At 41.4% G+C, this 49,597-nt stretch carries 44 protein-coding genes and 5 pseudogenes (1 of these 49 running past the window's edge); 35 read left to right on the top strand and 14 right to left on the bottom strand.

Annotated features, from left to right (window positions below):
- On the top strand, positions 1 to 463 hold a 463-nt coding region (locus AB5062_RS11015), incomplete at its 5' end, for an outer membrane beta-barrel protein (protein WP_368329693.1).
- A 185-nt stretch (positions 464 to 648) separates the two neighbouring features.
- Here AB5062_RS11015 and AB5062_RS11010 read toward each other — a convergent pair.
- The 3 genes from AB5062_RS11010 to AB5062_RS11000 all read right to left on the bottom strand — a co-directional run bounded on the left by AB5062_RS11010 (position 649) and on the right by AB5062_RS11000 (position 2,736).
- Positions 649 to 1,125 (bottom strand): hypothetical protein, encoded by a 477-nt coding sequence (locus tag AB5062_RS11010; protein ID WP_005852377.1) that lies wholly within the window; start codon positions 1,123 to 1,125, stop codon positions 649 to 651.
- 139 nt (positions 1,126 to 1,264) lie between these two features.
- Entirely contained in the window at positions 1,265 to 2,386 is a 1,122-nt protein-coding gene (locus tag AB5062_RS11005) for a hypothetical protein (RefSeq protein WP_005852381.1), read from the bottom strand.
- Between the two features lie 227 nt (positions 2,387 to 2,613).
- Positions 2,614 to 2,736, bottom strand: coding sequence for a hypothetical protein (locus AB5062_RS11000; protein ID WP_257220081.1), 123 nt, complete (start codon positions 2,734 to 2,736; stop codon positions 2,614 to 2,616).
- Between the two features lie 142 nt (positions 2,737 to 2,878).
- Here AB5062_RS11000 and AB5062_RS10995 point away from each other — a divergent pair, with 142 nt between their 5' ends.
- A complete protein-coding gene (locus tag AB5062_RS10995) occupies positions 2,879 to 3,136 on the top strand; it encodes a hypothetical protein (protein WP_005852383.1) in 258 nt (85 codons plus the stop codon).
- A 254-nt stretch (positions 3,137 to 3,390) separates the two neighbouring features.
- Here the strand turns inward: AB5062_RS10995 and AB5062_RS10990 are convergent.
- Both AB5062_RS10990 and AB5062_RS10985 read right to left on the bottom strand, forming a co-directional pair.
- A pseudogene (locus tag AB5062_RS10990) lies at positions 3,391 to 3,554 on the bottom strand (transposase); the annotation flags it as partial.
- A gap of 124 nt (positions 3,555 to 3,678) precedes the next feature.
- A complete protein-coding gene (locus AB5062_RS10985; protein ID WP_005843472.1) occupies positions 3,679 to 4,524 on the bottom strand; it encodes an alpha-1,2-fucosyltransferase in 846 nt (281 codons plus the stop codon).
- A gap of 913 nt (positions 4,525 to 5,437) precedes the next feature.
- Between AB5062_RS10985 and AB5062_RS10980 the strand changes: the two genes are divergently transcribed.
- The 12 genes from AB5062_RS10980 to AB5062_RS10925 all read left to right on the top strand — a co-directional run bounded on the left by AB5062_RS10980 (position 5,438) and on the right by AB5062_RS10925 (position 14,565).
- Entirely contained in the window at positions 5,438 to 6,283 is an 846-nt protein-coding gene (locus AB5062_RS10980; protein WP_005843474.1) for a mechanosensitive ion channel family protein, read from the top strand.
- A gap of 33 nt (positions 6,284 to 6,316) precedes the next feature.
- Positions 6,317 to 6,994 carry a porin family protein gene (locus AB5062_RS10975; protein ID WP_032938819.1) on the top strand — a complete coding sequence of 226 codons (678 nt, stop codon included), beginning with the start codon at positions 6,317 to 6,319 and terminating at the stop codon, positions 6,992 to 6,994.
- Between the two features lie 166 nt (positions 6,995 to 7,160).
- Positions 7,161 to 7,919 carry an ion transporter gene (locus AB5062_RS10970; protein WP_012055604.1) on the top strand — a complete coding sequence of 253 codons (759 nt, stop codon included), beginning with the start codon at positions 7,161 to 7,163 and terminating at the stop codon, positions 7,917 to 7,919.
- A 228-nt stretch (positions 7,920 to 8,147) separates the two neighbouring features.
- Entirely contained in the window at positions 8,148 to 8,786 is a 639-nt protein-coding gene (locus AB5062_RS10965; protein ID WP_349233978.1) for a porin family protein, read from the top strand.
- A 367-nt stretch (positions 8,787 to 9,153) separates the two neighbouring features.
- Positions 9,154 to 9,675 carry a hypothetical protein gene (locus AB5062_RS10960; protein ID WP_012055605.1) on the top strand — a complete coding sequence of 174 codons (522 nt, stop codon included), beginning with the start codon at positions 9,154 to 9,156 and terminating at the stop codon, positions 9,673 to 9,675.
- A gap of 21 nt (positions 9,676 to 9,696) precedes the next feature.
- A complete protein-coding gene (locus tag AB5062_RS10955; protein WP_177615077.1) occupies positions 9,697 to 10,206 on the top strand; it encodes a porin family protein in 510 nt (169 codons plus the stop codon).
- Positions 10,207 to 10,477: 271 nt separating this feature from the next.
- Complete coding sequence (fldA, locus tag AB5062_RS10950) at positions 10,478 to 10,981, top strand: flavodoxin FldA (RefSeq protein WP_022508758.1); 504 nt, start codon at positions 10,478 to 10,480, stop codon at positions 10,979 to 10,981.
- A gap of 16 nt (positions 10,982 to 10,997) precedes the next feature.
- Entirely contained in the window at positions 10,998 to 11,342 is a 345-nt protein-coding gene (locus AB5062_RS10945) for a DUF2023 family protein (protein WP_057280910.1), read from the top strand.
- A 142-nt stretch (positions 11,343 to 11,484) separates the two neighbouring features.
- Complete coding sequence (locus AB5062_RS10940) at positions 11,485 to 11,655, top strand: hypothetical protein (protein ID WP_005843488.1); 171 nt, start codon at positions 11,485 to 11,487, stop codon at positions 11,653 to 11,655.
- A gap of 19 nt (positions 11,656 to 11,674) precedes the next feature.
- Positions 11,675 to 11,971 (top strand): thioredoxin family protein, encoded by a 297-nt coding sequence (locus AB5062_RS10935; RefSeq protein ID WP_005843490.1) that lies wholly within the window; start codon positions 11,675 to 11,677, stop codon positions 11,969 to 11,971.
- Between the two features lie 128 nt (positions 11,972 to 12,099).
- Positions 12,100 to 13,863 carry an aspartate--tRNA ligase gene (gene aspS / locus AB5062_RS10930; protein WP_005843492.1) on the top strand — a complete coding sequence of 588 codons (1,764 nt, stop codon included), beginning with the start codon at positions 12,100 to 12,102 and terminating at the stop codon, positions 13,861 to 13,863.
- A 174-nt stretch (positions 13,864 to 14,037) separates the two neighbouring features.
- Positions 14,038 to 14,565, top strand: a complete 528-nt coding sequence (locus AB5062_RS10925) for a methylated-DNA--[protein]-cysteine S-methyltransferase (protein WP_022508757.1) — start codon at positions 14,038 to 14,040, stop codon at positions 14,563 to 14,565.
- Positions 14,566 to 14,657: 92 nt separating this feature from the next.
- On the opposite strand, the gene AB5062_RS10920 is transcribed toward AB5062_RS10925, so the two are convergent.
- The 5 genes from AB5062_RS10920 to AB5062_RS10900 all read right to left on the bottom strand — a co-directional run bounded on the left by AB5062_RS10920 (position 14,658) and on the right by AB5062_RS10900 (position 22,430).
- Positions 14,658 to 15,248, bottom strand: coding sequence for a DUF4251 domain-containing protein (locus tag AB5062_RS10920; protein WP_005843495.1), 591 nt, complete (start codon positions 15,246 to 15,248; stop codon positions 14,658 to 14,660).
- 114 nt (positions 15,249 to 15,362) lie between these two features.
- Positions 15,363 to 16,250: a carbon-nitrogen hydrolase gene (locus AB5062_RS10915; RefSeq protein WP_005843497.1), complete on the bottom strand. Its 888-nt coding sequence runs from the start codon at positions 16,248 to 16,250 to the stop codon at positions 15,363 to 15,365.
- 11 nt (positions 16,251 to 16,261) lie between these two features.
- Positions 16,262 to 17,287 carry an agmatine deiminase family protein gene (locus tag AB5062_RS10910; protein WP_005852406.1) on the bottom strand — a complete coding sequence of 342 codons (1,026 nt, stop codon included), beginning with the start codon at positions 17,285 to 17,287 and terminating at the stop codon, positions 16,262 to 16,264.
- A gap of 54 nt (positions 17,288 to 17,341) precedes the next feature.
- Positions 17,342 to 21,802: a translocation/assembly module TamB domain-containing protein gene (locus tag AB5062_RS10905; RefSeq protein WP_118292589.1), complete on the bottom strand. Its 4,461-nt coding sequence runs from the start codon at positions 21,800 to 21,802 to the stop codon at positions 17,342 to 17,344.
- 64 nt (positions 21,803 to 21,866) lie between these two features.
- Complete coding sequence (locus tag AB5062_RS10900; RefSeq protein ID WP_005852410.1) at positions 21,867 to 22,430, bottom strand: HdeD family acid-resistance protein; 564 nt, start codon at positions 22,428 to 22,430, stop codon at positions 21,867 to 21,869.
- A 194-nt stretch (positions 22,431 to 22,624) separates the two neighbouring features.
- On the opposite strand from AB5062_RS10900, the gene AB5062_RS10895 reads away from it, so the two are divergent.
- The 5 genes and pseudogenes from AB5062_RS10895 to AB5062_RS10875 all read left to right on the top strand — a co-directional run bounded on the left by AB5062_RS10895 (position 22,625) and on the right by AB5062_RS10875 (position 28,641).
- Positions 22,625 to 24,076 carry a Na+/H+ antiporter NhaC family protein gene (locus AB5062_RS10895; protein WP_074783889.1) on the top strand — a complete coding sequence of 484 codons (1,452 nt, stop codon included), beginning with the start codon at positions 22,625 to 22,627 and terminating at the stop codon, positions 24,074 to 24,076.
- A gap of 111 nt (positions 24,077 to 24,187) precedes the next feature.
- A complete protein-coding gene (locus AB5062_RS10890) occupies positions 24,188 to 25,564 on the top strand; it encodes a C1 family peptidase (protein WP_117795515.1) in 1,377 nt (458 codons plus the stop codon).
- Positions 25,565 to 25,913: 349 nt separating this feature from the next.
- Positions 25,914 to 26,777: pseudogene (locus AB5062_RS10885) on the top strand (Rpn family recombination-promoting nuclease/putative transposase).
- Between the two features lie 173 nt (positions 26,778 to 26,950).
- Positions 26,951 to 28,086, top strand: a pseudogene (locus tag AB5062_RS10880) (AAA family ATPase).
- A gap of 285 nt (positions 28,087 to 28,371) precedes the next feature.
- Complete coding sequence (locus AB5062_RS10875) at positions 28,372 to 28,641, top strand: hypothetical protein (RefSeq protein WP_155238303.1); 270 nt, start codon at positions 28,372 to 28,374, stop codon at positions 28,639 to 28,641.
- A 43-nt stretch (positions 28,642 to 28,684) separates the two neighbouring features.
- On the opposite strand, the pseudogene AB5062_RS10870 reads toward AB5062_RS10875, so the two are convergent.
- A pseudogene (locus tag AB5062_RS10870) lies at positions 28,685 to 28,822 on the bottom strand (virulence protein E); the annotation flags it as partial.
- Between the two features lie 6 nt (positions 28,823 to 28,828).
- Here AB5062_RS10870 and AB5062_RS10865 point away from each other — a divergent pair.
- The 13 genes and pseudogenes from AB5062_RS10865 to AB5062_RS10805 all read left to right on the top strand — a co-directional run.
- Positions 28,829 to 29,575 (top strand): annotated as a pseudogene (locus tag AB5062_RS10865) (hypothetical protein); the annotation flags it as partial.
- Between the two features lie 243 nt (positions 29,576 to 29,818).
- Positions 29,819 to 31,168, top strand: a complete 1,350-nt coding sequence (locus AB5062_RS10860) for a Na(+)-translocating NADH-quinone reductase subunit A (RefSeq protein ID WP_005843517.1) — start codon at positions 29,819 to 29,821, stop codon at positions 31,166 to 31,168.
- A gap of 28 nt (positions 31,169 to 31,196) precedes the next feature.
- Positions 31,197 to 32,405 (top strand): NADH:ubiquinone reductase (Na(+)-transporting) subunit B, encoded by a 1,209-nt coding sequence (locus AB5062_RS10855; protein ID WP_005843519.1) that lies wholly within the window; start codon positions 31,197 to 31,199, stop codon positions 32,403 to 32,405.
- 13 nt (positions 32,406 to 32,418) lie between these two features.
- Complete coding sequence (locus tag AB5062_RS10850; RefSeq protein WP_005843521.1) at positions 32,419 to 33,093, top strand: Na(+)-translocating NADH-quinone reductase subunit C; 675 nt, start codon at positions 32,419 to 32,421, stop codon at positions 33,091 to 33,093.
- Positions 33,094 to 33,111: 18 nt separating this feature from the next.
- A complete protein-coding gene (locus tag AB5062_RS10845; RefSeq protein ID WP_005843523.1) occupies positions 33,112 to 33,750 on the top strand; it encodes an NADH:ubiquinone reductase (Na(+)-transporting) subunit D in 639 nt (212 codons plus the stop codon).
- 24 nt (positions 33,751 to 33,774) lie between these two features.
- Positions 33,775 to 34,371 carry an NADH:ubiquinone reductase (Na(+)-transporting) subunit E gene (gene nqrE / locus AB5062_RS10840; RefSeq protein WP_005843524.1) on the top strand — a complete coding sequence of 199 codons (597 nt, stop codon included), beginning with the start codon at positions 33,775 to 33,777 and terminating at the stop codon, positions 34,369 to 34,371.
- An 18-nt stretch (positions 34,372 to 34,389) separates the two neighbouring features.
- Positions 34,390 to 35,664 carry an NADH:ubiquinone reductase (Na(+)-transporting) subunit F gene (gene nqrF, locus AB5062_RS10835; protein WP_005843526.1) on the top strand — a complete coding sequence of 425 codons (1,275 nt, stop codon included), beginning with the start codon at positions 34,390 to 34,392 and terminating at the stop codon, positions 35,662 to 35,664.
- Positions 35,665 to 35,760: 96 nt separating this feature from the next.
- Entirely contained in the window at positions 35,761 to 37,074 is a 1,314-nt protein-coding gene (locus AB5062_RS10830; RefSeq protein ID WP_016271242.1) for a DEAD/DEAH box helicase, read from the top strand.
- A 254-nt stretch (positions 37,075 to 37,328) separates the two neighbouring features.
- On the top strand, positions 37,329 to 38,399 hold the full coding sequence (gene serC / locus AB5062_RS10825) for a 3-phosphoserine/phosphohydroxythreonine transaminase (protein WP_005843530.1): 1,071 nt from the start codon (positions 37,329 to 37,331) through the stop codon (positions 38,397 to 38,399).
- 107 nt (positions 38,400 to 38,506) lie between these two features.
- Entirely contained in the window at positions 38,507 to 39,427 is a 921-nt protein-coding gene (locus AB5062_RS10820) for an NAD(P)-dependent oxidoreductase (protein ID WP_005843532.1), read from the top strand.
- A 108-nt stretch (positions 39,428 to 39,535) separates the two neighbouring features.
- Positions 39,536 to 40,783: a DUF1015 domain-containing protein gene (locus AB5062_RS10815; RefSeq protein WP_005843534.1), complete on the top strand. Its 1,248-nt coding sequence runs from the start codon at positions 39,536 to 39,538 to the stop codon at positions 40,781 to 40,783.
- A 237-nt stretch (positions 40,784 to 41,020) separates the two neighbouring features.
- A complete protein-coding gene (locus tag AB5062_RS10810) occupies positions 41,021 to 41,935 on the top strand; it encodes a DMT family transporter (RefSeq protein WP_005843539.1) in 915 nt (304 codons plus the stop codon).
- Between the two features lie 45 nt (positions 41,936 to 41,980).
- Positions 41,981 to 44,302 carry a glycoside hydrolase family 20 protein gene (locus AB5062_RS10805; protein WP_050505377.1) on the top strand — a complete coding sequence of 774 codons (2,322 nt, stop codon included), beginning with the start codon at positions 41,981 to 41,983 and terminating at the stop codon, positions 44,300 to 44,302.
- Positions 44,303 to 44,485: 183 nt separating this feature from the next.
- On the opposite strand, the gene AB5062_RS10800 is transcribed toward AB5062_RS10805, so the two are convergent.
- Positions 44,486 to 44,731, bottom strand: coding sequence for an RNA-binding protein (locus AB5062_RS10800; RefSeq protein WP_005843543.1), 246 nt, complete (start codon positions 44,729 to 44,731; stop codon positions 44,486 to 44,488).
- Positions 44,732 to 45,024: 293 nt separating this feature from the next.
- Between AB5062_RS10800 and AB5062_RS10795 the strand changes: the two genes are divergently transcribed.
- Complete coding sequence (locus tag AB5062_RS10795) at positions 45,025 to 45,555, top strand: ferredoxin domain-containing protein (protein WP_005843545.1); 531 nt, start codon at positions 45,025 to 45,027, stop codon at positions 45,553 to 45,555.
- Here AB5062_RS10795 and AB5062_RS10790 read toward each other — a convergent pair.
- A complete protein-coding gene (locus AB5062_RS10790) occupies positions 45,545 to 46,351 on the bottom strand; it encodes a Cof-type HAD-IIB family hydrolase (protein ID WP_057099187.1) in 807 nt (268 codons plus the stop codon). The two genes, AB5062_RS10795 and AB5062_RS10790, sit on opposite strands and share 11 nt — an antisense overlap.
- A gap of 95 nt (positions 46,352 to 46,446) precedes the next feature.
- On the opposite strand from AB5062_RS10790, the gene AB5062_RS10785 reads away from it, so the two are divergent.
- Positions 46,447 to 47,682 carry a DNA recombination protein RmuC gene (locus AB5062_RS10785; RefSeq protein WP_368326879.1) on the top strand — a complete coding sequence of 412 codons (1,236 nt, stop codon included), beginning with the start codon at positions 46,447 to 46,449 and terminating at the stop codon, positions 47,680 to 47,682.
- Between the two features lie 17 nt (positions 47,683 to 47,699).
- A complete protein-coding gene (locus AB5062_RS10780; RefSeq protein ID WP_007835476.1) occupies positions 47,700 to 48,368 on the top strand; it encodes an MgtC/SapB family protein in 669 nt (222 codons plus the stop codon).
- 70 nt (positions 48,369 to 48,438) lie between these two features.
- Here the strand turns inward: AB5062_RS10780 and AB5062_RS10775 are convergent, their stop codons facing one another.
- On the bottom strand, positions 48,439 to 49,597 hold the 3' portion of the coding sequence (locus AB5062_RS10775) for a sensor histidine kinase (RefSeq protein WP_005843553.1). Its footprint extends 311 nt past the window's final position; 1,159 of the gene's 1,470 nt are visible here — the last part of the coding sequence; the start codon falls outside the window, past its right edge — the gene reads right to left on this strand; its stop codon occupies positions 48,439 to 48,441.

Here is a 49,597-nt window from a genome sequence, read left to right as displayed (position 1 = left end):
GAAAACAGAATCCAGATATAAGAACAAACTTACAGCTGAATCCTGTTTCCATTTACACAAAATTTTGGACAGTGTCTACCAGTACAATATCACTAATCCTCTCCGTATTGAACCTTCATTCAATTATTTTTTTGAGAATGACAATGTAAGTATGTTGGATGTAAATGTGAACTTCCACTATCTTTTCCCGGTAGCTCAAAGTGTCAAGCTTTATCCGCTGTTCGGTCTGACCATGTCCAACTGGATGTTTGACATGCATGATTTGGATGTTGACTGGGATGGAGACCACGTCCATGTTGATGATGGGGGTAATCATAATGAATTCCGTATCGGGGCTAATCTCGGAGCCGGGGCGGAATTCGCTTTGGGACGTAACTGGGCTATGAATGTTGAATTCAGATACCAATTGGTTGATGATTTTGACCAAGGGGTTATTAACTTCGGAGCTGCTTATCGGTTCTAAAAACATACCAAGAGACAGATATAATTCTATATTTGTCTCTTGTATTTTACAATTGCGTATTTTTCAGAATAATTCGAAATAACTTCCTATTACCACCTTCCCCATTTCTTTTCATTCAATAAATAGTTCAGTCACCAACAGCCAATAAAAACATAAAAGCAAATATTTTAGTTTTCATAGCTCCTTTATTTATAATTCAACAAGCCATTTAAATATCGCTCATCATCAATACGAATAATCCTGTACCTCGCCCCATCACGAATATTCTCCTTTATCATCTCATTCCATCCTTTCATATCTCTTAATCTAAATTCAAAAACCTCTTCCGAAATTTTCAACTCTGCACCATTGGTAACATTGCAGGTAATAAAACCTTTATCATCCATTGTGCAATGTTTATAAAAACGATATGCGGCAGCCTTCATTTGATAGTCAGCAGCCTTGATTTCTTCCTCAGACATCTTCCCCTTTTGACGCAACGCATAATACTCATCAGGTATTATGCTGATGAATTCATCACTTTCAATATAATCTCTAACAGATTTTACTTCAACAGAACGAGTCTCAACAGAATTTATCTTGCCCTTATCTACGGTTTCTTGATTATTCGTACAACTACAAAAAACGAGCAAAAGCAAAGCTGGCAAATAAAGTTTTTTCATAATATTACACATTTATAATTTAACAACCATAATACACTTATGATAAAGAAAGTAAAGAAATACACCTTTTCTACTTCCGATGATAGTTCCACTTGTTGAATTCGGACCATAAACTTCCGCATCAGAATCATTCATGACACTATCTATTAAAAACGGAATCCAACTTTTCTTTATATTCCTTATACTGTAACTTTAAATCTATCAAGTCAACATCAGGATTGTCAACTAAAAGGTTATTCACATTCTCTATTTCTAAAACAACTCTATCATAATTCATCTTATTCACTCCCAACTCTAAAGCTTTAGTCTCAGATATATCAACAGAATATTTTCTATTAACCTTATCCAAAGTTATATACTGTGACATAATAATAGAGGCACGTCTTATTTCTTTAACCTTATCATTCATCTTTATGTAGTCAATGATATTCAAGTTCAATTCCGCCGCATCTTGAATATCACTCTTTGATGCACAAAAACTTATTGTCTTTTGTTCTTTATCACTTACAACTCCCGAAATCGTTAACTTAGGAATACAATGTGACGCTGTTACAAATCTAGACTTTTCACCATGAGTTCCCCTAACTCCGATACTCCCACTATACATATTATTATTAGAAACTCCATACGATGAAAATTTACCACCAAGATTTATCAACACAGAACTACGTACATTGCTTTCCTCTCTATTAACATTATCCGAATCAACAGGACTATCTATAATAATAGACGTACCATATCCAAAAACAATAGCAGGAGAATTACTTATTAAACGCTTAAATAACTGAATGTTTTCTTCTGAACAAACCTCCAAATCAACAGAGACTCTATTTTTATCAACCCAAATTCCCACTCCATTCCAAGTCAACTCATCAGGGAAATTCCCCTCACACAAAATATCACTTAATTTAGAATTTAATTCACTCAATTCATCAAAAGAATAATCACAAGATTCTACCTCAAATTTATCACTTCCCGCCCTTCTTATCATATCTTCCTTACCTTTTTCCATATTCCCTTTTATAAGGACAACAGGATACCCACTATCATTAGTATACATTCCACCATAATAGTCAGGATAAACAAACTCACCAATGTTCCCCCTAGTATAGGAAGTAAAAGACTTAGAAATGTTCATTACAAGCCTCTCCACTTCCATAGAACTATTAACAATAACAGAATCACCCTTATTTGCAGATTCATCAGAACAAGCTACAAAGTTAACTGCCCAAATAGCTAACAAATAAAAATACTTCTTCATAGCAATATACTTTAAATATTAATAGCTATAAATTAAGCCATAATAATAAAGATACACAACAAAACAAATCACTTTAACAATAAAATATAACACTATTAATTAGGTGGCTCTTTCTCAAGATAAACATCCTGCAACAACTCATCCTTTCGAGTTACCTTATAACGGCACAGTACTTCCCCGGTTTCCATATTATACCAATCAGCTACCTTACCTTTTACAGATATATATCAAGTATAACAACCATCATCCATATTCAAACCTTTCACATCAAGAACCAAATCCTCATCCCGAAAATCATTCAACACTTCATCCTCTATCATAGTGCAGAACTGACCGATCAAAGCATGCAAAACACTATTAAATTAAAAATCCAGAGTAAAAATAGAATTTTTTTTCTATATGATAATATTATTTGAATTGCAAATAATATTATTTATCCATTGTTTTATTTATTATTTTATCTATCTTTGTATATTATCAAAATAATCAGTTATGAATATATCAAAAGAAGGAATAGCGATAACAAAACGTTTCTTTGAAGCGATAGATATGCTGAAAGCACAGAAACGTATGCGTGGGCTTCTTACATACACCAAGGCCCATGATATAAATTATTGGAACATAAATACAGTCAGAAACCAGCCGGAAGTAAGTGTCCTAAAACCTGAATGGATAGCGTACTTGGTCCTTGACTATGGGATTTCGGCTGATTGGATTTTGACGGGTAGGGGAGGGATGTTTAAACAATAAATGTTCAAAAACTTATCCTTATAATCAAATCTGTTGTTTGTAACTTATTTATTTTCAGATTATTGATTAATAAAATGGAGTCTGCTTTGGGAGCAGGGGGTCGTGGGTTCGAATCCCGCTACCCCGACGGATGAGAGTCAAGGAGTTACGGTAAAATGTAGCTCCTTTTTTTTATTCTCCGAATGGGGCGGTTTACCTTTGGTTTAACCAAGTGAGTTAGGGTCAGCGGATTTTCCCGGTTGGCAAGCTTTCTTTTAAGCGTATAGCCTAGCCAGTCTGAACATGAAGAATTTCCATCAGCCACCCCTCTTAACTGGCTTCGAAAAGCTTTGATTTTAGCATTGAACGACTCTGCTGAAGCATTTGTCAATCGTTCTTCAAAATAATTTATGATGGTCGTACTATGGTTTGAAAAGGTGTGTTAAACCAAAAATGAACATGGATGCTACCATTTCCGCTGAGCCGAAATTTCGGCTCAGCGGTTTCCGAAATGCCAATTATTTTTTAGCTTTCCAGACGTGCGTATTCATGTGTATTATGGATTAACTCACTGGTACTTTTATCCACCCCGTAGGATAGATATCCGGAGCTTCGGAATGCTGGAACCAACGACTAGGCACAATTACCGTTTTGTCCATATTGGGATTTAACCATGCTCCCCACCAGCTGAATGTACTGTTGCAGATGATGTGATGTTTGCAATGACTCATAAGCATCATATCTTGCCAACTGTCTTCATCCGTATTCCAATCAATATATACTGCATTCTGCAATGGAAGATTTTCCTTTACCCAAGCAATGTCATCTGAAAAAATATAGTAAGATGGAGAGGCAACTCTTCTGCTCATTTCCGCTATTGCGTTTTGATAGTAAGGTAACTGGCATACACTTCCGGTAGTAGCCCAATGCTTGGGTTGCAAATAATCTCCACGACGAATATGTAGAGATACTGCGTTTTCATCCTTGTCCAAAATTTCAAGCATATTAAGACTTCTACTGTTGGCTTTATTCTTGTCAAAAGTGAAAGACTCCCTAACTTCATCCTTAATATCTGCAAAGAAACGTTCCGACTGATAAAATCCTTTAAAATAAAGTAAAGGCCAAAAGTATTTCTTTTCAAAAGCTCGTAAACTATTGGGAGCTTGTTTCCGTTCATATATTTTTTTGAAGAAAAGGAATTCGATAACTTTTTTCAGAGGTTGGTTTATACAAAATTCTGTATGGGGCAGATTAAACACACGATGCATTTCATATCCGTAGTGCACTTTATAATGCATCATGTCCGAAAGGTCTATACGCACTTTGGGATAGTACTTTTTCATTCGCAAATAAAAAGCGTAAATAAACATTTGATTTCCCAAACCACCTGTTACTTTTATAAGTCTCATATTTCTTTGTCCTTTTTTTGTTATCTGCAATATTTCAATTTACATTTCGACATTGTTTATATATAAATTGACTTCGCAAAGGTATTAATTTTATCAGAGTGTACAAACATCTTAAAAAAATATTGTTTTCTCTAATAGCAGCTTATTATCTTGTTATTATATAGTGAACTAACCGTATGAAAGAGTACAGGGTAAAGTTTAGAAGAAAGATCAGAAGATAGTATGATATATTGGTTGCCTTTCTGTGGTACAGCATGTAAGTAATGGTTCTTTTGATGGAAGTGGGTTGCTTTGTCAACGGAATGAATTTCCGAGTTTACTCTCATTAAAACTCTTACGATATTTTTTCTAAATGTCGAATGCTGTAAAGTTTAAGGTAGAGTGAATCTCTGAAATATTTTGTATTTTAGTTATGTTTTGTTAGAATGTTTTTCTTGTTTTCATTATTGAGTGTTATTTACAGAGAAGTACCTAAAAATACAGAAAATGATTGGTTTGATACTCTTTAAGTATGAATTAACTAGTTGGTTTTATGTTTTTTTTACTGGATCTTTTTGATTAGTTATGCAGCATGGAGTGCTAGATTGTTCTTGTGCCGTGCATTTTTCACCTAGTATAATAGTGCTTCACCGATGTTTCGGCAAATATTACCGAAAAAAATTAAATATATTATCTTAGAGTTGTATGCTTGATACAGAATACGGTGCTTAGGTTCTCTCTTTTAAGTGATAAGTTTGGTTTTTATCAATTATATATGATATCTTTGCGGCTTTAAATATCCGACTATTTAGGAATGTAAAAATATATTGGATGATTTATTGGAACATTGCGAAACTATACTGTCAGGATGTGCTGGCATATTTGCAATATGATCGTGACAAGCTGATTAATTTTTATTTGTTAAACGAAAAAAATGAATTTATTATTATTGAATGCAGCCTCAGGCAGTAAACTTGAGCAAGCACTGGAGAAACTGGTAGATTTTGGAATGGACGCTGGTAAGGATATATTTGTCGCCATTCTGATATATTCAGTCGGTCGTTTTATCATTAAGCAGATTAGTGTATTAATAGCCAAAGTTCTTGAAAAACGGAAGATAGAAACCAGTGTACAGACTTTCTTGAAAAGTTTAGTGAAAATTTTATTGAACATGGTACTTGCTTTTGCCATAATCAGCAAGTTGGGAGTGGAAACGACCAGTTTTGCTGCACTTTTGGCGTCAGCCGGTGTGGCTGTAGGTATGGCACTTTCCGGCAATCTTTCCAATTTCGCAGGTGGTTTGATTATACTTGTTTTTAAACCGTTTAAAGTAGGCGATTATATAGATGGACCTGGAGTAAGTGGTACAATAAAAGAGATACAGATTTTCCATACCATACTTTCCACTCTTGATAATCGGATGATATACGTTCCCAACGGGATGCTCAGTGGAAATGCTGTGATTAATTACAGCAAACAGGAAATGCGCCGTGTTGAATGGGTATTCGGAGTAGAATATGGAGAGGATGTACAAAGGGTCAGAACCGTATTGCAACGTATTATTTATGCGGACAAACGTATTTTGGATACTCCTGCTCCTATCATTGTTTTAGGCTCATTAAGTGCGAGTAGCGTTGACATTACTGTCCGTGTTTGGGTTAAAACAGCTGATTACTGGAATGTTTTATATGATATTAATGAGATTGTTTATACGACATTTAATAAAGAAGGAATCGGATTCCCTTTCCCACAACTTACTGTGCATCAATCTTCAAAATAATAGAAACATATTCAACTTCTTAAATAAATGATCATGAAAAAATTAATTTGTTTTTTTACGATTTTCGTATTTTGGGGAATCACTGATAGTATGGCTCAGGGATTACATTTTGGGGTAAAAGCCGGTGTGCTTGGCAACAAAGCAAATATTAGTGGCATGCGTGACCAGTTTAAGGAAGAGAGTTTGACAGGATTTCAAGTAGGGCCTATGTTGCAATATCAAACAGGATTTCATGGTATCGCTTTGGACTTTTCTCTGCTGTATGTAGAGCGTGGAATCAAACTGACAAATACCTCTAACAGACGTAGCGCTGACATTAAAACACAAAGTATTGATATTCCTATAGAACTGAAATGGGAAATGGGAATATCAAATAATTTTGATTTGTTTTTGGGAGTCGGTCCTTCCTTTTCTTTTTTGGTAGACAAGGACAATTGGGGACGCAAACTTGCTCATATAGCTGTGGATGTTATAGATAAGGATCTTCCATCTATGGGATGGCGTTCGACTGAAGTCGGATTGAACTTGGGAGGTGGAGTGAAAATTGTAAATCATTTAATGGTAAGTTGCTATTATAATATAGGATTAACCCAGTCTGCCAAGCATAATATAGGAGGCAATAAGCATGATGCCATAGATCAAATTTTTGATGGTGATGTATTCGAAAGCAAAAATAGATATTGGCAGTTATCACTTGCTTATGTGTTTTAGTCAGATAATTGCGGATCGTTTTTAGCAATACAAAACTAAAAAGCGGCTTTTATTATTGAGAAGGTTTGTAGTAAAACATCCAATAAAAGAGTCTGAATAACAAAGTGATTGCATCCGTGTGTGGAAAACACACGGATAGCATGAATAAATAATTTTTTTTGCAAAAATGAAATTATATATTTTGATTCAACAGTTATTGAGAAGAAAATTTGTTCAATATTTTGTTCTTTTCTTCATTCTGATTTCAATTATAGCCGTCATTGCAAGTTCATTTGAAGAAATGGCCACATACAAAGTACTGTTATTCGGCATTACTTATGTATCTTCTTTTATTTTTCTTATTGAATACACAGCCCGTATCGTATCTGCACCGGCACTCTATCCCGGTATGAAAACAGCAAAGGCACGTCTGAAATATACATTCTCTTTTTATGGCTTTGTTGACTTCGTGGCAGTACTGCCTTGTGTTCTTACCTATGCATACTGGGATACGGAAGTCGTTCATGTCATTATTTTACCCTATATCTTCATTATTTTTAAGTTAATACGTCACTCGCGATCTTTCCGAATTATCGGTATGGCTCTTGCTTCTGTCAGAGAAGAACTTGAAACAGCCTACACAGCTAGTTTCATTACAATTTGCTTTTCCGCCATTTTGATGTATTATATTGAAAGGAATGCACAACCTGAAGTCTTTAAAAATATCGGTGACGGAATCTGGTGGGCCATTATTACATTTGCTACAGTCGGATATGGTGACATTTATCCCATTACCTTTTTGGGGAAATTATTGGGTTGTATTATTTGTCTGGTAGGTGTGGCAATGGTAGCCATTCCGACCGGTATCATTAGTTCTTCTTTTATCAATATCGTACAAAAGAAGGAACAAAGAGAGAAATTCAATAAGGAAGAGGAGAATAGATGATAATAAAGTTCCCCAAAAACAACTGTTGGGGAGTATATTCTTTTCTTATAGATAATTTCTATAGTTATATGAAAAACTTTGGATTCTTAAAAATAAACCATATAGTCTTTAGAATGTGCATAACAAAAGTCTGCTTGAGGTGACAACGAACTTATAATTGTTATATCTTTGCATTGTCATTGTTGAAGCAATGATAAAATAAATAATCTTTAATCAAAACTTATGATTATGAAAAAAAGTATTTTAACCGTATTGTTTGCGTTAATCTGTACTATGGGATTTTCGCAGGTGTCTTTTAATGTAAAGGCTGGTCTTAACCTTAGTAGTTATATTGGTGAGAATTCAGATCACTCCGAATTTAAACCCGGAGCACGTATCGGAGTGGGGATGGAGTATCAGTTTAATGATATGATATCTTTACAGCCTTCATTGTTTTTTTCGCAAAAGGGGGCAAAATATTCAAGTGGATTTGACGGAAATATAATAGATGCTGATGCAGATGTGAAAATTAACCAGCTCTATCTTGAATTGCCTGTTAACGTACAGTTTCGTTTTAATATTGCAGATAACACCAACCTTGTCATCGCGACAGGCCCTTATTTGGCTTGCGGAGTAGGTGGTAAGGTTAAATTCGATGGTGACGCATCCGTTGGAGGCATCCATATTAATGGTGATGACAAAATAGACACATTCGGTGATGACGGACTGGATTACAACAGATTTGATGCAGGATGGAACATCGGTCTGGGTGTGGAGTTCGGAAAGATTCTCGTAGGTCTTGATACCCAACTTGGTTTTTGCAAGGTAATGGATGGCGATGCCCCCCATAATGCAAATATAGGCATTACTTTAGGATATAAATTCTAAGCAAACTCTTTCATACCCCCTCTCTAGTCTGTGCTGGTTTGCACGGTTTTGAGAGGGGTTTTATTATAATTTTCACAACCGATGTCAGTTCTTGGCGAAAGTAAGAAAATAGCAGTACGGTAGTTGAAAAAGTTAGAGACATTCAGAAAATAGTATAAAGGCCGCTTTACCATCATGTATGCAGGTTATTTTATCATTATTGCCAGCAAGAAACCATTTAAAACAATCATTGGGAAGGAAAAAAGAAGTAGTTTTTTTATCAAAATGTAAAATTAGACAGTATCTAAATTCTCCATAAAAAATTGTGTATTGCTTTTTTATATCTATATTTGCAATTTCAATAGTTTTATTGCCAAATGGTTTTAATATGAAACGAATTCAAGTACTGTTATTATTTATAGTCATTTCTTGTTCCATGTTTGCACAAGACAGGCTTTCTCTGTTCATAGGCAGGGCGAACAAGTATGCAGCTGTGGAGTTATCCGACTATCGGAAACGTTTATGCGTAGAATATAATATATCTAATCAATTATTGGATGATTATTACAGAAGATGTGGTAGTAATTGGGGGAATGTCGGTTTGGCTCTTGAAATAGCAAAGACTTCCGGCAGGCATATGCGGGAGGTGTGTGACTATTACAAGCGTTACCACCGGAATGGCTGGAATCGTATATTGGTAGAGATAGGCATAAAACCAGGGTCGATGTACTATGATCCATTTTATGACAGGATTCGTTATCATAGCGAATGCTGGCGTGAACATTATTGCTCTTATTGTGACCATCATGATAAGCATCATCGCAAGCATTATAAAAAACACAAGCGTCATAAACATCATAAATGGCACGATGATGACGATGATTGGGATGATGACGATGAAGACGATTAACACACTTATATATTTTTAAAAATGAAAAAGATCTTTATTTTTTTAGGACTGATGTTTGTCATGTTGAGCAGTACCTACGCTCAAAAAGGCAGACAGGCAATTGGATTTGGATTAAGTTACGGAACAGAAATTGAAAGTGCTGGATTGGGAATTAAATACCAGTACAATATCACTAATCCTCTCCGTATTGAACCTTCATTCAATTATTTTTTTGAGAATGACAATGTAAGTATGTTGGATTTAAATGTGAACTTCCACTATCTTTGTCCGGTAGCTCAAAGTGTCAAACTTTATCCGCTGTTTGGTCTGACCATGTCCAACTGGATGTTTGACATGCATGATTGGGATGTTGACTGGGATGGAGACCACGATGGGGGTAACCATAATGAATTCCGTATCGGGGTTAATCTCGGAGCCGGGGCGGAATTCGCTTTGGGACGTAACTGGGCTATGAATGTTGAATTCAGATACCAATTGGTTGATGATTTTGACCAAGGGGTTATTAATTTCGGAGCTGCTTATCGGTTCTAAAAACATATCAATGTGTCAAAACGAAAATGACTGCTCCTAAAAATTACAGATAGTAATTATAACACTTAAAAGGGTCGTATCAAACTCTGTCTTGAGTAATGATACGACCCTTTCTTTAGTCTTTTAGGATGCTTAAATTTCAGATTATAAGTTTATGTTTTCAAAAACTGAGTCTTGTCTCTTGAACTTTATTAAAATCACTATTTCTAGGTATTTCAGAATCTCTTTCAAATCTTTTACTTTGCAGCAAACAAATTAAATGATTTGCTGTATGAAAAAAATGGGTATAATTTATGGTTCCTCTACTGGAACTTGTGAGAGCATCGCACAGACAATAGCTGAAAAATTAGGTGTGGCATCAGTTGATGTAATTGATGCAAGTAAAATTACCACAGAAAAAGTGGAAAGTTATGATATTTTATTGTTAGGGACTTCTACTTGGGGAGACGGTGAATTGCAAGATGATTGGTATGACGCCATTAAAATGATAAGGACTGCAGATTTGAATGGTAAAATAGTTGCTCTCTTTGGCTGTGGAGATTCAGAATCCTATTGTGATACATTTTGTGACGGTATGGGAGTTATATATGACCAGTTAAAGAATTCAGGTTGCACTTTTGTGGGGGCAGTTTCTGCCGATGGGTATTCGTATTCATCTTCTATAGCGATAATCGATGGGAAATTTGTAGGTTTGGCTCTTGATGACGTGAACGAAAGTGGCAAGACTGAAGAACGTATTAACAGTTGGGTTGAAGAAATAAAGAAGAACCTGTAATTTTGACAATTGCCTTATGATAGCTTCAGACATAAACCCGGTAGAATTGAAAGTATTTCTGAATCATATTTATGAATTAAAAAAAGGAGTACGTCAGATGGTACTCTATACTACCAAGAGGAAGTATGAAGATTTTGCTGTAAAACGGCTGATCAATCAAAAGATTAATTACATAATCCAGCCCGTGGAAAATGATAAAATAAACCTGTTTTTCGGTAGAAAAGAATGCATTAATGCCATTCGTTTCCTAGTGAATCAGCCACTGAACAAATTGTCACCCGAGCAGGATTTTATTCTTGGAGCTATGCTGGGGTATGATATTTGTGCACAATGCAAACGTTATTGCGACCGTAAAGTATAATAATTTCAATTTCACGTAGTTTTAAATGTAGTAGTAAAGGGGTGTCTGAATAATTTTCAGGCATCCTTTTTCACTTTTTATGTGAACCATCTTTTTATCTATTTTGTTGCATTATTAGCATAAACCTTAAAAATGAGAAGATATGGGTAAAGAAGAAAAGAAAAAGATGGAACAAAAGGATGAGCTGACGAATAGTGGTCAGCGGTTTCCTGTTGAACAAGTGTCCAATACTGGTAAGCCTACCAAGAAGCAGGTGAAAGCAGCGGTAAAAGAGTTGAATCCTGACGTGAACAGTTTAGGAAGTAGAGGATAATTTAAAATTGAAAACAGTAATGGATATAACTGGAAAAATAGAAGAGGTAAACCAGTCGGACTCATTATTGCTGGTTGTGTTTTATGCGGATTGGTCTCCCCATTGTGAATGGATTGAACCGCTGTTACATGAATTTGAAAAACCGGTCAATATTGTAAGAGTCAATATAGAAAGTAATCGGAAAGTAGCCGATGCCTATGAAATAGAAATAGCTCCCAGCTTTGTCCTCCAACGTAAAGGCAAGATGTTGTGGGAGAAAACTGGTGAAGTATTTCCAGGAGAATTAAGGGATGTCATTGAAATGTTCAAGAATTGAGATCTGTACATCCAGATTAAAAAAGTTCCGTTGGTATACAGCTACGGGACTTTTTTTCTTGTAGGCGGTTTTGTACAATGGAAAACATATCGTACCTTTGCCAAACAATTGATTAAATTTAAGAATATATGTTCAGAAGTCATACTTGCGGAGAGCTCAGACTTTCCGATGCAGGCAAAAGTGTAACGTTGGCAGGTTGGGTACAGCGTGCACGTAAAATGGGAGGGATGACGTTTGTCGATCTTCGTGACCGTTACGGTATTACCCAATTGGTATTCAACGAAGCGGTGAATGCCGAACTTTGTGAACGTGCCAATCACTTGGGGCGTGAATTTGTTATTCAAATAACCGGTGAAGTGAACGAACGTTCAAATAAGAATATGAATATTCCCACCGGTGAAATTGAAATTATCGTATCGGTATTGAATGTACTTAATTCAGCGGTAACTCCTCCTTTTACGATAGAAGATAATAGTGACGGAGGTGATGATATCCGTATGAAATTCCGCTATTTGGATTTACGCCGTAATTGTGTGCGTAAAAATTTGGAACTTCGTCATAAAATGACAATGGAAGTGCGCCGATATTTGGACAGCAAAGGGTTTCTGGAAGTGGAAACTCCTATGTTGGTAGGTTCTACTCCTGAAGGAGCCCGTGATTTTGTTGTTCCTTCACGTATGAACCCGGGACAGTTTTATGCACTGCCACAGTCTCCGCAAACACTGAAGCAATTGCTGATGGTTTCCGGCTTTGATCGTTACTTCCAGATTGTAAAGTGTTTCCGTGATGAAGATCTTCGTGCAGACCGTCAGCCTGAGTTTACTCAGATAGACTGTGAGATGAGTTTTGTTGAACAAGAAGATATCATTTCCACTTTCGAAGGAATGGCAAAACATTTGTTCAAGGAGTTACGTGGAGTCGAGTTGAGCGAACCGTTTCTGCGTATGACATGGGCCGATGCCATGAAATATTACGGTAGTGACAAACCGGATTTGCGTTTCGGCATGAAGTTTGTGGAATTGATGGATATCATGAAAGGTCATGGCTTCTCTGTTTTTGATGATGCGGCATATATTGGTGGTATCTGTGCGGAAGGCGCTGCAAGTTATACCCGTAAACAGTTAGACCAATTAACAGAATTTGTCAAGAAACCTCAGATCGGTGCGAAAGGTATGGTTTACGCCCGTGTGGAAGCTGATGGCAATGTAAAATCCAGTGTAGACAAATTCTATTCACAGGAAGTACTTCAGCAGATGAAGGAAGCTTTCAGTGCCAAGCCGGGTGACTTGATCCTGATTCTGAGTGGTCCTGATGCTATGAAGACCCGCAAGCAGTTATGCGAACTTCGTCTGGAAGTGGGACGTCAGCTGGGACTGCGTGATAAGAATAAATTTGCTTGTCTGTGGGTTGTTGATTTTCCGATGTTTGAGTGGAGTGAAGAAGAAGGTCGTCTGATGGCCATGCACCATCCGTTCACTCATCCGAAAGAAGAAGATATTCCTTTGTTGGATACAGATCCGGCTGCTGTTCGTGCCGATGCTTACGATATGGTAGTAAACGGTGTAGAAGTAGGAGGTGGTTCAATTCGTATCCATGATTCACAATTACAAGCCAAGATGTTTGAAATTTTGGGCTTTACTCCGGAAAGAGCACAAGAACAATTCGGCTTCCTGATGAATGCATTCAAATACGGAGCACCTCCTCATGGTGGTTTGGCATACGGTCTTGATCGCTGGGTTTCTTTGTTTGCAGGACTTGATAGTATCCGTGACTGTATAGCATTCCCTAAAAATAATAGTGGACGTGATGTGATGTTGGATGCTCCCGCTGCTTTGGATCAATCACAATTGGATGAGTTGAATCTGGTCGTTGATATAAAAGAGGATAAGTAAGTTTTTTCCGCTTTTTATATAGGGTATTGTATAAAAGGCCGATAACGGGACGATCCGAACAAAGCGTAGTGAATGCTGTTTCAGCTAATTCGCTACGCTTTGTCTTTTTGGTTTAAAGTAGTCCGATAAGCTGAAACAGCTTATAAACATATGAAGGAAGCATATAAAAAGTGTATGAAAGAGAAAAATACGATCAAGATAAAGAGTTATGAATCACCCTGCGGAGTGTTGCTGCTCGGTTCATTTGGCGGAAAACTCTGCCTGTGTGACTGGCAGGTGGAAAAACACTGCGATCGTGTGAATCAACGGTTGAAGCGGATATTGTGTGCCGAATTTGAAATAAGTACGTCAGAAATAATCGAAGAATCAATAGAGCAACTCAACGAGTATTTTGCAGGACAACGCAAAGAATTTAGTGTGCCGCTTCTTTTTGTGGGCACGGATTTTCAGAAAACAGTATGGAATGAACTGTTAAAGATACCGTTTGGCAGGACAATGTCTTATGGTGAAATGGCCAGGCATATCGGGATGCCCCAAGCAGTTCGTGCGGTAGCCAATGCTAATGGTGCAAATTCCATATCAATCTTTGCACCTTGCCATCGTGTGATCGGTAGTGACCACTCGCTGACAGGATATGGAGGTGGACTGTCCGCTAAAAGGTTTTTATTGGAATTGGAATCACAACCTCGGTTAATGTTATGAGCAGACAAGAAACATTTCCAATGCTATATAATAAATAAAAAGGAATGGGTAGTGAAAATGCCCATTCCTTTTTCTCATATCTTCTTAATGAATTACCATGTTGTTCCTTGGAATACACTACTTTCGTTATAGGGAACCAGATATCCGTTCATTGTCAGCGTATTGCCTGAGAAATTTGGATTTATAGTAACACTGGCCTGATTGGTTCCGCCAGTCAGTACAATGGAAACGGTGGCCGAAACGGCAATCCCATTAATTCCATAATTATAGTACACATTACCGTCTTTATCCTGGCGCATACTTATTCCGTTCACATTTCCCTGAACCGTGACACCTCCCAAGCCGTTCGGGCTCCAGTTATACACAAAATTAGTAAAGGCGGTCTGAATAATACCTTGCCCATCGTTTACTTCCACATAATTCGTGTTAGAGGAAACAAAACGCATTATTCCATTACGGAATACAACGTTATCAGCTTCTAATACAAAAGAACCGTTTTTTAAAGCATTAATTGCTTGGACGTAGGATACAGAGTCCTGCTGAGCTTCCAAGGCTTTCTTTTCCTGACGTTCTTTCTTCCATGCTTCGCGTTTAGCGTCTTCTCTTTGTTTTCTGGTTTGTGCATTTGTCACTCCGCTGAAGCAAACAAGTAACAATGCGGCTAAAAATAATACTTTTTTCATAATTAAGCTGTTTAGTAAATCAATAATATCTTTTGAATATTCTGATAACTAAAACAGCCTTAACCATGAATTGTTTAACGAATATGTGAATTTATATAACGATAACGTTTGTATTTAATCTATAAAGCGTCGGGTTAGATTTTCAAACTCATCAATACGCCGGTCACGGAGGAAAGGCCACCAGCGACGAACATTCTCACTACGGGTCATATCCAGTTCCACTACCATATTTTCTTCATCCATATTGTTGGCTTGTGCCAGTATTTCTCCTTGAGGACCTGCCACGAAGCTATTACCCCAAAATTGGATACCATTAGTCTGACCGGAAGGATCGGGCTCATGTCCTACACGGTTCACGGCGATAACCGGCAGACCGTTTGCCACGGCATGTCCACGCTGCACGGTTACCCATGCACCTAGTTGACGGATTTTCTCTTCTTGAGTGTCTGTGCTTTCCCAACCTATAGCTGTAGGGTATATAAGAATTTCAGCACCTTTCAGTGCCATCAGCCGTGCACCTTCGGGATACCATTGGTCCCAGCAGACTTGTACACCTAGTTTTCCCAGTGATGTCTGAATAGGTTCAAATCCCAGGTCACCGGGAGTAAAATAAAATTTCTCATAATAGGCGGGATCATCGGGAATATGCATTTTGCGGTATTTCCCTGCTATACTGCCATCTTTGTCAAAAACGACGGCTGTATTGTGATATAGCCCCGGAGCACGCTTCTCGAATAACGAAGTAACCAGTACAATACCGTATCCGGCAGCCAACTCACTGTAGAAGCCGGTAGAAGGACCGGGAACCGGTTCTGCCAAATCAAACATATCCGTATCTTCTGTCTGACAGAAGTAAGGGGTGTTGTGCAACTCCTGCAATACAACCAGCTGTGCACCTGCTGCCGCCACCTGTTCTATATTGTGGTGCAGTTTGCTCAAATTGTGACGGATATCATTAGTGCATGTCTGTTGGATAATTCCTACTTTAATCGTTCTTTTCATACATATATTTATTAATATACACCTTCGGGATATTGCATGGTGACGCAATGCAGCGAGCCATGTTGCTTTATTAAAGCAGTGCAGTCAATACCTACTATCTCTCTTCCGGGAAATGCTTCAGCCAATACTTCTTTGGCGCGCATATCATTCACAGAATCAGCATAAGTAGGATAAAGCACAGCTTCATTCATTATCAGGAAATTGGCATAAGTTGCCGGCAAGCGATGATGTTCCTCATCATAAACAGCACTTGCCATAGGTAGCGGAAGCAGACGGTATGGCCTGCCGTCCAAAGTACGGAACGCTTTTAGTTCTTCTTCCATCATTGCCAGTTCCTTATAGTGTTCATCTTTTTCATTGGTGCACTTTACATACACAATGGTATCATCCGGACAGAAACGTGCCAATGTGTCCACATGGCTGTCTGTATCATCACCTGCCAGATAACCGTGTTTCAACCATAGAACCTGTTTTAAGTTAAATGTTTCTTTTAGAAAATCCTCCACTTCCTGTCGGTTCATTTCATTTCTGTTTTTAGCCAGCAAACATTGCTCTGTAGTCAGCAGGCTTCCTTTCCCATCACTTTCTATGGAACCTCCTTCTAAAATAAAATTCCGGCAGAAAACATATTCACCTTTCAGAACAGGATGGTGAAAATACAGTTCGTTATTAATCTGGTTATCATAATTTGCGGCAAACTTCATTCCCCAGCCATTAAAACAGAAATCCAGCAGCAGGGGAGTAGCGTCTTCTTTCAACAGGGTGATAAAAGCATGATCGCGTGCCCAAGTATCATTTGTGTTGATTTTTGATGTGACTAGTTTTTGGATATCAGCTCCATAATTATCTATACTATCTCTTATGGAATCGGGGTCTGGAGCCACAATCAACAAACTCTGACGTTTCAAAACCTCATAAGCTATCTTAAGAAAACAGTCATTCACTTCGTCCAACATGTATGCCCAGTCTGTGTCTTTATGGGGCCACGTTAGTTGAATCAAACTTTGTTTATGCCATTCGGCGGGTAAATAGGACATATTCATATTTTTAAATTTACTTCGCAAAGATATGAAATAAACTTTATAGGTTAATTAGTCATCGCTTCGTTTTTGTAACGAGCTTTTCCGTCTTTTCCATAAGAACCAGCGGAACAGTTCATCCCAAGTATTGAAATCTTTTTTATACATGAGACCTACTCCTTGAGTGGTCAGGGTAGATTTAGTAAAATAGCGGTCATTGGTCTGATTATACCCTCTCAAACGGAAATCTCCGTTTTTTGTCAATAACCATATCGCTTCAAAGTCTCCTACGAAGTTGCTATTTGCCATCACATTCTCCTTATAGCCGAAGTTTCCATTTATCATCAGCCTGTTATTCAATAACCTGCCGGACAACATAGCTTCTGCTTCCACATCTGTCCAACCTTTTTCACCGGTACTCAGGTTGGCGCCTATGTTCCAGTTTTTATTGCCCATCCATTGGGACAACATATTGTTCAGCTGACCGGAAAGTGTACTGAAGGCTAAAGAACTGGTTGCATTAGAGGATTGGTCATTATTGGCATAATCATAGGTGTAGAACTTACCAATTCCCAGCAAATAAATAATCTGTGTATTCATTTGTTCTTCCGTACTGGTAGCACTACGTACCAATTCCCGGTCTTCCTCGCTTACAGTGGGCAGTTCCAAATCGAATTTAATATCCGGATTGGATAAATTTCCAGTCAGATTCATCAGACAGTTTACCTTCACCGTACCTTGGTTGCGCGAGGGATCTACTACCAAATCACTTAAAGAAGCAGAATTAACCGTGTATACCGCCTGTAAATCAAGATTCGCCTGATAAGGGTCACCTGAGAAAGTCACCGTGCCACCTGATTTCAAGGTAAAGTCCTTGCGTATTACTTCCTGCATGCTTAGTTTATACATACCTTGATCTATGACATAGCTACCGAACATACGGAAATCACCTTTATTGAAAAAATTCACTTGCAGGTTTCCATTTCCGGTTGCTGTAATATTATCTCCCGCTACAGGATCCATGATAATTTTCATGGTAGCGCTGGGAGTTGCTTCTATCAACATGTTGATGCGGAGATCCATAGGAGGTCCGTCGTCCTCTTTAGTCTTACGCACATTAGAGTGGTGGTAAAGATTGGTTTCCACATTATCGTGAATGCGCTTGGGGGTTTTGTCTACAAAAGTGATAAACTGATTGCTCGCTGCTTCCGTGGTTACTCCGGTTATATAAGTGAAGCTGGTATTGTTGCCTGTGGTCAGTGAAGCGTCCACTGTCATCGCATTATTTCCACCATCCAGTACCACATTTCCTGTACCATATACTTTTCCGTAAAAAGGCATATTCCCGGCTTCGTAGGTATTGTACATCAATAGGTTGTTGCCTCGTATATTGAAATGGTACATCAGATTTTTCAGCTTTGTGTGATGCAGATAACCATTTACCAGTCCGTCATGTCCCTCACGGTCATAGACTTTTACATTCCTGAAATCCAGACTGCCCGAAGATATATGTATGGAGTCATCCCGGATTTGGAAATAGGTGTTCAACACATCAATTTTAGCATCCATTTTGGCCCTCACTTCACCTTCCAGATCCAAATGCTTGAAATCACCATATAAACGGACATTTCCGTTGACACGGCCATTTATTTCACTGAAAATTCCTTCTATAAAAGGTTGTAAGAATCCCAGATTGGTACTATCTGCCCGAATCGACAGATCAAGACCTTTTAACTTGGGAGAGACATACCCTGTCACATGAGTGGAGGAAATTCCTTTTTCCGCTATTTGGGCATCCAGTCGTACTCCGCCCAATTCCTTATCCCATACACCTGCAATGTCGGCTTCTCCTAATAAAGAACGGTTCAGACAGAATTTGTGCACATTCAGACGGGTCCGCATCACCGGGTTCTTCATGACACTTTTCAGATGAACCTTTCCGGTTACAAGTCCGCCGAACTCTACATCGTCAAACTGCACAATATCCAGTACATAGTCCAGCTTGATATTTCTCAAATCCACCCGGCAGGAATCACTTTCCTTCTTGGTCAGTTTACCATCTATCCTTAAATACTGGTCCTCATGTTCAAACAGGAAATTGTCAATGAATACGCGTCCCGAATCTATGGCGATATGCGAGGGATGAATGTTCCATACCGTATCATTCAGCACTACTTTTGTGGGCTGTATGTTTATATCTGCCTGAAGAATAGGGTGGGGACCTTCCGTTTTGAAGAAACGGGTATCGGCGGCAAATTTACCACCGTAAGTCACATCTGTATTGTTCCCCCAGTTAATTGTTGTTTCCAAATGATCGTTTTTGGCATTGGCTTCCACCGAGAAGTTAAGCATTGCACCACTTTTCATCAGCATACCGCCTCGCAGTGAACATTTGAACCGGTCGGAAGGATTCTCACAAAATAAAACGCCCGAATCATAACGTGTTCCATTGTATCTGAATTCCGGAAAATGTCCTTCTACGTGCAACTTTTCCTCGCCGTCGTTAAAATATCCTTTTAAAGATGCCGGCAGGTATAATTCCAATGGAATCTGAAATAATTTGGATAGCACTTCGGTATTTTCCAGGCAGATATCAAACTGGAAGTTATTGTGAGGCTCAGGCATATTATCCTTTATAGTCAGTAAGGACGGAATATAGCGTTGAACCGTCTTTACCACGCTGGCCGGAATGGTGTGGTAGGAATAGTCACCTCGTATCACCGCTGTCATGAAGGATGAATTTATGCGCAACTCTTTTTCACCGCTTACCTGTCCGGCTGTAATAGTCAGATTATCAAGAAAACACCCTCCTTCATCGGGAGCGTTTAATTGCAGGCTGTCCAATGAAATGCGCCCGTTCATGTCGTCAATGGATTTGCCGGTGAAATCAGCAGTGAGGCCCAGTGAAATACTGGCATTCTCATATTTGTCCGACAGATGGAGGTCGTGAGGGCGCAGGTTCTTTACGGATGCCTTCAGGTTAAAGTCAGGGATTGTTTTGGCAACATTGAAATTACCGTCTATTTGGACAGAACCGTTTGCGTCGTCCATGGATAAGCGCCCGTTAAAGCCTCCGTCCTTATATACGCCATCCAACATGATATTTTCATATTGATATTGACTATATTCAAAGGAAGATATGATTCCTTTGATGTATGATTCCGGATATCGGTTCTTATAGTTGAAACCTTTCAGTTCCACATTGAAATCCACCTTGCCGAATTTCTTTTCCTGATTAAGTAATTTTCCCAAATCCAGGTCTGCACTCGCCACACTACCCGAATAGGTTCTGCTCATACTTTGTTCATCAATGCTCATCATCACGTCCGTTTTCACCATGCCTGCCCCTGTATGGAACAAGCCTGTCAGTGTGAGATCATGCAGATAGCCCGCCGCTTCCCCGTTAAAACGAATATAGTCCAAACGTTGCAAAATGGGAGGAACCTTTCCCGTCAGGTTCGTCATCAGAACGTTTATGCCCTCTTTCGTCATGGTCAAGTTATCCAGTTTGCCGTAAATGTACATATCCATGCCTGCATCCCAGTTACTTAAGGCAGCTTCCCCTGCAATCATCAATCCGTGGTGGTTAGTCAGCCGCAGGGTGGGGCAGTCCAAATGTTTGCCGTGACCGGAGAAAACCAGATTTAGATCCAACGGTTCTTCAAAGCGTGACAAGGCAGGCACAAAAGGAGCCAAATCTTTCAGTATAACGGAAGCCTTCAAAGAGCCGTCATATCTTACATTTTCTGTCATTTGGGGCAATTCGGGCAGGCTGTCATACTTCAAGGTCAGACTGTCTATCTTTAAAGCGGTATTTGAAAGTTCCACACCAAAATCCTTAATATCCAAACGTTTATTGTTGGCTGTAACTTTCATGGCGAACTTCTGCAATGAAAAACCACATTGTTCGTCAAAGCTGACCCGCCGGATGGCGGCATTCAACGAGTCGCTGCGCAATGCCTTCAGTGAAAGCGTTGCAGCGAGATTCTTCACCGATAGATGATGGGCATTGAACTTTCCGGGAGTTTCCGGTTCCGATAATATATCGTATGTCACTCTGCCACGCCTTATCAGCACGGAATTAATTCGTAAATCCAAATTAGATTTTGTTTTAACCGTATCTTTGGACGCGAAAGCGTCTAACACAAACTGGAAATTAGGGGCAGATTCCGGAGTTTCCCGGTTCAAATTGACCGTAAATCCAAAAAGCTGGACACTGCTGATGGTGACTTTACCGTTCAATAAAGGCAGAAGGTCGAATTTTGCCGATAAGCGGGCTACTTTCAGCATCTCCTGGTTCTTCCGGTCATGCAAAAGGACATCTTCCACAATGATACGGTTCAGCAAACCCATATCAATCCGTCCTACAGAAACCTCCGTATTCAGTATGTTTTTTAATTCCTTAGTTACAAAAACAGATAATTTGCCCTGGACATACGGTATGTTCAGCAGCACAATTATTCCCAGGTAGACACCAATCAGTGTACCTAGCAGAATACGCACAGTGTATTTAAGACTCTTACTAGAAATCATTGTTTATTTTGGGCTAACAAAAATACGAATAACGTATGACGTAGCCCAAAATAAACGATTTTTTTTACTTGTTTTTATGCAATCTTTTCAACTCGAAGGAGAAAATGACACGGAAACATCCGATAATAAGAAAAGTGATGGACAGCATATAGAGCACGGTAACAGCACCAAGTCCAGGTTGCCAGATGATAGCCATAGAGCAAAGAATAGCCAGAATGCCAAACACCAGATACCACCCCCAGTCCTTTGTGCCATAGCGTTTCAAATCTGTGGAATAGCCACACAATGTAAACCCTCTGAACATCAGCCAGAAAGCAACAATAAACGGAATCAGTTCCATGCTGACCAACGGATAGAATACCAGATAAATACCTATCAGTAAATCAATAATACCTCCGGCAAGATACCATCCCCAACTACTGATTGTTTTTTTGTTTCCGGCAGCAAAAAAGACTTCCAGAATGCCACTGACCAGAATCGAGATACTGAAGATGACACTCAGTGCCACATAACTGCTCACAGGAGCGAACAATAAGCATAGTGCTACCGCAATGTAGAGCAAGCCCAGCAACAGGGACATCCACCAATTTTTTACAGCGTAGCCTAAGCCACCAACTAATTCATTCATATTTGTTAAGTTTTAGGTTATAATTTGAACTAATAACGCCCCCCCTTGCAAAAAGGTTTACCTGCAAATACAAAAAAAGTCTTTAAATACCGCCGATTGACTTTTAGAACTCAAAAAATATTCCGAACTTTGCACGCTGAAAACCAAATTGATAGTTCTATTTACATTTTGAATAAAAATTGAATAAAAAAAGAATGAAAGATAACAAAATCCCTTCACCGTTAGTATCCCTTTTACCCGTATTCGTACTTATTTTATTATTGTTTGTCACTATCCGTACATTTGGAAGTGATGCCTTGTCCGGTGGCAGCCAAGTCTGTCTGCTAGTGGCTACAGCAGTTTGTGTGCTGATAGGTATGGCGGGATTCCGTCGTCCGTGGAAGGACTTCGAACTGGCTGTCACCAATAATATAGCCGGGGTAAGTACCGCACTTATTATCTTGCTGATCATCGGAGCTTTGTCCGGAGCATGGATGGTCAGCGGTGTAGTCCCTACATTAATATATTATGGCATACAGGTTATTCATCCTCATTTTTTCCTGGTATCCACTTGCATTATTTGTGCGGTAGTATCTGTCATGACAGGCAGCTCATGGACTACCATCGCCACTATCGGCATCGCACTGATGGGAATAGGGAAGGCGCAAGGTTTCGGTGAAGGTTGGATTGCAGGTGCGATTATCTCCGGAGCCTATTTCGGTGATAAAGTTTCTCCGCTTTCGGATACCACCATTCTGGCATCGTCCGTAACGGATACACCGCTGTTCACTCACATCCGTTACTTGATGATTACCACCGTTCCATCACTTGTCATCACTTTGATAATCTTTACCATAGCCGGATTGTCACATGAAGCCACTGATACCGGCCATATCGCCGAATACACCCGTATATTGAGTGATAAGTTCCATATTTCATGGTGGTTGATGATTGTCCCCGTTGTCACAGCGATACTGATTGCACGTAAAGTGCCTTCCATCATCACTCTATTTGTTTCTACGGCTCTGGCTACCGTCTTTGCCTTGATTTTCCAGCCCGGACTATTATGCGAAATCGCCGGACAAGGAGTCGAAGGGATTGCCGCCTTGTTCAAAGGAGGAATGGGAATGCTTTATGGTGGAACCCAATTGGAAACCGGTAATGCGGAAATAAACGAACTGATATCCACTCGCGGAATGGCGGGTATGATGAATACCATCTGGCTGATTATCTGCGCCATGTGTTTCGGAGGGGCGATGACAGCCGGAGGAATGCTCGGCAGTATCACTTCTGTATTTGTACGTTTTACGAAAAAGCGGGTAGGAATGGTGTCGTCCACAGTTGCATCGGGCTTGTTCCTGAATCTTGCTACAGCAGATCAATATATATCCATTATCCTGACGGGTAATATGTTTAAAGACATCTATAGTGCAAACGGTTATGAAAGCAAACTGCTGAGCCGCACGACGGAAGATTCTGTTACAGTCACTTCGCCATTGATACCCTGGAATACATGCGGTATGACACAGGCCACTATCCTTAGTGTTCCCACCATTGTGTATCTGCCTTACGCATTCTTTAACATTATCAGTCCCTTGATGAGTATCACAATTGCTATACTGGGATATAAGATAAAGAAAAAAGCAGAACAGTCGGACCTGTCATAATAATGATAGGATCTGATGATTATATATCTTTCACGTGAAAGATTAGCAGGGTTCAAAAATAACTTGTACATTTACCCACCCTAATAAATCATTTTATATTTTTACAATAATATGAAGAAACACATCACATTCGCTCTTATGTTTGCGGCTGCATTGACAGCCCAGGCACAACAGGGAGGCATTTCAGGTGAAATGCTGAATCAAATCAAACAAAGTTATAAGGCAACTCCTGCCGACAAAGCCATCCGTAACGCCTTAGGCGGAACAAGTATCAACACGTTGGCATTGAACCAGGAGAACCGTGCCGATTTTGATACGGAGTTTTCACACAAGGTGCTATCCAAGGGAATAACCGACCAACAATCTTCCGGTCGTTGCTGGCTTTTTACCGGACTGAACGTACTCCGCAGCCAGATGATTGCCAAATACGGACTGGATGAGATGGAGTTCTCACAGAACTACTGCTTTTTCTACGACCAATTAGAAAAAGCAAACTTATTCTTACAGGGAATCATTGATACCAGTGGAAAGCCCATGGACGATAAAATGGTGGAATGGCTGTTCAAGCATCCCTTAAGCGATGGTGGACAATTCACAGGAGTATCGGATATTATAGAGAAATACGGATTGGTTCCCAAGAGTGCAATGGTGGAAACTTTCAGCAGTGAGAATACCGGAAAGATGAGTAGTCTGATAGGACTGAAACTGAAGGAATTTGGTTTACAACTACGCGAAGCCGCCGCTACCGGAGCGAAGCCGGCCGAACTGGAAAAGAAAAAGACAGAAATGCTGGGAACGGTTTATCGTATGCTGGTGCTGACCCTTGGCGAACCTGTTTCCACCTTTACATGGAGTCTGAAGGGTGGGGAAGCGAAAGAATATACTCCGGTGTCTTTCTATAAAGAGTTTTTGGGAAATGATTTGACCAATAACTATGTAATGCTGATGAATGATCCCAGCCGCGAGTTTTATAAATGTTATGAAATAGATTTTGACCGTCACCGTTATGATGGCAAGAATTGGACTTATGTAAACTTGCCGATAGAGGATATTAAAGAAATAGCCATAGCTTCCATCAAGGACAGTACCATGATGTATTTTTCTTGTGATGTAGGCAAGTTCCTTGATAGTAAACGTGGCTTGCTGGACCCTGATAATTATGATTACGAATCATTGATGGGAACTACTTTCGGCATGGACAAGAAACAACGTATCCAAACTTTCTCCAGTGGCAGCAGCCATGCCATGACCTTGATGGCGGTGGACTTGGATAAAGCGGGAAAGCCGAAAAAATGGATGGTGGAAAACAGTTGGGGCAGTGCCAGTGGATACAGAGGACACCTTATCATGACAGATAAATGGTTTGATGAATATATGTTCCGTGTGGTGGCAGAAAAGAAATATGTTCCTGCCAAGGTGCTGGATATTTTAAAACAGAAACCAATCCGTCTTCCGGCATGGGACCCGATGTTTGCTGACGAAGAATAAGCGTTATCTCTCTACATTGTATATAATTTAAGCGGACTGTACAGAAAAGAAAGACTGTACAGTCCGTTTTTTTATTCTAAGGCATTGTGTATGTCTGTCATTTTTACTTCTCTCTTGCAAAAAGAAACATAATAGGGAAAATAGGTTTGTTGCAGTGATGAGTTATTGTATAATAGGCTTGCAGAAAGGTGTTTCTTGCATATTTAGGTATAATAAAAAATGGGAATCTCTTCGTAAGAGAACCCCAAAGTCAAGTTAGATCTCTGATATAATAAAAAGCGCTCATTCATAGGAATTTCCAGATAGAATTCGTTTCTTTGCGGTCAGAAACCATAAAATCATCTTTATTATGTCATCCCGCTTTGTAAACCCTTTCACGGATCTCGGCTTCAAGATAATCTTCGGCCAGCCCGCCAGCAAGGATCTGCTGATAATCCTGCTTAACGAACTGCTGTCGGGTGAGCATCACATTGAAGACCTGACGTTTCTGGACAAGGAGGACCGTTCGGAGAATATTCACGACAAGGGCATCATCTATGACCTTTACTGCCGTACCTCTACGGGCGAGTACATCATAGTGGAGATGCAGAATCGTTGGCATAGCCATTTCCTGGACCGTACGCTCTATTATGTGTGCCGTGCGGTGAGCCGCCAGATGGAGAATCCGTCCTCTAAAGAGGTATGTGTTCCCGACACTCCGTTACAGGCTTCCTGCCGTGTACGGCATTTTCCTGATGAATTTCAAGGAGGACGGTCTGGAAAGGAAGTTCCGTACCGACACGGTGGTTTCCGACCGGGACAGCGGTCGTGTGGTGAACCGGAATTTCCGTCAGATTTATCTCCAGTTTCCTTATTTTACGAAGGAACTGGACGAATGTTCTACTTTATCCGATAAACTATAATGTATGCACTGAAGAATATGAACAACTGGAACAGAATGCCCGATGCGCTGAAAGAACAGGTTTTCAGCCATCTTGACCGCCTTGCCGCCAAGGCTCACCTGTCTGAGGGTGACCGTATCGCTTATGATAAGGCGGTGGACCGTTATAACGTGAGCCGTATTGTGGAAAATGATATCCGTGAACAGGCTGTCGCGGAAGGACGTTTGAAGGGACGTTTGGAGATCGCCCGTAAACTGAAAGAGAACGGTTTTTCCATTGCGGATATTGTCCGGATTGCCGGACTTTCGCCAGAAGAAATTGATAAGCTGTAACGGCGTGTACGAATTTCTTTATAAAGCAGTGCTCATTCGGGAAAAAGACTTTTTTCAGAATGCTACAGCAAAAAATGATAATGAATGGTGAAGTGATATAAGTATCATGATAAAGCATTGAAAAATGTATGAGCAATAAAATATATCCCATCGGAATCTAGAATTTCGAGAAAATCCGTCAGGACGGTTATTTCTATATTGATAAAACGGCCTGGGTGTACCAGATGGTAAAGACCGGAAGTTACTACTTCCTGAGCCGTCCGCGACGCTTCGGAAAGAGCCTGCTCATCTCTACCTTGGAAGCTTACTTTCAAGGTAAGAAGGAGTTGTTTGAAGGTCTGGCGATGGAGAAGCTGGAAAAGGACTGGATCAGATATCCTGTTCTGCATCTGGATCTGAACATCGAGAAGTATGATACTCCGGAGAGTCTGGATAAGATTTTGCATGATAATCTGGATGCCGAACTGCATGAGTTTGCTGAAGCGAGAGGAGTGTCATACGACAAGCTTTGTGACTATTTGAAAGCATATTATGACGGCTATCACTTTACACATCATTCTATCGGCATGTACAATCCGTTTAGTTTGCTCAATACGTTCAAATATAAGGAATTCGGCAGTTATTGGTTCGAGACGGGTACTCCTACCTATCTGGTGAAACTGCTGAAGAAGCATCATTACGACTTGGAACGGATGGCCCACGAGGAAACGGACTCCCAGGTGCTGAACAGTATAGATTCGGAATCCACCAATCCCATTCCGGTGCTCTATCAGAGCGGCACCTCACTATAAAGGGATATGATGAAGAATTTGGAATGTACCGTTTAGGTTTTCCGAACCGGGAAGTGGAAGAGGGGTTTGTACGTTTCCTGCTTCCTTTTTACGCGAACGTAAATAAGGTGGAATCTCCCTTTGAGATTCAGAAATTTGTCCGTGAGGTGCGTTTCGGTGATTATGACTCCTTCTTCCGCCGTCTGCAAAGTTTCTTTGCGGATACTACCTATGAAGTGATCCGCGAACAGGAACTGCATTATGAGAATGTGTTTTTCATCGTATTCAAGCTTGTCGGCTTCTATACCCAAGTGGAATATCATACGAGTAAAGGACGCATTGACCTTGTCCTGCAGACTGACAAGCTTATCTATGTGATGGAATTCAAGCTGGACGGCACGGCCGAGGAGGCTTTGCAACAGATTCATGACAAGCATTACGCGCTTCCCTTTGCTTCGGATGGACGGAAGCTCTTTAAAATAGGGGTGAACTTCAGTGCTGAAACCCGCAATATCGAAAAGTGGATAGTAGAAGAATGAAAATATAGAAAGGAAACAGAGTCCGAAGAAAAGAGGTGCACACTGCTGCAATATCCGGTGAAACTTGGTACAAGATCCGCGGAATCTTGTACCAAAGTTTTTGTAATCTTGTGACGGGTGGCGGCTAGTTCCTTTGGACATTGCAAAGATAACTTCACGTCCGTGCGGCGTAATCTCTTCTGACCCCTTGGCGGATTGCAGGGAGTTTACGGGGACACGGGGACAGTGGGGACACCCCCTTTTTTCCTCACACACGTATGCGTGTACTTATAAAGGGAGGATAAGTTGGGTGATATATTCCCTTGCCGTCCCACACTTACCGGTACCTCTTATTTGGTGAAACGTTTGAGCCTGATGAGGACGGTGCTTTCGGTTATCCTCCCTGTCGTGCGTTTTTTTCAGAAGTTCCGGCCGGACATAATCCTGTGGAAAGGCAGGGGAAAGATGATTTTCCCACCTAATTATATCGCGCGTGCGTGTGTGAGAAATTGGGGTCTGTCCCTGCTGTCCCCACTGTCCCTGCTTGGGAGAGCCGGTGTGAACTGCCATCTTTAAATTCTCAATTTTTAATCTCCCTCCGTATCAACGTTTCCTCGTCCTACGAGAGGAAACAAGCTCGTACCGGCTCCTTGCCGGAACGTTCCACGCCTTTGCCGGGATGATTTTTCTTATTATCCGCACTGTTGCTGTGGAAATCATAGACCGCTTGTACGTAGTTCATCGCCCCATGGGGATTTTATTGCCGGTGGTGTTTTCCTATGGCGGTGTGGAATTGCTGAGGGTAGGGGAGACTTTCCATAGCCGTACAAAAAAAGCATACGCTTCCATGAACGGGCTGCATAAAGACAGCATCTGCTTTTATGAATATTACTTGAAGATACCGGATTATCGCGTACCGAAGTCCTGCAAGCTGGTGGATTCCGTATGGTCCACGGTGTTTGATGTGTTCGCCTGCTTGTTGGCAGGGGATGACGAGGAAGTTTATTGGTGCTGCGGTCGTCTGGCCGACCGGAGCATCGTGGTGATGGACGGGGCCGGAAGGTATTACCATGTGGAAAAAGGAAAGAGGAAGCGGTACATTGCAGCTAACCTTCCCGAACCCGGTGAGCAGGACTTCGACACGGCTGTAAAGAAGCTGAAAGAGGAAGCCGGACAGCGGGCAGAGGAAACGGACCGGCAGAAGAGAAGGAACGAGGAAGCGAAAAGGCGGAAGAGGCTGGAGGAGATAAGAGATGCCCTTCCGTACCGTATGGGCATGAAATGGGGCTTGAAACTGGGGGAACGTATCATCGTTCCTCCCAAATACAGAAAGATTCTTCCTCCTGTGGGCGTTTATTGTGCTTTTGAAGAGAGCGCCTGCCGGTGGGGGGTGATGGCACTGGACGGGAAAGTGATGGTGGAAGCCCGCTACCAGGAGGTGGATATAGAAAACAACGGTACGGTACACCTGACCGTCATTCCCGGCAAAGTGAAGACCGTCAAACTGTAAGTGTTTCCGGAATGAAACACAAATGACGCGAATGACATAAATTAAAAATCAAGATAAATTTATGCCATTCGCGTCATTTGTGTTCTAAAAAAAAGTGAGCATCTGCCTGAGTTTGCACATACATTCAGAAAGGTTTCTATTATTACAGAATTTTTTCCATAATAAGCACCATTTCTTTCTTTTTTCACATTTTTTTTCTGTACTTTTGCGCTCAAATTTAAAAACCATTTTTTATAACCCAATATGGCAAATGTGATTAAATTACACAAAGGCTTGAACATCAACCTGAAAGGGAAACCTGCTCAGGAGTTCTTTGACGTGAAGCAGCCGGACATCTATGCGATAGTGCCCGATGATTTTCATGGCGTGACTCCTAAAGTCGTGGTCAAGGAACAGGAATATGTGACGGCCGGGGGAACATTGTTTGTTGACAAGAACCACCCCGAAGTGAAGTTCGTATCTCCGGTAAGCGGTGTCGTTACCAGCGTGGAGAGAGGCGAACGTCGTAAAGTCTTAAGCATCTCCATTGCAGCTGCAAAGGAGCAAGACTACGAAGAGTTTGGAAAGAAGGATGTTTCGACTCTGACAGGCGAGCAGGTAAAAGCCGCCCTGCTGGAAGCCGGACTTTTTTCATTCATTATCCAGCGCCCCTACATCGTGGTGGCTGATCCGAATGCCAAGCCGAAAGGCATCTTCGTTTCTGCATTTGACACTAACCCATTGGCTGCTGATTTCGAATTTGTTCTGAAAGGCCAGGAAAAAGATTTCCAGACTGGTCTGGACGCACTGGCAAAGATGGCAAAGACGTATCTGAATATCAGCGTAGAGCAGAAGAGCCCTGCACTGACCAACGCCAAAAATGTAACTGTAACTGCCTTCGACGGTCCTAACCCCGCCGGAAACGTAGGCGTTCAGATTAACCACATCAGTCCTATCAACAAAGGCGAAACTGTTTGGACGCTCCGTGCGGAAGAAGTGATCTTCATCGGACGCCTGTTCAACACAGGTCGCGTAGACCTTACCCGTACTATCGCCCTGACCGGTTCGGAAGTGAAGAAACCGGCTTATTGCAAGCTGAAAGTAGGAGCCTTGCTGACAGATATTTTTGCAGGACGTGTGAACGGAGGTAAAAACTTACGCTACATTAACGGTAACGTGCTGACCGGAACTTTGGTGAAGCCAAACGGATTCCTGGGTGCGCACGCTACAAGTCTTACTGTGATTCCCGAAGGGGATGACCGGCACGAATTCCTGGGCTTTATCATGCCGCGTACCGATCAGTACAGTGCCAACCGCAGTTATTTCAGCTGGTTGTGCGGTAACAAGGAATACACACTGGATGCCCGTATCAAAGGTGGCGAACGCCACATGATCATGTCCGGCGAGTATGACAAAGTATTCCCGATGAGCATTTTCCCCGAATATTTAATTAAAGCTATCATTGCCGGCGATATTGACCGCATGGAAGCACTTGGTATTTACGAAGTGGCTCCCGAAGACTTCGCTGTATGTGAATTCGTTGACTCTTCCAAATTGGAATTGCAACGCATCGTACGTCAGGGCTTGGACATGCTTCGCAAGGAAATGTGCTAAATAATTAAAAACTAAGAATTAAAAGTTAATGAAAGCGTTAAGAAATTATCTCGACAAGATAAAGCCAAACTTTGAAGAGGGCGGCAAACTCCACGCGTTTCGTTCGGTGTTCGACGGTTTCGAAACATTCTTGTTCGTACCCAACAGCACTTCGAAAACAGGAGTTCACATTCATGATGCGATTGACAGCAAGCGTATCATGTCAATGGTGGTTATTGCGTTGATACCGGCCCTGTTGTTCGGTATGTACAACGTAGGTTACCAGCACTTCTTGGCTGTAGGCCAGGAGGCAGGTTTCTTTGAAAAGTTCATTTATGGTTTCCTGGCTGTTCTGCCTAAGATTATCGTATCATACGTAGTCGGTCTGGGAATCGAATTTGTGGTGGCACAATGGAAGAACGAAGAAATTCAGGAAGGTTTCCTGGTATCCGGTCTGTTGATCCCGATGATCGTTCCTGTGGAATGTCCGTTGTGGATTCTGGCTGTCGCTACAGCATTCTCTGTTATCTTCGCTAAGGAAGTATTCGGCGGTACAGGTATGAATATCTTCAACCCTGCATTGATTACCCGTGCTTTCTTGTTCTTCGCTTATCCTACCAAAATGTCCGGTGATGCCGTTTGGGTAAGCACTGACAGCATTTTCGGTATCGGTGGCGGACAGGTAGTGGACGGTTTTACCGGCGCTACGATGTTGGGACAGGCTGCTACAGCCGCTCCGGGTGCAAGCGAACTGATTAATGTGAACGGTACTCCCGCTACCATGTGGGATATGGTTGTAGGTTTGATCCCGGGTTCTATCGGTGAAACCAGCGTTATCGCTATCGCACTGGGTGCCATCATCCTGTTGTGGACAGGCGTGGCAAGTTGGAAGACCATGTTCTCTGTCTTTGCCGGTGGTATCGTGATGGGATTGATCTTCAATGTATTCGGCTCTACAGATAACATGATGGCTCAGTTGCCTTGGTACGAACACATCGTATTGGGCGGTTTCTGCTTCGGCGCCGTGTTCATGGCTACCGACCCTGTGACTTCCGCACGTACGGAAAAGGGTAAGTTCATCTACGGCTTCCTGATCGGTGTGATGGCTATCGTTATCCGTGTGTTGAATCCGGGTTATCCCGAAGGTATGATGCTTGCCATCCTGCTGATGAACATCTTCGCTCCGCTGATTGACTACTGTATCGTGCAGAAGAACATCACAGCCCGCGAAAACAGATTAAAATCAACTAACAACTAAAATATCGGACATTATGAATACTAATAGTAATAGTTATACTATCATCTATGCTTCGATAATGGTTGTTATCGTAGCATTCCTGTTGGCATTCGTGTCTTCTTCTCTGAAAGAAAAACAGTACCAGAATGTAGAACAGGACACAAAGAAACAAATTCTGGCAGCTTTGAACGTTTATGACGTAAAAGATGTGAATGCAGAATATGATAAATATGTGAAAGAAGACGATTTGATGCAGGCAGACGGTTCTTTGGTAAAGAACGATGCTGCTTTCCAGACTTCTTATAAAGGTGAAATCGCTAACGGACGTCTTCATGTATTCGTTTGCGACGTGGATGGTCAGACCAAATATGTGCTGCCTATTTATGGTGCCGGTCTTTGGGGACCTATCTGGGGATACATCGCATTGAATGATGACAAAGACACTGTATACGGCGTTTACTTCTCTCATCAAGGAGAAACTCCGGGTCTGGGTGCAGAAATCACCACTACTAAGTTCCAGGATCAGTTCTTGGGCAAACATGTAATGGAAAACGGTACTGTAGCTTTGGGTGTTGAAAAACACGGCAAGGTGGCAAAACCCGATTATCAGGTAGACGGTATCTCAGGTGGTACTATCACTTCTAAGGGTGTAGATGCGATGATTAAGGATTGCCTGAGCATGTACAATTCATTTTTAACTAATAAATAAGAGGAGGGTAAATAGAATATGAGCGCATTATTTTCTAAAAAGAATAGAGAAGTTCTTTTAACTCCGCTGGGTTTGAATAACCCTGTCACCGTACAGGTGCTCGGTATCTGTTCTGCACTGGCTGTAACGGCTCAGCTGGAACCGGCTATCGTGATGGGTCTTTCCGTAACCATTATTACAGCCTTCTCGAACTTCGTTATCTCCTTGTTGCGTAACACCATTCCCAACCGTATCCGTATCATCGTTCAGTTGGTGGTTGTTGCCGCATTGGTAACTATCGTTAGTGAAATTTTGAAAGCGTTCGCATACGATGTAAGTGTGCAGCTTTCTGTATATGTAGGTTTGATTATTACAAACTGTATCCTGATGGGACGTCTGGAAGCGTTTGCTATGATGAACGGTCCTTGGGAATCATTCCTGGATGGTATCGGTAACGGATTGGGTTATGCCAAAATCCTGATTATCGTGGCATTCTTCCGTGAACTGCTGGGTGCCGGTACATTGTTTGGCTTCCAGGTTATCCCGCAGGCTGTTTATGACTTGGGCTACCTGAACAACGGCTTGATGTTGATGCCTCCTATGGCGTTGATTATCTGTGCTTGTATCATTTGGTACCAACGTGCAAAACACAAAGAATTGCAGGAAAGTAATAATTAATCCCCGTTATAAAACGAAAAGAATATGGAATATTTAAGTTTGTTTGTAAAGTCCATCTTTGTGGACAATATGATTTTCGCATACTTCCTGGGGATGTGTTCTTACCTGGCAGTATCGAAGAACGTAAAGACAGCCGTAGGTCTGGGTGCAGCCGTTACTTTCGTGTTGATTGTAACTCTGCCGGTGAACTATTTGCTGGAAAATTACGTACTGGCACCTAATGCGCTGATTGATGGAGTAGACCTCAGCTTCTTGAGCTTTATCCTGTTTATTGCCGTTATTGCCGGTATCGTTCAGCTGGTGGAAATGGCGGTTGAACGTTTCAGCCCGTCGCTCTATGCTTCATTGGGTATCTTCCTTCCGCTGATTGCTGTAAACTGTGCCATCATGGGTGCTTCATTGTTTATGCAGCAACGTCATTTCATCAACATTGGCGAGGCAACTACTTACGCTTTGGGCTCAGGTATCGGTTGGGCACTGGCTATTATCGGTCTGGCTGCCATCCGTGAAAAAATGGCTTACTCTGATGTTCCCGCTCCTTTGAAAGGTCTGGGTATCACTTTCATCACTGTAGGTTTGATGGCAATGGCATTTATGTGTTTCTCTGGTTTGAAAATCTAAAAGGAAAGGAATAAGACAATGGATATGAATTTAATATTAGCTAGTATTGGAGTATTCCTTGGAATTATCCTTCTGCTCGTTGTTATTTTGCTGGTAGCTAAGCAGTATCTTACTCCGAGCGGCAAAGTAAAGATAACTATCAATGGAGAGAAAGAACTGGAAGTAGAACAAGGTTCAACTTTGCTGAACACCCTGTCTGTCAATGGCATCTACCTGTCATCGGCTTGTGGTGGTAAAGGTTCTTGCGGTCAATGTAAATGCCAGGTTGTAGAAGGCGGCGGTGAGATTCTTCCTTCTGAAAAGGGACATTTCAGCCGTAAACAACAACAGGATCATTGGCGTCTGGGTTGCCAGGTGAAAGTAAAAGGTGACCTGGGCATCAAGATTGATGAATCTGTACTGGGTGTTAAGGAATGGGAATGCGAAGTAATCAGCAACAAGAACGTTGCCACTTTCATCAAAGAGTTTATTGTGGCTTTGCCGAAAGGTGAACACATGGACTTCGTTCCGGGTTCATACGCTCAGATTAAGATTCCTAAATTTGAAATGGACTACAACAAGGATATCGATAAAGACCTTATCGGTCCGGAGTATCTGCCCGCATGGGAAAAATTCGGTCTGTTCGGCTTGAAATGTAAGAATACGGAAGAAACCATCCGTGCTTACTCTATGGCCAACTATCCTGCCGAGGGTGACCGTATCATGCTGACAGTGCGTATCGCTACTCCTCCGTTCAAACCGAAAGATCAGGGTCCCGGCTTTATGGATGTGAATCCGGGTATCGCTTCATCTTACATTTTCACGCTGAAACCGGGTGACAAGGTAACGATGAGTGGTCCTTACGGAGACTTCCACCCGATCTTCGATTCTAAGAAGGAAATGATTTGGGTAGGTGGTGGTGCCGGTATGGCTCCGTTGCGTGCGCAGATTATGCACATGACCAAGACACTGCACACTACCGACCGTGAACTTCACTATTTCTATGGTGCGCGTGCATTGAACGAAGTATTCTATCTGCAAGATTTCCAACAATTGGAAAAAGACTTCCCGAACTTCCACTTCCATCTGGCTTTGGACCGTCCGGATCCCGCAGCCGATGCAGCAGGCGTGAAGTATACCGCAGGTTTCGTTCACAATGTGATGTATGAAACTTATCTGAAGGATCATGAAGCTCCCGAAGATATTGAATACTACATGTGTGGCCCCGGCCCGATGTCTAATGCAGTCGTTAAGATGCTGGATAGTCTGGGTGTTGAGCCTTCTTCTATCATGTACGACAACTTCGGAGGATAATATCAGGATCTCCTTTTATTAATAATGAAAATAAGCCCGGTAAAAGTGAACTTTTATCGGGCTTTTTCTTTACTTTTGTATAAAACGAAAATGAATATGATAGAGAACATACTAGCCAATTTGAAAATTGAGCGGCTGAACCCGATGCAAGAGGCGTCCATCAATGCTTGGAAAGAGGGAAAAGACCTAATATTATTGTCTCCTACGGGATCCGGCAAGACGTTAGCTTATCTGTTGCCTTTGGTGCAGAGTTTGAAGCCTGGTATAACAGGCGTACAGGCTATAGTGCTGGTTCCTTCCCGGGAACTGGCTTTACAAATAGACCAGGTATTTAAATCCATGAACACACCCTTCAAGGCTGTAAGTTGTTATGGAGGACGACCGGCCATGGAAGAGCACCGTACCATCAAAGGGGTGCAGCCATCAGTTATCATCGGTACTCCGGGCCGTATGAATGATCATCTTTCCAAACAGAATTTTGATGCAGATACGGTCACAACTCTGGTAATCGATGAATTTGACAAATGCCTGGAGTTTGGCTTCCAGGAAGAGATGGCGACTGTCATAGGACAGTTGCCCAACTTGCAACGCCGTTTTCTGTTGTCGGCTACCGATGCGGAAGAGATTCCGCAGTTTACGGGGCTGGACAAGACCATTAAATTGAATTTTTTAAATCCGGAAGAGCAGCTTACCCACCGTCTGCATTTATATAAGGTACTGTCTCCGGAAAAAGACAAACTTGAAACCTTATATAAATTGCTTTGTACCTTGGGAAGCCAATCGACATTGGTTTTCTGTAATCACCGTGAAAGTGTGGAACGGGTAGGGAAGTATCTTCAATCCCAGAAGTTTCAATGTGGCATTTTTCATGGCGGCATGGAACAGGATGACCGCGAACGCTCCCTATATAAATTCCGCAACGGAAGTTGCCATGTGCTTATTTCTACCGATCTGGCCGCTCGCGGACTGGATATCCCCGAAATAGAGAATGTAGTACATTATCATCTGCCTGCCAATGAAGACGGATACATTCACCGCAACGGACGTACCGCCCGCTGGGAAGCCGAAGGTAATTCTTATGTTATCCTTCATGCCGAAGAAACAGTGCCCGCATATATAACCGATGAGCCGGAGGAGTTCATTTTACCCGAAGTCACCCCCAAACCTTCTTTACCCGAATATGTGACATTATATATAGGAAAAGGCAAGAAAGATAAAATCAATAAGATAGATATTGTGGGATTTCTCTTTAAAAAAGGAAACCTTAATAAAGACGAAATAGGACGGATTGATGTAAAAGACCACTATTCTTTTGCAGCCGTATCTCGCAAAAAGATAAAACAAACTTTGAATTTAATACGAAATGAGAAGATAAAGGGCATAAAAACACTTATTGAAGAAGCTAAATAATGACAATTTGTCAATTCTCGAAATGAAATGATTAAAGAATAATTCAAAAAGATATTTTTTTTATGCTTTAGATCATTGTTTACTAGGGATGTAGTTACAAAATGAAAGCATAAAAAATCAGATTTAACTAATTTGAAAGAAAATTATGCGGAAATTCGTAAATTTATTAGCGATTTTTTTGGAAAACTGAAAATAATGTGTAATTTCGCCCAATGTAAGATATAAACAAATTGTATAACCAAAACAAACGTCAAATGAAAAAGCATAATTTCAATGCGGGACCATCTATCTTGCCTCGCGAGGTAATTGAGAAGACAGCACAAGCCGTTCTTGATTTTAATGGGTCAGGCCTTTCCATCATGGAAATCAGTCACCGTGCTAAAGATTTTCAGCCTGTAGTAGACGAAGCTGTTGCTTTGTTTAAGGAACTGTTGAACATCCCGGAAGGGTACTCGGTACTATTCTTGGGAGGTGGAGCCAGCTTGGAATTCTGTATGATACCTTTCAACTTCCTCGAAAAAAAAGCTGCTTACCTGAACACAGGCGTATGGGCCAAGAAAGCGATGAAAGAAGCCAAGGCTTTCGGCGAGGTAGTAGAAGTGGCATCTTCCGCTGAAGCGACCTATACCTATATTCCCAAAGATTATACGGTTCCCGCCGATGCAGATTATTTCCACGTCACAACGAATAACACAATCTATGGAACAGAACTTCATGAAGATCTGGATTCTCCGGTTCCTATGATTGCTGATATGTCATCTGATATTTTCTCTCGTCCTATCGACGTTTCTAAATATATTTGTATCTATGGCGGTGCGCAGAAGAATTTGGCTCCGGCCGGTGTCACTTTCGTTATTGTAAAGAACGATGCTGTGGGCAAGGTATCACGCTATATTCCTACTATGCTGAATTATCAGACTCACATTGACGGCGGCTCTATGTTCAACACACCTCCTGTACTTCCTATTTATGCCGCTTTGCAGACTTTACGCTGGATAAAAGCCAACGGTGGTGTAGCAGAAATGCAGAAACGTGCTAAAGAGAAGGCAGACATGCTGTATGCTGAAATAGACCGTAACAAAATGTTCCGTGGCACAGTAACGGATAAAGCCGACCGCTCTTATATGAACATTTGCTTTGTAATGAATGACGAATACAAAGACCTGGAAGCCGATTTCTTGAAATTTGCCACAGAAAAAGGTATGGTGGGTATTAAGGGACACCGTTCTGTAGGCGGTTTCCGTGCATCTTGCTACAACGCTATGCCGAAGGAAAGCGTTCAGGCTTTGATTGACTGCATGCAGGAATTTGAGAAACTTCATTAATAATTATGTTCACCACAGATTATACGAATTGCACAGATAGGAACAATAAATGGAATCTGTGATAATCCGTGATAATCTGTGGTGAACCTTTTTAATACAATAAGACCATGAAAGTATTAGTAGCAACAGACAAGCCGTTTGCAAAAGTTGCAGTAGACGGTATCCGTAAAGAAATAGAAGCAGCAGGTTATGAACTGGTATTGCTGGAAAAATATGGTGAAAAAGCTAAACTACTGGAAGCTGTAAAGGACGTTAACGCAATCATTATCCGCAGTGATATTATTGATGCCGAAGTATTGGATGCGGCAAAAGAACTGAAAATCGTAGTACGTGCAGGAGCAGGTTATGATAACGTGGATTTGGCGGCTGCTACGGCACACAATGTGTGTGTTATGAATACTCCGGGACAGAACTCCAATGCAGTAGCCGAACTGGCTTTTGGCATGATGGTGATGGCTGTCCGCAATTTCTATAACGGGACTTCGGGTACTGAACTGATGGGCAAGAAGTTAGGTATCCATGCATACGGCAATGTAGGTCGCAATGTGGCTCGTATCGCTAAAGGTTTTGGCATGGATATTTATGCTTTTGACGCTTTCTGCCCGAAAGAAGTTATCGAAAAAGACGGTGTGAAAGCTGTTTCTTCTGCTGAGGAACTGTATGCTGCTTGTAATATAGTGTCCCTGCATATTCCTGCTACGGCTGAAACTAAAAATTCCATCAACTATGAATTGGTCAACAAGATGCCTAAAGGAGGAGTATTGGTAAATACTGCCCGTAAGGAAGTGATCAATGAAGCGGAATTAATCAAACTGATGGAAGAACGCACCGACTTAAAGTATGTTACTGATATCATGCCGGTTGCCCATGCAGAGTTCTCGGAAAAATTTGCCGGCCGTTATTTCGCTACACCGAAAAAGATGGGGGCCCAGACGGCTGAAGCAAATATCAACGCAGGTATCGCTGCTGCCAGACAAATAGTAGGCTTCCTGAAAGATGGTTGTGAAAAATTCAGAGTAAATAAATAAGTAATCCAATAACCGCAGGGGCGGATTGAATCCGACCGGATGCATATAGCTTATGTTTTCGGGCGAATGCAATTCGCCCCTGCAAGTAAAATCTAATACCTTTATTTTATGGCAATAATAAAACCCTTCAAAGGCATCCGCCCTCCGAAAGAATTGGTAGAACAAGTAGCTTCACGTCCATACGACGTACTGAATTCTGAAGAAGCACGCGAGGAAGCGAAAGGTAATGAAAAGTCACTTTATCATATTATAAAACCGGAAATTGATTTCCCTGCCGGAACAGACGAACATGATCCTAAAGTATATGAGAAGGCTGCCGAAAATTTCCAGATGTTTCAGGACAAGGGCTGGTTGGTGCAAGATGAAAAAGAAAATTATTATGTATATGCACAAACCATGAATGGCAAGACCCAATATGGACTGGTGGTAGGAGCGTATGTTCCCGATTATATGAACGGGGTCATCAAAAAACATGAACTGACCCGTCGTGACAAGGAGGAAGACCGCATGAAACATGTCCGCGTAAATAATGCCAATATAGAACCGGTATTCTTTGCTTACCCGGATAATGCGGAATTGGATGCTATCGTTAAGAAATATACTTCACAACGGCCGGAATATGATTTTATCGCTCCGGGTGACGGCTTCGGACATTCATTCTGGGTGATCGACAAAGAAGAAGATATAAAAGCTATCACAAAAGCTTTCGAAGCCATGCCGGCTCTTTATATTGCCGATGGTCATCATCGCTCGGCTGCCGCAGCCCTGGTAGGCGCCGAAAAAGCGCAGCAAAATGCAAACCATCAGGGAAATGAGGAGTACAATTACTTTATGGCTGTATGTTTCCCGGCCAACCAGCTGACTATTATTGATTACAACCGTGTTGTAAAAGACTTGAACGGGCTGTCTCCGGAACAATTCCTGACCGCTGTCAGCAAGAATTTTGTGGTAGAAGAGAAAGGAACTGAGGTCTATAGACCGCAGGCTCTTCACAATTTCTCTCTCTATCTGGACGGTAAATGGTACAGCTTGACAGCAAAACCGGGCACATACGATGACAATGATCCTATCGGAGTATTGGACGTGACTATTTCTTCCAACTTGATATTGGATGAAATATTGGGAATCAAGGATCTTCGTTCCGACAAACGGATTGACTTTGTAGGTGGTATCCGTGGCCTGGAGGAATTAAAGAAGCGTGTGGACAGCGGTGAAATGAAAGTGGCTTTGGCCCTTTACCCTGTTTCTATGAAACAATTAATGGATATTGCCGATACCGGCAATATCATGCCGCCCAAAACAACTTGGTTTGAACCGAAACTTCGTTCGGGATTGGTTATTCATAAACTGAGCTGATCCATAGTTGGAACACGGACAGAAAGAACAAACCTGCATTTCCCTTTCTGTCCGTGTCCGTTCAATCATTTCATATAATTTTTCAGCTGCTACAGGTGATATAAATTCTTTTATATTTGTTGATTAGGTATAATTAAAATAAATAGATGTCAGAGTGAAAGAATAAAGCATTTTTCCTTTGTTTATTGCTGACAAATATCTAATTTCGCGCCGATTTTAAAGCGTGTAATAAAAACGATGACTAACAACAAGACTAAAGGATTTCTCCTTGGGGCAATCGCAGCAGCCAGCTACGGCATGAACCCACTGTTCACCCTTCCTCTTTATAGTGCAGGAATGAGCGTAGACTCGGTATTATTTTATCGCTATGCACTGGCTATAGTTGTACTAGGTATCATGATGAAGATGCAAAAGCAATCTTTTGCCATTAAGAAAGCGGATGTGCTGCCACTTTGCATCATGGGACTGCTGTTCTCATTCTCTTCCCTGTTTCTCTTTATGAGTTATAACTACATGGATGCCGGTATCGCATCCACCATACTGTTTGTCTACCCGGTACTGGTAGCTATTATTATGGCTGTAGTATTTAAGGAAAAAGTATCGCCGGTCACTATGTTTTCCATAGCGCTGGCCTTTGTGGGAATTTCCTTGCTCTGTAAAAGTCCGGGAGGACAGACACTCAGCCTGGTCGGGATTACTTTTGTCTTTTTATCATCCTTGTCTTATGCTATCTATATAGTTGGCGTAAACCGTTCTTCCCTGAAGGATATGCCTATAGCCAAGCTTACTTTCTATGTCCTGCTTTTCGGCCTGTCTGTTTATGTGGTGCGATTGAAGTTCTGTACAGGATTGCAGCCTATCCCTACACCCTTGTTATGGGTGAACGCAGTTTCACTGGCTGTTTTTCCTACTGTTATTTCGTTGGTGACCATGACAAAGGCCATACACTACATTGGTTCCACCCCCACTGCTATTCTGGGTGCTTTGGAGCCTGTTACAGCTTTATTCTTCGGAGTACTGATTTTTGGAGAGCAGCTGACACCGCGCATTATTCTGGGCATTTTGATGGTGATTACTGCCGTAACTCTGATTATAGGAGGAAAAACATTGCTGAAAAAAAGCAAGATTCGGTTAAGGCATACTGGCAGATAAAGTCGGATTTTGTATCTTTGCCCTTGCAATTATAAATTTTCCACTATGAAAAAACAACTGATGCAATGGGCAGGAGTGGGAATGTGGATGGTATTGGGGCTGTCCGCATGTTCCCCTACAAAAACAGAAATTGGAAATCTGAATGTCATTCCGCAGCCCCAAGAAGTAAGTCAAGACATTCAAGCCCACCCTTTTGTTATTAATCCGCAAACCGGTATTGTTTATCCGGAAGGCAATGAAAAGTTGCAACGGACGGCAGAATTTTTAGCTTCCTATATTAAAGAGGCAACGGGAATTACTGTCCGGACAACAACTGAAGCCGCAAGGAAGAACTCCATCATTTTGGCGGTTGACGGTTCCATTACCAACAAAGAGGGGTATCAACTGGAGGTAACTTCTGAAAACATCCATTTGAATGGAGGAAGTGAGTCGGGAGTATTTTATGGAATACAAACGCTCTACAAGGCTTTGCCGTTGACCAAAAACAAACAGGTATCCGCTGCCATCCCGGTGGGAACTGTTAATGACTATCCTCGTTTCGGTTATCGTGGTTTCATGGTAGACGTGGGCCGCCATTATTTTCCGGTTTCTTATCTGAAACAAATCATTGATATGCTGGCACTGCACAATATCAATTATTTTCATTGGCATCTGACCGAAGACCAAGGCTGGAGAATTGAAATCAAGAAATATCCCAAACTTACGGAAATAGGTTCGATGCGTCCGCGTACATTGATTGACCGTGAAACCCAGACTTACGATGAAACTCCTCATAGCGGTTTTTATACACAGGAAGAAGCAAAAGAAATTGTCAAGTATGCCGCTGACCGTTTTATTACTGTAATCCCCGAAGTTGACCTTCCGGGACATATGATGGGAGCTTTGGTTTCCTATCCGGAATTAGGTTGTACGGGAGGTCCATACGAGATTCCTTGTAAATGGGGGGTATTCCCTGATGTGCTGTGTGGAGGAAACGACCGGACTTTACAGTTCGCCAAAGATGTATTGAATGAAATAATGGATATCTTTCCATCTCCTTATATCCATATTGGTGGGGATGAATGTCCGAAAGTACGTTGGGAAAAATGCCCTGTATGTCAAGCTAAAATTCGGGAACTGGGTTTGAAAGATACACCAAAACATAGCAAGGAGAACCAATTACAGACCTATTTCATGTCCGAGGTAGGCAAAGTTATCAATGACAGAGGGCGTAAAATGCTGGGCTGGGATGAGATGTTGGAGGGAGGATTGGCTCCAGGTGCCACAGTGATGTCATGGACCGGTGTCAAAGGTGGTATCGAAGCCGCCCGTCTGCACCATGATGCGATTATGACTCCTATTCAGTATCTTTATTTCAGCAATCCTACTTACAACCGGATAAAAGGGACTAAAAGCCTTGGACGTGTCTATACATTTGAACCTGTTTCTAATGAATTGGCAGAGGATGAACGAAAATATATCATCGGTACCCAAGGATGCATATGGACAGAATGGACGCGTGACAGTTTGAAGATGGAATGGCAAATTCTTCCCCGTATGGCTGCCTTGTCCGAGATTCAATGGACGGAACCGTCACATAAAAATTTCGACAGTTTCTTGAAACGTTTACCGGCTCTGCTGGCTATCTACCGGGATAGAGGTTATGATTTTCGCCAGGACATTTATGATGTGAACATTGATATTGTTCCGGCTCCCGATGAAGGAAAAGCCCGGATTGCTTTTCAGACGTTTGATGACGCGGAAATACATTATACATTGGACGGCAGCGTTCCCGATGTGCAATCCCCATTGTATACCGACACTATACAAGTGGATAAAGATGTTATCATACAAGCCATTGCAGTTCGTCCGCAGGGTGCCAGTCAGATAAGTAAGGAGGAAATACATTTTAATGCAGCCACAATGAAACCGGTTACCTTGAATACCATTCCTCATAAATCATATACTTTTAAAGGAGGAAGTACCTTGATAGACGGATTATATGGGGATATGAATTATCGCTCAGGGCGTTGGATTGGTTTCTACGGGACAGATATGAATGTGACCCTTGATTTACTTGAGCCTAAGGAGGTGTCTTCAGTTTTCGTAAACACAATGTTGAACACAGGCGATGCTATCTTTGGTACAACAGGTCTGAAGGTGGAAGTTTCTGAGGACGGGAAAAATTTCCGCAGGGTAGCCTCCGAAGATTTTCCCGTTGTGGAAAAAGGAACTAAAATGCAGAGCCGCAAAGACTCTGTCTCTTTTGACAAAGTAAAAGCCCGCTATATTAAAATCATAGCAGAAGTTACTCCGAAACTTCCCGCATGGCATTCCATGCCTGGCGAAAAAGCGTTTTTGTTTGTTGACGAAATAGGAGTGGAGTAAATCCGCCTTCGGAGCAATGGCTTTCTAAAGAACAAATACCAAACAAGAAACGGACATTCTGACAAAAACAGATGTCCGTTTCCTTATTCATAAGCCTTTCATGTATTTTCAAAAGCTGTTCAAGAAAAAATGGCGATAGAGATTCACTCTGTCGCCATTATGTGATGTGGAATGTCTAATTCCTTATGCTTTAGGAAGTGCTTCTTTTACAACCATAGTACGGTTTACATATTCTGCACCGTTCAATTGCTTGATAGCTTCTTTGGCTTCGTCATCATTAGGCATTTCTACAAAAGCAAAGCCTTTAGAACGACGTGTTTCACGGTCAGTAATAAGTTTTACTGAAGCTACTGTTCCATACTCTTCCATTACACCTCTCAAATCACCTTCCCTAACATTATAGTTAAGGTTTCCAATATACAAATTCATAAAATAAAAATTGATAAATAAATAATTAAGTAAACTTTGAATTTAAAAATTTAGTTAGAAGAATAGAAACGGTTCAAGTGTGAGATGAATTGAATCAATCGAAAAAACTATCTTTTTATATTCCGTTGTCAAAGGAACGATAAATAATTGGATTATCCACTATATTTCTCTTTTTATTTTGATATTTTTTTAGCCGGTGACTCTTTTTATACTTTTTAGGCTTAAAGCAGGAGCCTTATATCATTCATATTCACTAATTTTGTATCAACAGCTAACTTATAACTAAGATTTATATGATATTGAATGAAAGAGAAAGCCGCCATGAGCATGTGTTGCATGTGGCCCGACAAATGATGACGGCAGCGCGCACTGCTCCCAAAGGAAAAGGTGTTGACATTATTGAAATAGCCATGGTGACGGATGGTGATATCAATATTTTATCGGAAATGATGGTGAAAATGGTTGCGGAGCATGGAATGAAATTCTTTCTGCGCGATGCGGAAAATATTCTGAATGCGGAATGTGTCCTGTTAATAGGTACCCACGAACAGGCGCAAGGATTGAATTGTGGTCATTGTGGATATGCCACCTGCGTGTCTCGCAAAGAAGGAGTGCCGTGTGCTCTCAATAGTGTCGATGTGGGCATTGCCATCGGATCAGCTTGTGCCACGGCAGCAGACAACAGGGTGGACACACGGGTCATGTTCTCGGCCGGACTAGCAGCGCAGCGTCTGAACTGGCTGGAAGGATGCACCCAGGTTTATGCCATCCCTGTCAGTGCATCCTCTAAAAATCCTTTCTTTGACCGGAAACCTAAAGAATAAATTTCTCTACTACCGCGGCTACACCATCTTCTTCGTTAGAAAGGGTGATGTAGTCGGCGTTTTGACGGACTATTTCTTGAGCATTGGCCATTGCTACCCCCAATCCGGCATATTGTATCATAGAAAGATCGTTAAAACCATCACCAACGGTAATCATTTCTTCTTTTGTCATACCGATTTCTTTTAGCAATACGGCCAGTGATTGTGCTTTATCAATACCTTTAGGGACCAATTCCAAAAAATAAGGTTCGGAACGGAATACCCCCATACGGTCTTTCAAGTGTTCGTACATTTCTTTTTCAAGCACTGCAAGCCGCGTAGGTTCACCTACAATCAGACATTTGGCAATAGGAAATTTTATTGCCTCCAGAAAATGATCCACTTTCTTGGGAGTCATCACATTCAGAATAGCTTCTTTCAATACATATTCATCTTCCGGATATTCAGTCAATACATATTTTCCATCGTAAGTGACGATAGCAAAATGATTGTCGGTGGCACATTTATACAGGTAAGGCAATATATCCGGATCGAGCACATTCTCGTACATCATCTCACCGGTTTTCCAGTCTATGATCTCACCTCCGTTATACGAAAGTATATAACCTTCGTATTTCTGCAATTCTAAGATCTCGGCCAGTGGAGCCACACCGTATGTGGGACGCCCCGATGCCAAAACAATTTTTACTCCGCGCTCTTGCGCTTCGATAAGTGTACGACGTGTGTGTTCCGTTACCTCTTTCTTTTGATTGGTCAACGTTCCGTCTAGGTCTAAAACTAATAATTTATACTTCATATACTATTTAATGGAGTGCTTTTGCCAAATTCGCTGCAAATATAACGATAAAATTCATGGCTTTTTGCTACATTTGCTCAAAATAAACAAGAATCATGACAGAAATTTTATTAACCGTAATTATTATCCTGCTGATAATTAATATGGTAATCGCACTTACTAAAAACAATCGTCTGCAAACCGAACGTCTGGAAGGATTGCTACGCGAAGAAATGAAAGAAAACCGGGACGAATTGGGAAGAAATATTCGCGAACTGCGTAACGAACTGAATCAAACCTTGAATTATTCTATCCGTAATATGCAGGATACTTTGCATAAAAACCTGCTGACCGGTAATGAAATGCAACGGGAAAAATTTGAAGCAATGGGCAAACAACAGGAAGCCTTGGTGAAAAGTACGGAAAAACGATTGGATGACATGCGGCAAATGGTAGAAGAAAAATTACAGAAAACATTGAATGAACGTATAGGACAATCCTTTGAGATAGTACGTTCGCAGCTGGAGAATGTACAAAAAGGGCTGGGAGAGATGAAGAGCCTGGCACAGGATGTAGGAGGATTGAAAAAAGTTTTAAGCAATGTGAAGACGCGGGGTACATTCGGAGAAGTACAATTAGGGGCCTTATTGGACCAGATGCTGAGTCCGGAACAATATGAGGCGAATGTCAAAACCAAGAAAAATGCAACGGAATTTGTGGAGTTCGCCATTAAACTTCCGGGAAAGGAAAATAGTGATGAAATTGTATATTTACCTGTGGATGCCAAATTTCCCAAAGATGTATATGAGCAATATCAGGATGCATACGAAGCCGGAGATGCCGCATTGATTGAAACTTCATCCCGCCAACTGGAAATCACAATCAAAAAAATGGCAAAGGATATTCACGATAAATATGTAGACCCACCTTTTACAACAGATTTTGCCATTATGTTTCTGCCATTCGAAAATATCTATGCAGAAGTGATCCGCCGGACCGCGTTGGTGGAAATGTTGCAAAAAGACTGGAAGATAGTGGTTACAGGTCCTACCACCCTGGGAGCTATCCTGAATAGTTTGCAAATGGGATTCCGTACACTGGCCATTCAAAAACGAACAAGCGAAGTATGGAATGTGTTAGGGGCAGTAAAGACCGAATTCGGAAAGTTTGGAGGATTGCTGGAAAAGGTACAGAAAAATCTACAGAATGCAGGAGACCAGTTAGAGGAAGTTATGGGAAAACGTACTCGTGCCATAGAGCGTAAACTACGCCAGGTAGAAGCCCTTCCGGCAGAAGACAGCCAACGAATGTTGAGTTTGCCCGAACTGACAGATGATGAGGACGATGAATAAACAAGGAGGACTTAAAGATGAGCATGACGTGGGATTTTATTTTAAGATTGTTTGTGGCAGGCGCTTTGGGTACTGTTATTGGTCTGGATAGGGAATATCGTGCCAAAGAAGCCGGTTACCGTACCCATTTTCTAGTATCACTGGGAAGTGCTCTCATTATGATTGTGTCACAATATGGTTTTATGGAAGTAGTGAAGATGGAGGGAATAGACCTGGACCCGAGTCGTGTGGCCGCACAGGTTGTCAGCGGTATCGGTTTTATTGGAGCGGGTACTATTATTTTTCAGAAACAAATCGTGCGCGGGCTTACTACCGCTGCCGGAATTTGGGCTACTTCGGGCATCGGTCTGGCTATTGGAGCCGGTATGTACTGGCTGGGAATCTCAGCAACAATCCTTACGCTGATTGGTCTTGAGGCACTTAGCTATCTTTTTAAAAGTATAGGTATGAAAAGTTCCATGGTGGAGTTCTCTACAGACAATAAAGAAACACTGAACCGTATGGCCAAGAAATTCAATTCCAAGGAGTACAATATTGTTTCCTATCAATTGGACGAAAAGAGGTTGGGAGAAGTAACGACCTATTATGTTACAATGGTTATAAAATCCAAGAAATACAATGATGAAGGTATGTTACTGACATTATTACAGGATTTTAGCGATATTACCGTTCATAGGCTGGAGTAAGCTTTTCCGGCTTGGTTCAAAAGCAGCAGGGGAGAGCGCTTATTGAAAGATTCTCTCCCCTGTGCTGTGATCATGCTTTTAACCGCATAACAAACGTACTTCCTTCTCCCAGCTTACTGTCTACTGTAAGCGTACCATTATGGGCCTCGACAAAATCCCGGGAAATGGACAGACCTAAGCCGCTTCCTTGTACTTTAGTTCCGGGAACCCGGAAATAATGGTCAAAGATGCTTTTATGATAACGTGGATCAATCCCTTTCCCGAAATCCCGTACAAACATCTCAATGAATCCATCATCTGTCTGACGTGCCCCTATTACTACACGACCGTTTTCCGGTGAATACCGGATGGCGTTGGAAAGAAGGTTGGTCAGCACCCAAGCTATCTTCTCACTGTCGACAAACAGTTTACCTATTTTGTCTTCAGGGTACTCCACTTCTATTTGAATGTTGAACTTCTCGGCTTGCACACGGTTTGCCTTTATTGCATATTCTATCAACTCTATAGGTTTGGTTATCTTAGGCTTCAACTGTAGTTTTCCTGATTCTACCTGCGTCATATTCAGCAATTCGCCGGTGATATTAAGCAGCCGTTCGCTATTTTCCTTGATACTGTTTGCCAAATCTTCCTGTTCTTCATTTAAAGCTCCGATACGCTGGTCTTCTAATAATTGCAGACTCATCATAATAGCCGAGATAGGAGTCTTCAATTCATGTGAGATTGTAGAGATAAATGTGGTCTTGGCCGAATCCAGTTCCTTAAATTCGGTTATATTCTTCAACATAATGACATATCCTTTTTTCTCCATAGTAACCCCATCTTTCCCCGGTTGGGAAATACTCATGTATTTTACTTGGAAAAAACTCTCTTTATTGTCCGCATAAATCTTCAGAGGTTCTTTCTTTTCTTTTTCCTTGTCTTTGACTGGTTCCCCAGGAATTTCCACCAATTCACGAATCAGGCGGCGCAACAAATCATTGCGCAGGGAAATATCCTGTGCAGAATGTTTAATAACTTCTTCACGCTTCAGGTTGATCACATTCAATGCTTCATCATTGATGAACAGGATTTCCATATCATTATTTAAACCGATAATAGGCTCGTTGATACTGTTGATGATAGTCTCCATATATTTTTTAGATGCCATCATATCGGATAAAGTACTTGCATGATAATCTTCCAGACGTTTGGCCATGCGGTTGAAATTTTTAGATACTTCTGAAAATTCT

Origin of the sequence: Phocaeicola sp. RTP21359st1_B8_RTP21360_211022 (assembly GCF_040911965.1) — a bacterium.
Lineage (GTDB): Bacteria > Bacteroidota > Bacteroidia > Bacteroidales > Bacteroidaceae > Phocaeicola > Phocaeicola vulgatus.
The sequence above is the reverse complement of the archived record's forward strand: the minus strand, read 5'-3'. Positions and strand labels throughout refer to the sequence as shown.

Coding starts and splice junctions, on each gene's coding strand:
- AB5062_RS10945 (WP_057280910.1), top strand. CDS start 10,998: ATGATAGCTTCAGACATAAACCCGGTAGAATTGAAAGTATTTCTGAAT.
- AB5062_RS10830 (WP_016271242.1), top strand. CDS start 35,761: ATGATAGAGAACATACTAGCCAATTTGAAAATTGAGCGGCTGAACCCG.
- AB5062_RS10855 (WP_005843519.1), top strand. CDS start 31,197: ATGAAAGCGTTAAGAAATTATCTCGACAAGATAAAGCCAAACTTTGAA.
- fldA (WP_022508758.1), top strand. CDS start 10,478: ATGAAAAAAATGGGTATAATTTATGGTTCCTCTACTGGAACTTGTGAG.
- AB5062_RS10915 (WP_005843497.1), bottom strand. CDS start 16,250: ATGAAAAGAACGATTAAAGTAGGAATTATCCAACAGACATGCACTAAT.
- AB5062_RS10805 (WP_050505377.1), top strand. CDS start 41,981: ATGAAAAAACAACTGATGCAATGGGCAGGAGTGGGAATGTGGATGGTA.
- nqrF (WP_005843526.1), top strand. CDS start 34,390: ATGGATATGAATTTAATATTAGCTAGTATTGGAGTATTCCTTGGAATT.
- AB5062_RS10895 (WP_074783889.1), top strand. CDS start 22,625: ATGAAAGATAACAAAATCCCTTCACCGTTAGTATCCCTTTTACCCGTA.
- AB5062_RS10820 (WP_005843532.1), top strand. CDS start 38,507: ATGAAAGTATTAGTAGCAACAGACAAGCCGTTTGCAAAAGTTGCAGTA.
- AB5062_RS11010 (WP_005852377.1), bottom strand. CDS start 1,125: ATGAAAAAACTTTATTTGCCAGCTTTGCTTTTGCTCGTTTTTTGTAGT.
- AB5062_RS10980 (WP_005843474.1), top strand. CDS start 5,438: ATGAATTTATTATTATTGAATGCAGCCTCAGGCAGTAAACTTGAGCAA.
- AB5062_RS10970 (WP_012055604.1), top strand. CDS start 7,161: ATGAAATTATATATTTTGATTCAACAGTTATTGAGAAGAAAATTTGTT.
- AB5062_RS10890 (WP_117795515.1), top strand. CDS start 24,188: ATGAAGAAACACATCACATTCGCTCTTATGTTTGCGGCTGCATTGACA.
- AB5062_RS10965 (WP_349233978.1), top strand. CDS start 8,148: ATGAAAAAAAGTATTTTAACCGTATTGTTTGCGTTAATCTGTACTATG.
- AB5062_RS10905 (WP_118292589.1), bottom strand. CDS start 21,802: ATGATTTCTAGTAAGAGTCTTAAATACACTGTGCGTATTCTGCTAGGT.
- AB5062_RS10860 (WP_005843517.1), top strand. CDS start 29,819: ATGGCAAATGTGATTAAATTACACAAAGGCTTGAACATCAACCTGAAA.
- AB5062_RS10810 (WP_005843539.1), top strand. CDS start 41,021: ATGACTAACAACAAGACTAAAGGATTTCTCCTTGGGGCAATCGCAGCA.
- AB5062_RS10940 (WP_005843488.1), top strand. CDS start 11,485: ATGGGTAAAGAAGAAAAGAAAAAGATGGAACAAAAGGATGAGCTGACG.
- AB5062_RS10900 (WP_005852410.1), bottom strand. CDS start 22,430: ATGAATGAATTAGTTGGTGGCTTAGGCTACGCTGTAAAAAATTGGTGG.
- nqrE (WP_005843524.1), top strand. CDS start 33,775: ATGGAATATTTAAGTTTGTTTGTAAAGTCCATCTTTGTGGACAATATG.
- AB5062_RS11005 (WP_005852381.1), bottom strand. CDS start 2,386: ATGAAGAAGTATTTTTATTTGTTAGCTATTTGGGCAGTTAACTTTGTA.
- AB5062_RS10925 (WP_022508757.1), top strand. CDS start 14,038: ATGAAAGAGAAAAATACGATCAAGATAAAGAGTTATGAATCACCCTGC.
- serC (WP_005843530.1), top strand. CDS start 37,329: ATGAAAAAGCATAATTTCAATGCGGGACCATCTATCTTGCCTCGCGAG.
- AB5062_RS10920 (WP_005843495.1), bottom strand. CDS start 15,248: ATGAAAAAAGTATTATTTTTAGCCGCATTGTTACTTGTTTGCTTCAGC.
- AB5062_RS10785 (WP_368326879.1), top strand. CDS start 46,447: ATGACAGAAATTTTATTAACCGTAATTATTATCCTGCTGATAATTAAT.
- AB5062_RS10910 (WP_005852406.1), bottom strand. CDS start 17,287: ATGTCCTATTTACCCGCCGAATGGCATAAACAAAGTTTGATTCAACTA.
- AB5062_RS10975 (WP_032938819.1), top strand. CDS start 6,317: ATGAAAAAATTAATTTGTTTTTTTACGATTTTCGTATTTTGGGGAATC.
- AB5062_RS10780 (WP_007835476.1), top strand. CDS start 47,700: ATGAGCATGACGTGGGATTTTATTTTAAGATTGTTTGTGGCAGGCGCT.
- AB5062_RS10985 (WP_005843472.1), bottom strand. CDS start 4,524: ATGAGACTTATAAAAGTAACAGGTGGTTTGGGAAATCAAATGTTTATT.
- AB5062_RS10935 (WP_005843490.1), top strand. CDS start 11,675: ATGGATATAACTGGAAAAATAGAAGAGGTAAACCAGTCGGACTCATTA.
- AB5062_RS10850 (WP_005843521.1), top strand. CDS start 32,419: ATGAATACTAATAGTAATAGTTATACTATCATCTATGCTTCGATAATG.
- AB5062_RS10955 (WP_177615077.1), top strand. CDS start 9,697: ATGAAAAAGATCTTTATTTTTTTAGGACTGATGTTTGTCATGTTGAGC.
- AB5062_RS10845 (WP_005843523.1), top strand. CDS start 33,112: ATGAGCGCATTATTTTCTAAAAAGAATAGAGAAGTTCTTTTAACTCCG.
- AB5062_RS10795 (WP_005843545.1), top strand. CDS start 45,025: ATGATATTGAATGAAAGAGAAAGCCGCCATGAGCATGTGTTGCATGTG.
- AB5062_RS10815 (WP_005843534.1), top strand. CDS start 39,536: ATGGCAATAATAAAACCCTTCAAAGGCATCCGCCCTCCGAAAGAATTG.
- AB5062_RS10995 (WP_005852383.1), top strand. CDS start 2,879: ATGAATATATCAAAAGAAGGAATAGCGATAACAAAACGTTTCTTTGAA.
- aspS (WP_005843492.1), top strand. CDS start 12,100: ATGTTCAGAAGTCATACTTGCGGAGAGCTCAGACTTTCCGATGCAGGC.
- AB5062_RS10800 (WP_005843543.1), bottom strand. CDS start 44,731: ATGAATTTGTATATTGGAAACCTTAACTATAATGTTAGGGAAGGTGAT.
- AB5062_RS10960 (WP_012055605.1), top strand. CDS start 9,154: ATGAAACGAATTCAAGTACTGTTATTATTTATAGTCATTTCTTGTTCC.
- AB5062_RS10790 (WP_057099187.1), bottom strand. CDS start 46,351: ATGAAGTATAAATTATTAGTTTTAGACCTAGACGGAACGTTGACCAAT.